General features: G+C 71.4%; 56 protein-coding genes and 3 pseudogenes (1 of these 59 running past the window's edge). 21 read left to right on the forward strand and 38 right to left on the reverse strand.

Annotation, left to right across the window (positions count from 1 at the left end):
- Together ACWEPL_RS09010 and ACWEPL_RS09015 are read right to left on the reverse strand one after the other, a co-directional pair.
- A protein-coding gene (locus ACWEPL_RS09010; protein WP_452435662.1) for a winged helix DNA-binding domain-containing protein crosses the window boundary here: on the reverse strand, positions 1-544 show its 5' end (the start). 551 nt of this gene lie to the left of the window's left edge; 544 of the gene's 1,095 nt are visible here — the first part of the coding sequence; it begins with the start codon at positions 542-544; the stop codon falls past the left edge of the window.
- 33 nt (positions 545-577) lie between these two features.
- A complete protein-coding gene (locus ACWEPL_RS09015) occupies positions 578-994 on the reverse strand; it encodes a VOC family protein (RefSeq protein WP_452435663.1) in 417 nt (138 codons plus the stop codon).
- Between the two features lie 95 nt (positions 995-1,089).
- Here ACWEPL_RS09015 and ACWEPL_RS09020 point away from each other — a divergent pair, with 95 nt between their 5' ends.
- From ACWEPL_RS09020 to ACWEPL_RS09030, 3 genes are read left to right on the forward strand one after another with little or no spacing between them, the layout of a single operon-like run.
- Positions 1,090-2,097: a helix-turn-helix transcriptional regulator gene (locus tag ACWEPL_RS09020; protein ID WP_452435664.1), complete on the forward strand. Its 1,008-nt coding sequence runs from the start codon at positions 1,090-1,092 to the stop codon at positions 2,095-2,097.
- A gap of 44 nt (positions 2,098-2,141) precedes the next feature.
- Positions 2,142-2,993, forward strand: a complete 852-nt coding sequence (locus ACWEPL_RS09025) for a phytanoyl-CoA dioxygenase family protein (RefSeq protein WP_363967912.1) — start codon at positions 2,142-2,144, stop codon at positions 2,991-2,993.
- A complete protein-coding gene (locus tag ACWEPL_RS09030) occupies positions 2,990-3,850 on the forward strand; it encodes an AraC family transcriptional regulator (RefSeq protein ID WP_363967910.1) in 861 nt (286 codons plus the stop codon). Before ACWEPL_RS09025 ends, ACWEPL_RS09030 begins: the two co-directional genes overlap by 4 nt.
- 21 nt (positions 3,851-3,871) lie before the next feature.
- On the opposite strand, the gene ACWEPL_RS09035 is transcribed toward ACWEPL_RS09030, so the two are convergent.
- Positions 3,872-4,750, reverse strand: coding sequence for a hypothetical protein (locus ACWEPL_RS09035; protein ID WP_452435665.1), 879 nt, complete (start codon positions 4,748-4,750; stop codon positions 3,872-3,874).
- 114 nt (positions 4,751-4,864) lie between these two features.
- Here ACWEPL_RS09035 and ACWEPL_RS09040 point away from each other — a divergent pair, with 114 nt between their 5' ends.
- The gene (locus tag ACWEPL_RS09040; RefSeq protein WP_452435666.1) at positions 4,865-5,683 is read left to right on the forward strand and encodes an APH(3'') family aminoglycoside O-phosphotransferase; all 819 of its coding nucleotides are present in this window, start codon (positions 4,865-4,867) and stop codon (positions 5,681-5,683) included.
- An 87-nt stretch (positions 5,684-5,770) separates the two neighbouring features.
- Here the strand turns inward: ACWEPL_RS09040 and ACWEPL_RS09045 are convergent, their stop codons facing one another.
- Genes ACWEPL_RS09045 through ACWEPL_RS09065 form a run of 5 tightly spaced genes read right to left on the reverse strand, consistent with a single transcriptional unit; the run spans position 5,771 to position 10,682 of the window.
- Entirely contained in the window at positions 5,771-6,925 is a 1,155-nt protein-coding gene (locus ACWEPL_RS09045) for an alpha/beta hydrolase family protein (protein WP_452435667.1), read from the reverse strand.
- A 13-nt stretch (positions 6,926-6,938) separates the two neighbouring features.
- Entirely contained in the window at positions 6,939-8,357 is a 1,419-nt protein-coding gene (locus ACWEPL_RS09050; protein WP_452435668.1) for a S41 family peptidase, read from the reverse strand.
- Positions 8,354-9,406, reverse strand: a complete 1,053-nt coding sequence (locus ACWEPL_RS09055; protein WP_452435669.1) for an ABC transporter permease — start codon at positions 9,404-9,406, stop codon at positions 8,354-8,356. The genes ACWEPL_RS09050 and ACWEPL_RS09055 overlap by 4 nt, the downstream gene beginning before the upstream one ends.
- Entirely contained in the window at positions 9,403-10,293 is an 891-nt protein-coding gene (locus ACWEPL_RS09060) for an ABC transporter ATP-binding protein (RefSeq protein WP_452435670.1), read from the reverse strand. Before ACWEPL_RS09060 ends, ACWEPL_RS09055 begins: the two co-directional genes overlap by 4 nt.
- Complete coding sequence (locus ACWEPL_RS09065) at positions 10,290-10,682, reverse strand: GntR family transcriptional regulator (RefSeq protein ID WP_452435671.1); 393 nt, start codon at positions 10,680-10,682, stop codon at positions 10,290-10,292. The genes ACWEPL_RS09060 and ACWEPL_RS09065 overlap by 4 nt, the downstream gene beginning before the upstream one ends.
- A 192-nt stretch (positions 10,683-10,874) precedes the next feature.
- Here ACWEPL_RS09065 and ACWEPL_RS09070 point away from each other — a divergent pair.
- A pseudogene (locus ACWEPL_RS09070) lies at positions 10,875-11,315 on the forward strand (SRPBCC family protein); the annotation flags it as partial.
- A 50-nt stretch (positions 11,316-11,365) separates the two neighbouring features.
- Here ACWEPL_RS09070 and ACWEPL_RS09075 read toward each other — a convergent pair.
- Positions 11,366-12,022, reverse strand: a complete 657-nt coding sequence (locus ACWEPL_RS09075) for a TetR/AcrR family transcriptional regulator (RefSeq protein ID WP_355196865.1) — start codon at positions 12,020-12,022, stop codon at positions 11,366-11,368.
- 65 nt (positions 12,023-12,087) lie between these two features.
- Between ACWEPL_RS09075 and ACWEPL_RS09080 the strand changes: the two genes are divergently transcribed.
- Positions 12,088-13,062 (forward strand): NAD(P)-dependent alcohol dehydrogenase, encoded by a 975-nt coding sequence (locus ACWEPL_RS09080; RefSeq protein ID WP_452435672.1) that lies wholly within the window; start codon positions 12,088-12,090, stop codon positions 13,060-13,062.
- A 27-nt stretch (positions 13,063-13,089) separates the two neighbouring features.
- Here the strand turns inward: ACWEPL_RS09080 and ACWEPL_RS09085 are convergent, their stop codons facing one another.
- The 5 genes from ACWEPL_RS09085 to metX all read right to left on the reverse strand — a co-directional run bounded on the left by ACWEPL_RS09085 (position 13,090) and on the right by metX (position 17,811).
- Positions 13,090-14,127: a zinc-dependent alcohol dehydrogenase family protein gene (locus ACWEPL_RS09085; protein ID WP_452435673.1), complete on the reverse strand. Its 1,038-nt coding sequence runs from the start codon at positions 14,125-14,127 to the stop codon at positions 13,090-13,092.
- Positions 14,128-14,324: 197 nt separating this feature from the next.
- Positions 14,325-14,717, reverse strand: coding sequence for an MmyB family transcriptional regulator (locus ACWEPL_RS09090; RefSeq protein WP_452435674.1), 393 nt, complete (start codon positions 14,715-14,717; stop codon positions 14,325-14,327).
- Between the two features lie 48 nt (positions 14,718-14,765).
- Entirely contained in the window at positions 14,766-15,248 is a 483-nt protein-coding gene (locus ACWEPL_RS09095; RefSeq protein ID WP_449909154.1) for a CoA-binding protein, read from the reverse strand.
- Positions 15,245-16,582: an O-acetylhomoserine aminocarboxypropyltransferase/cysteine synthase family protein gene (locus tag ACWEPL_RS09100; RefSeq protein WP_452435675.1), complete on the reverse strand. Its 1,338-nt coding sequence runs from the start codon at positions 16,580-16,582 to the stop codon at positions 15,245-15,247. The genes ACWEPL_RS09095 and ACWEPL_RS09100 overlap by 4 nt, the downstream gene beginning before the upstream one ends.
- On the reverse strand, positions 16,579-17,811 hold the full coding sequence (gene metX, locus ACWEPL_RS09105; RefSeq protein ID WP_363985520.1) for a homoserine O-acetyltransferase MetX: 1,233 nt from the start codon (positions 17,809-17,811) through the stop codon (positions 16,579-16,581). The genes ACWEPL_RS09100 and metX overlap by 4 nt, the downstream gene beginning before the upstream one ends.
- Before the next feature lie 78 nt (positions 17,812-17,889).
- Between metX and ACWEPL_RS09110 the strand changes: the two genes are divergently transcribed.
- Positions 17,890-18,438, forward strand: coding sequence for an OsmC family protein (locus ACWEPL_RS09110; protein WP_355196847.1), 549 nt, complete (start codon positions 17,890-17,892; stop codon positions 18,436-18,438).
- Positions 18,439-18,489: 51 nt separating this feature from the next.
- The gene (locus ACWEPL_RS09115; protein WP_452435739.1) at positions 18,490-19,704 is read left to right on the forward strand and encodes an NAD(P)-binding domain-containing protein; all 1,215 of its coding nucleotides are present in this window, start codon (positions 18,490-18,492) and stop codon (positions 19,702-19,704) included.
- 20 nt (positions 19,705-19,724) lie between these two features.
- Here the strand turns inward: ACWEPL_RS09115 and ACWEPL_RS09120 are convergent, their stop codons facing one another.
- The 8 genes from ACWEPL_RS09120 to ACWEPL_RS09155 form a co-directional block, all read right to left on the reverse strand.
- On the reverse strand, positions 19,725-20,606 hold the full coding sequence (locus ACWEPL_RS09120; protein ID WP_452435676.1) for an ABC transporter substrate-binding protein: 882 nt from the start codon (positions 20,604-20,606) through the stop codon (positions 19,725-19,727).
- Complete coding sequence (locus ACWEPL_RS09125) at positions 20,603-21,703, reverse strand: LLM class flavin-dependent oxidoreductase (protein ID WP_452435677.1); 1,101 nt, start codon at positions 21,701-21,703, stop codon at positions 20,603-20,605. The genes ACWEPL_RS09120 and ACWEPL_RS09125 overlap by 4 nt, the downstream gene beginning before the upstream one ends.
- Positions 21,693-22,481: an LLM class flavin-dependent oxidoreductase gene (locus ACWEPL_RS09130; RefSeq protein WP_363985514.1), complete on the reverse strand. Its 789-nt coding sequence runs from the start codon at positions 22,479-22,481 to the stop codon at positions 21,693-21,695. Before ACWEPL_RS09130 ends, ACWEPL_RS09125 begins: the two co-directional genes overlap by 11 nt.
- Before the next feature lie 87 nt (positions 22,482-22,568).
- Positions 22,569-24,083, reverse strand: a complete 1,515-nt coding sequence (locus tag ACWEPL_RS09135; RefSeq protein WP_452435678.1) for a hypothetical protein — start codon at positions 24,081-24,083, stop codon at positions 22,569-22,571.
- Positions 24,080-24,823: an ABC transporter ATP-binding protein gene (locus tag ACWEPL_RS09140; RefSeq protein ID WP_397367813.1), complete on the reverse strand. Its 744-nt coding sequence runs from the start codon at positions 24,821-24,823 to the stop codon at positions 24,080-24,082. Before ACWEPL_RS09140 ends, ACWEPL_RS09135 begins: the two co-directional genes overlap by 4 nt.
- Positions 24,820-25,641, reverse strand: a complete 822-nt coding sequence (locus tag ACWEPL_RS09145) for an ABC transporter permease (protein ID WP_350730899.1) — start codon at positions 25,639-25,641, stop codon at positions 24,820-24,822. Before ACWEPL_RS09145 ends, ACWEPL_RS09140 begins: the two co-directional genes overlap by 4 nt.
- Positions 25,638-26,627 carry an ABC transporter substrate-binding protein gene (locus ACWEPL_RS09150; RefSeq protein WP_363985508.1) on the reverse strand — a complete coding sequence of 330 codons (990 nt, stop codon included), beginning with the start codon at positions 26,625-26,627 and terminating at the stop codon, positions 25,638-25,640. The genes ACWEPL_RS09145 and ACWEPL_RS09150 overlap by 4 nt, the downstream gene beginning before the upstream one ends.
- The gene (locus ACWEPL_RS09155) at positions 26,620-27,594 is read right to left on the reverse strand and encodes an ABC transporter substrate-binding protein (RefSeq protein WP_452435679.1); all 975 of its coding nucleotides are present in this window, start codon (positions 27,592-27,594) and stop codon (positions 26,620-26,622) included. The genes ACWEPL_RS09150 and ACWEPL_RS09155 overlap by 8 nt, the downstream gene beginning before the upstream one ends.
- Before the next feature lie 126 nt (positions 27,595-27,720).
- On the opposite strand from ACWEPL_RS09155, the gene ACWEPL_RS09160 reads away from it, so the two are divergent.
- The gene (locus ACWEPL_RS09160; protein WP_350730894.1) at positions 27,721-28,494 is read left to right on the forward strand and encodes an IclR family transcriptional regulator; all 774 of its coding nucleotides are present in this window, start codon (positions 27,721-27,723) and stop codon (positions 28,492-28,494) included.
- Positions 28,495-28,543: 49 nt separating this feature from the next.
- On the opposite strand, the gene ACWEPL_RS09165 is transcribed toward ACWEPL_RS09160, so the two are convergent.
- Positions 28,544-29,158, reverse strand: coding sequence for a TetR/AcrR family transcriptional regulator (locus ACWEPL_RS09165; protein WP_363985502.1), 615 nt, complete (start codon positions 29,156-29,158; stop codon positions 28,544-28,546).
- A gap of 49 nt (positions 29,159-29,207) precedes the next feature.
- Here ACWEPL_RS09165 and ACWEPL_RS09170 point away from each other — a divergent pair, with 49 nt between their 5' ends.
- Positions 29,208-30,158, forward strand: a complete 951-nt coding sequence (locus ACWEPL_RS09170; RefSeq protein WP_452435680.1) for an NADP-dependent oxidoreductase — start codon at positions 29,208-29,210, stop codon at positions 30,156-30,158.
- 68 nt (positions 30,159-30,226) lie between these two features.
- The gene (locus ACWEPL_RS09175) at positions 30,227-30,406 is read left to right on the forward strand and encodes a hypothetical protein (protein ID WP_452435681.1); all 180 of its coding nucleotides are present in this window, start codon (positions 30,227-30,229) and stop codon (positions 30,404-30,406) included.
- 431 nt (positions 30,407-30,837) lie between these two features.
- Here the strand turns inward: ACWEPL_RS09175 and ACWEPL_RS09180 are convergent, their stop codons facing one another.
- The 3 genes and pseudogenes from ACWEPL_RS09180 to ACWEPL_RS09190 form a co-directional block, all read right to left on the reverse strand.
- Positions 30,838-31,413 (reverse strand): dihydrofolate reductase family protein, encoded by a 576-nt coding sequence (locus ACWEPL_RS09180; RefSeq protein ID WP_452435682.1) that lies wholly within the window; start codon positions 31,411-31,413, stop codon positions 30,838-30,840.
- A 151-nt stretch (positions 31,414-31,564) separates the two neighbouring features.
- Positions 31,565-31,888: pseudogene (locus ACWEPL_RS09185) on the reverse strand (ISL3 family transposase); the annotation flags it as partial.
- A 16-nt stretch (positions 31,889-31,904) separates the two neighbouring features.
- Positions 31,905-32,045, reverse strand: a pseudogene (locus ACWEPL_RS09190) (ISL3 family transposase); the annotation flags it as partial.
- Between the two features lie 222 nt (positions 32,046-32,267).
- Here ACWEPL_RS09190 and ACWEPL_RS09195 point away from each other — a divergent pair.
- Positions 32,268-32,972 carry a cytidylate kinase family protein gene (locus ACWEPL_RS09195; RefSeq protein WP_452435683.1) on the forward strand — a complete coding sequence of 235 codons (705 nt, stop codon included), beginning with the start codon at positions 32,268-32,270 and terminating at the stop codon, positions 32,970-32,972.
- Between the two features lie 295 nt (positions 32,973-33,267).
- Here the strand turns inward: ACWEPL_RS09195 and ACWEPL_RS09200 are convergent, their stop codons facing one another.
- The 3 genes from ACWEPL_RS09200 to ACWEPL_RS09210 all read right to left on the reverse strand — a co-directional run bounded on the left by ACWEPL_RS09200 (position 33,268) and on the right by ACWEPL_RS09210 (position 37,087).
- On the reverse strand, positions 33,268-34,206 hold the full coding sequence (locus ACWEPL_RS09200) for a hypothetical protein (RefSeq protein WP_452435684.1): 939 nt from the start codon (positions 34,204-34,206) through the stop codon (positions 33,268-33,270).
- A gap of 190 nt (positions 34,207-34,396) precedes the next feature.
- Positions 34,397-35,350 carry a prolyl aminopeptidase gene (pip, locus tag ACWEPL_RS09205; protein ID WP_452435740.1) on the reverse strand — a complete coding sequence of 318 codons (954 nt, stop codon included), beginning with the start codon at positions 35,348-35,350 and terminating at the stop codon, positions 34,397-34,399.
- Between the two features lie 111 nt (positions 35,351-35,461).
- The gene (locus ACWEPL_RS09210) at positions 35,462-37,087 is read right to left on the reverse strand and encodes a DHA2 family efflux MFS transporter permease subunit (protein ID WP_452435685.1); all 1,626 of its coding nucleotides are present in this window, start codon (positions 37,085-37,087) and stop codon (positions 35,462-35,464) included.
- A 473-nt stretch (positions 37,088-37,560) separates the two neighbouring features.
- On the opposite strand from ACWEPL_RS09210, the gene ACWEPL_RS09215 reads away from it, so the two are divergent.
- Genes ACWEPL_RS09215 through ACWEPL_RS09230 form a run of 4 tightly spaced genes read left to right on the forward strand, consistent with a single transcriptional unit; the run spans position 37,561 to position 39,768 of the window.
- Positions 37,561-37,938 carry a helix-turn-helix domain-containing protein gene (locus tag ACWEPL_RS09215; RefSeq protein WP_363985492.1) on the forward strand — a complete coding sequence of 126 codons (378 nt, stop codon included), beginning with the start codon at positions 37,561-37,563 and terminating at the stop codon, positions 37,936-37,938.
- Positions 37,939-37,979: 41 nt separating this feature from the next.
- Positions 37,980-39,176, forward strand: a complete 1,197-nt coding sequence (locus tag ACWEPL_RS09220; RefSeq protein WP_452435686.1) for a serine hydrolase domain-containing protein — start codon at positions 37,980-37,982, stop codon at positions 39,174-39,176.
- Positions 39,173-39,328 (forward strand): hypothetical protein, encoded by a 156-nt coding sequence (locus tag ACWEPL_RS09225; RefSeq protein ID WP_452435687.1) that lies wholly within the window; start codon positions 39,173-39,175, stop codon positions 39,326-39,328. The genes ACWEPL_RS09220 and ACWEPL_RS09225 overlap by 4 nt, the downstream gene beginning before the upstream one ends.
- Before the next feature lie 20 nt (positions 39,329-39,348).
- The gene (locus ACWEPL_RS09230) at positions 39,349-39,768 is read left to right on the forward strand and encodes a hypothetical protein (RefSeq protein ID WP_452435688.1); all 420 of its coding nucleotides are present in this window, start codon (positions 39,349-39,351) and stop codon (positions 39,766-39,768) included.
- A gap of 56 nt (positions 39,769-39,824) precedes the next feature.
- Here the strand turns inward: ACWEPL_RS09230 and ACWEPL_RS09235 are convergent, their stop codons facing one another.
- Complete coding sequence (locus ACWEPL_RS09235; RefSeq protein WP_452435689.1) at positions 39,825-39,971, reverse strand: hypothetical protein; 147 nt, start codon at positions 39,969-39,971, stop codon at positions 39,825-39,827.
- A gap of 57 nt (positions 39,972-40,028) precedes the next feature.
- Here ACWEPL_RS09235 and ACWEPL_RS09240 point away from each other — a divergent pair, with 57 nt between their 5' ends.
- Complete coding sequence (locus ACWEPL_RS09240; RefSeq protein WP_452435690.1) at positions 40,029-40,640, forward strand: class I SAM-dependent methyltransferase; 612 nt, start codon at positions 40,029-40,031, stop codon at positions 40,638-40,640.
- Here the strand turns inward: ACWEPL_RS09240 and ACWEPL_RS09245 are convergent.
- A complete protein-coding gene (locus ACWEPL_RS09245) occupies positions 40,637-42,163 on the reverse strand; it encodes a hypothetical protein (RefSeq protein WP_452435691.1) in 1,527 nt (508 codons plus the stop codon). The genes ACWEPL_RS09240 and ACWEPL_RS09245 overlap by 4 nt on opposite strands.
- Before the next feature lie 151 nt (positions 42,164-42,314).
- Here ACWEPL_RS09245 and ACWEPL_RS09250 point away from each other — a divergent pair, with 151 nt between their 5' ends.
- Positions 42,315-42,977, forward strand: a complete 663-nt coding sequence (locus ACWEPL_RS09250; RefSeq protein ID WP_350730873.1) for a response regulator transcription factor — start codon at positions 42,315-42,317, stop codon at positions 42,975-42,977.
- The gene (locus ACWEPL_RS09255; RefSeq protein ID WP_452435692.1) at positions 42,974-44,077 is read left to right on the forward strand and encodes a sensor histidine kinase; all 1,104 of its coding nucleotides are present in this window, start codon (positions 42,974-42,976) and stop codon (positions 44,075-44,077) included. Before ACWEPL_RS09250 ends, ACWEPL_RS09255 begins: the two co-directional genes overlap by 4 nt.
- Here ACWEPL_RS09255 and ACWEPL_RS09260 read toward each other — a convergent pair.
- The 6 genes from ACWEPL_RS09260 to ACWEPL_RS09285 all read right to left on the reverse strand — a co-directional run bounded on the left by ACWEPL_RS09260 (position 44,046) and on the right by ACWEPL_RS09285 (position 50,344).
- A complete protein-coding gene (locus ACWEPL_RS09260) occupies positions 44,046-45,209 on the reverse strand; it encodes a DUF418 domain-containing protein (RefSeq protein WP_452435693.1) in 1,164 nt (387 codons plus the stop codon). The two genes, ACWEPL_RS09255 and ACWEPL_RS09260, sit on opposite strands and share 32 nt — an antisense overlap.
- A 91-nt stretch (positions 45,210-45,300) precedes the next feature.
- The gene (locus ACWEPL_RS09265) at positions 45,301-47,007 is read right to left on the reverse strand and encodes a SpoIIE family protein phosphatase (protein WP_363985476.1); all 1,707 of its coding nucleotides are present in this window, start codon (positions 47,005-47,007) and stop codon (positions 45,301-45,303) included.
- Between the two features lie 154 nt (positions 47,008-47,161).
- A complete protein-coding gene (locus tag ACWEPL_RS09270) occupies positions 47,162-47,524 on the reverse strand; it encodes a hypothetical protein (RefSeq protein ID WP_363985474.1) in 363 nt (120 codons plus the stop codon).
- A gap of 303 nt (positions 47,525-47,827) precedes the next feature.
- Positions 47,828-48,391, reverse strand: a complete 564-nt coding sequence (locus ACWEPL_RS09275) for a hypothetical protein (RefSeq protein WP_363985472.1) — start codon at positions 48,389-48,391, stop codon at positions 47,828-47,830.
- A 146-nt stretch (positions 48,392-48,537) separates the two neighbouring features.
- Complete coding sequence (locus ACWEPL_RS09280; protein WP_452435694.1) at positions 48,538-49,707, reverse strand: MFS transporter; 1,170 nt, start codon at positions 49,705-49,707, stop codon at positions 48,538-48,540.
- Positions 49,708-49,879: 172 nt separating this feature from the next.
- Positions 49,880-50,344 (reverse strand): MarR family winged helix-turn-helix transcriptional regulator, encoded by a 465-nt coding sequence (locus tag ACWEPL_RS09285; RefSeq protein WP_452435695.1) that lies wholly within the window; start codon positions 50,342-50,344, stop codon positions 49,880-49,882.
- Between the two features lie 81 nt (positions 50,345-50,425).
- On the opposite strand from ACWEPL_RS09285, the gene ACWEPL_RS09290 reads away from it, so the two are divergent.
- A complete protein-coding gene (locus ACWEPL_RS09290) occupies positions 50,426-50,806 on the forward strand; it encodes an ester cyclase (protein WP_452435696.1) in 381 nt (126 codons plus the stop codon).
- 277 nt (positions 50,807-51,083) lie between these two features.
- Here ACWEPL_RS09290 and ACWEPL_RS09295 read toward each other — a convergent pair whose 3' ends face one another.
- Entirely contained in the window at positions 51,084-53,165 is a 2,082-nt protein-coding gene (locus ACWEPL_RS09295; protein ID WP_452435697.1) for a hypothetical protein, read from the reverse strand.
- 143 nt (positions 53,166-53,308) lie between these two features.
- Between ACWEPL_RS09295 and ACWEPL_RS09300 the strand changes: the two genes are divergently transcribed.
- Positions 53,309-53,692: a hypothetical protein gene (locus ACWEPL_RS09300; protein ID WP_363985463.1), complete on the forward strand. Its 384-nt coding sequence runs from the start codon at positions 53,309-53,311 to the stop codon at positions 53,690-53,692.
- Positions 53,693-53,840 lie beyond the last annotated feature (148 nt).

Consider the following 53,840-nt stretch of genomic DNA (forward strand, 5'->3'; position numbering starts at 1 on the left):
TGCTCACGCCCGCCTTCGTCCGCCACAGCCCGCGCGGCGGCAGCTGCACCATCGGGATGAGGGCGGCGACCAGCATCTCGCCCAGCACGCGCGGTCCCGGCGCCGGCCAGCGCTCGGCGACCGCCCGCCCGATCTCGCCCATCGAGCGGGGCTCCCCGTCGGCCATCAGCGCCCGGCCCGCCGCCAGGAGCTCGTCGAGGTCCACCCCGTCGAGCTCGCGGCGGTAGGTCCCGAGCATGCGCTGGCGCAGCATGGCGTCGTGGCGGGCGCGCCAGGCCAGGGCGTCCTCCGCGGTGAGGAGGTGAACGGTGCGGCGCATGAGAATGGTCCGCACCAGGCGTCGCCCGGTCAGCAGGTCCGAGAGCGCCGCCGGTTCGAACGCGCGCAGCCGCGACCAGAGCCCCACGAACGGCTCCTGCGGTTCCTGCGCCTGCAGGCCGCACAGGTGCGCGACGGCGTCCCGCACCGGTAAGTCGGCGCGGTCGAGCAGTAGCTGCCGCGCCAGCGTCGCGCGGTTGAGTGTCCGGGTGTCGAGCACAGTCATGCGATCATCCTGCCGCAGCGCGTTCTGTGATGATCAGTACTGGGCGGCGACGTCGATGACCCAGGTCACGCCGAACCGGTCCGTCAGCATCCCGTACAGCGGGGCCCACTGCGCGGGCCCCAGAGGCTGCAGCACGGTCGCCCCGTCGGACAGCCTCTCCCAGTACGCGGTGATCTCCTCGGCCGTCTCGCCGCGCACCGAGACGAAGAACGCGTTCTCTCCCCGGCTGTACGGCAGGCGCGAGGGCACGTCGTAGGCCATGACCTCGAATCCGCCGGCGGCGCTCACCTGGCCCCACATGACCTGGTCGGCCTCGGCCGGCTCCTGCACGTTGCCGGCGTCCTTGTAGGTGACCACGGCCAGGTCCCCGCCGAACACGGACTGGTAGAACGCGAGCGCCGCCCGGGCGTCTCCGCGGAAGTTCAGATGGGTCACGGTGTTCACGGACATGATGTGCTCCTTGGTCGGTCGTCTTTCCGGTCGCCGACCACACTTCCAGGGGTAGCGGTCAGGTTGTGGCCTCTTCTCCGGGCGATACTGGACGGGTGCAGAAAACCTCGGCTCGGCTGCTGTCGTTGCTCTCGCTGCTCCAGGCACCCCGGGACTGGCCGGGAGCGCTGCTGGCCGAGCGCCTCGGCATCAGCCCGCGCACCGTGCGCCGCGATGTCGACCGGCTGCGTGAGCTCGGCTATCCGATCGTGGCCACCAAGGGACCCGAGGGCGGTTACCGGCTCGACGCCGGTACGCGGCTGCCGCCGCTGCTGTTCGACGACGAGCAGGCCGTCGCCCTGGCCATCGCGCTCCAGGCCGCCACCACGACCGGCGCCGGCATCGAGGAGGCCGCGGCCCGCGCGCTGACCACCGTCCGGCAGGTCATGCCCGCACGGCTGCGCCACCGCATCGACGCACTCCAGATCATCGCCGTCGAGCGGTACGCGCCCGATCCCCAGGTCGACAGCGGGGTGCTGGTGTCCGTCGGCGCCGCCGTACGCGCCCGGGAGGTGCTGCGTTTCGACTACGCCTCGCCGGGAGGCGACGACGGCGGCCCGCCGCGCCGCGTGGAGCCCCACCACCTCGTCACCTGGGGCGGGCGCTGGTATCTCGTGGCATGGGATCTCGACCGGGAGGACTGGCGGACCTTCCGGGCCGACCGGATCGCGCCGCGCGTCCCCACGGGGCCCCGTTTCGCGCCGCGCGAGCTGCCCGGGGGAGGGGTGGCCGCCTTCGTGGCCGATCGGTTCCGGGGTTCCGGCGGCTCCGGCGACTGGCCCTGCCGCGGCGAGGTCATCCTCGGCCTGCCGGCCGCCGCCGTGTCCCCCTACGTTCACGACGGGGTGGTCGAGGAGCTCGGCCCGGACCGGTGCCGGCTCATCCTGGGGTCCTGGTCCTGGGTCGGGCTGGCCGCGAGCGTCGGCAGGTTCGACGCCGGCATCGAGGTCGTCGGCCCTGCCGCGCTCAAGGACGCCTTCGCGCACCTGGCCCGCCGCTACGCCGGCGCCTCCTCGTCCCAGGTGGCGTCGGCGGATGACACGATTCGCCATCCGGATGCGTGATCGGGCCATGGCCGGGACCGGGCCGCGATGGCGATGATGGGGCGATGACGAACCCCGACCTGAAGTCCCCGTACGAGCGCGACGGCTACCTCGTCCTCGACCGCGCCCTCGACCCCGGCGAGGTGGGCGAGCTGCTCGAAGAGGCCGTCCGCATCTGCCGGGGCGAGCTCGGCGACATCAGCGGCGCGCTCCCCGCCGGGGACGCCGACAGCGACGACGACGTGCTGCGCAGGTTCCTGTGCGTCCACTACCCGCACAAGCTGTCCGGCCTGATGCTCGACACGATGCGCCATCCGGCGATCGTCTCGGCGCTGACCTCGCTGATCGGCCCGAACGTCAAGGCGATGCAGTCGATGTTGTTCATCAAGTCCGAGGGTGAGCCGGGGCAGGCCTGGCACCAGGACGAGCTGTTCATCCCGACCCGCGACCGTTCGCTCGCGGCGGCCTGGATCGCGCTCGACGACGCCACCGTGGAGAACGGGTGCCTCTGGGTGCTGCCCGGATCGCACCGGCGCGGCGTGCTCTACCCGAACCGCGAGCACGACGACCCCCGCTACGACTGCACGGTGGAGTCCTACGGCTTCCCGTTCGGTGACTCCGACGCGGTGCCCGTCGAGGTCGCGGCGGGGACCGTGGTGGTGTTCAACGGCTACCTGTTGCACAGGTCGCTGCCCAACACCGGACGGCGGGGTTACCGGCGGGCGCTGGTCAACCACTACATGAGCGCCGAGTCCCTGCTGCCCTGGGCCGTCCCGGCGGAGGGGACGGGCATGGCGCAGGCGGACTTCCGGGACGTCGTCCTCGTCGCCGGCACCGACCCGTACGCCTACAAAGGGCTCCAGGACGTGCGCCGGCCGCGGATCCGCCCGAATCGCGACGGCGGCTGTGACAGATGACGATCTCCGTCGATCTGGTGGCCCGGCTCGAGCCGAGTGTCGCGGACTATCCGCCCGGCTCGACGTTCGGCCCGCGGGAGGCCAGGTCGTACCAGTTCGTCTGGCTGCTCCGCGGCAGTGCCACCTGGCTGTGGGACGACGTCGCGCTGTCGCTGACCCCGGGAAAGCTGCTGCTCATCCGGCCGGGTATGCGTGACGCGTTCCGCTGGGATCCCCGCACCCCGACCCGGCACGCGTACGTGCATTTCACGCTCACGGGTCAGGTGCCGGCGGACTGGCCGCTGGTACGGGACCTGACCGGGCGGCACGACCCGATGGGCGCCCTGTGCCAGTATCTGCTCTGGCTGGGCGCCGAGTGCCCGCCGCGGTGGCGGGTCCAGGCCTGCGAGACGCTGCGCCTGCTGGTGCTGACATTCCTGGCCGATCCGGCGCCGGCGCAGCGCCCGCCCTCGGCCCTGCCGTCACCGGTGACCGCGATGCTGCGCGCGGTGCGCGAGCACTGGTCCGACGGGGTGGCCAGGCCGGTGCCGATGCGGGAGCTCGCCTCGGCTGCCCGGGTCTCGCCGAGCACGCTGTGCCGGACGTTCCGCCGCACGTTCGGGGTCGGTCCGGTCGCCGCCCTCGAACTCCTCCGCCTGACCAGGGCCGAACCGCTCCTGTGGCAGAGCAACCTGTCCATGCGGGCGATCGCCGCGCAGTGCGGCTTCGCGGACGCCTACCACTTCTCCCGCCGCTTCCGCGCGATCTACGGGATGGCGCCCACCACGTTCCGCCGCACCGCACCGGAGGCCGCCCCGCCGTCACCGGCGGAGTCCTACGGCCTCACGGTGCTGCAACCGCTCGTCCAGGCCCCCTGACCCAACCCGCAGCGTGCACTCTCACCGGCGCCCGTACGCCTGCGTCAACGCCACCAGGACGGCGAGGCCCGCGACCACGGCGACGCAGTGCTCGGCCACGGCCACCCCGCGAAGTTCGACCGGCTGGTACGTTCCGGCCACCAGCCACGCCAGCCGCCACGCTCCCCATGAGAACAACGACCCGGAGGCGACGAACCCCACGGCCATGGGCAGCCACACCGGCGTCCGCCCGCTGCCCCACGGGCCGAGCGCCCACAGGCTCCAACCGGCGCCCGCCGCGCACAGCGCGCTGTTGGCCATGAGGAGCCTGCCCTGGGTGTCGCACACCGTGAGCAGCCCGTAGGTGCTGCCCGCGGCCCAGGAGATCCAGGTCGCGGTGAGCACCCCGAGCGGCGGCAACACCCAAAGGAAGCGGCCGTCCGCTCGTTCCCGGCCCACCCGTCCGGTGAAGGCGCGGGGCCATCGTTCACGCAGGAAGAGCGGCAGGCCCACGACCAGCGCCACCGCCATGCCCGCGAACCCGACGCCGATGAGCGCGCTCTCCCAGGCCGGCGTGGTGGCCGCCGGCTCGGGTGCGCTCGGCGCCACCAGGCTGGCGACGATCATGTACGGGATCATGGACACCAGGAAGCCGCCGGCGACCCACCCGAGCGGCAGCACCAGCCAGTCCGGCAGCCGCGTCCCCCACGACTGGGCCAGCGCCAGGCCCAGCGCGGCGCCGGCCAGCGCCATCACCACCGTGATCGCGTTGAGCAGCACCCACTGGGCCGTGCCCTGCCACACCTCGGCGGCGATCCAGACCAGCTTGACCAGCAGGTAAAGAGACATCGCCGCCGCCGCGCCGAACCCGGCGACGCGGCGCACCAGCACGAGCGTACGGACCTCGATGTGTAGACGCATGGCAGGAGCCTCGCGGCCGGCGGGGGTGCCCGGGCACCCCCGTAAGAGGCAGGCCCCTCCCCAGTGAGGGGGAGGCGGGCTTCACGGTCGGCCCCGGCGGCTAGGGTGGTTCACATGATCGACTCGACATCGGCCTTGCGGGCACTGCTGTACGACGGCCGCGACGGGGACGGATGGATCCCCGTCACCGGCGGCGAGTCCGGGGCCGATGTCTTCCGCTCCGATGACGGCACCCGATACGCCAAGTGTGTCCCCGCCGATTCCGTGACCTCGCTGGAGGAGGAGCGGGACCGCGTCGAGTGGCTGGGCACGCAGGGCGTTCCGGGCCCGCGCGTCCTCGACTGGCGCGTCACGGCCGACGGCGCCCGCCTGGTGACCAGCGCCGTCGCGGGCGTTCCCGCCGATCGGGTCCCGGCCGCGGAGCTGCGGGCGGCCTGGGAGAAGATCGCGGATGCCGTACGCCGCCTGCACGACCTGCCCGCTCGCGGGTGCCCGTTCGCGCGGGATCTCACATGGATGTTCGCCATGGCCCGCGACGTCGTCGCGCGGGGCGCGGTCAACCCCGCGTTCCTCCCGGAAGAACAGCAGGACACGCCCGCCGGCGAACTGCTCGCCCGCCTCGAGCCCCAGCTGGAGCACCGCCTCGCGCAGGAGGCCGCCGAGACGGTCGTCTGCCACGGCGACCTGTGCCTGCCCAACATCATCCTCGACCCGGAGACCCTGGACGTGGCGGGCTTCATCGACCTCGGCCGCCTCGGACGGGCCGACCCCTACGCCGACATCGCGCTCCTGCTCGCCAACGCGCGGGAGACGTGGCCCGACGAGCGGGAGGCGAGCTTGGCGGACGAGAGGTTCGCCGAGCGGTACGGCATCGTCCTCGACCGTGACCGCGAGCGGTTCTACCTCCACCTCGACCCGCTCACCTGGGGTTAGCGCCGGTAGAAATCTACAATGTAAAGGGCGTCGGTTGGGGCAAACCCCATCCAGAACAGCGCAGAACCACGGGCTCCACGACGGATCTCAGGATTGGCCGCAGGTCGCGGGGCAGAATTTGACCTCGGGGTAGCGTGCGGACGGCTTCTCCAGGAGGGGCTGCCGTTGCGATTTCAGGTGCTGGTCGAGGAAGGCCGCCACGTACGTACGGGTGAGCTCGGCGGCGCGCGCCGCGGGCAGGATGCCGTAGGAGGGTTTGATGCCGAGGGCGCCTGACAGGAGCGGGAGGTCGGTGAAGGATTGGTGGTCCGCGCCTGACAGCACGATCCAGCGCTTCCAGCCGGTGAGCAGTTTCCAGTCGCGCTCCCACGAGTTGTCGCGGCCGCCGGGGACGTGCTGCGGTGAACCGATGAACATGAAGGGCCGGGAGAATCCGGTTTTGGGGATGCGGGCGTAGGTGGTGCCGTCCATGTCGATCCCGGCGCGTATCCGGGGGTCCTTCACCATGGTCGCCATGGCGCCGGCCCCGCCGATGGACTGGCCGACCATGGCGATGTGGGAGCGGTCGATCCGGTCGGCGCCGTTCCAGGTCGAGGGCAGTTGGTCGAGCACGAACGAGACGTCGGCGGCTCGGCCCGCGACCAGGCCTGTGCCGAAGCCGGGGTCGGCGTCGCTGTCGCAGGCGAGGCATTCGGCGACGCGCCCGTCGGCGAGGGTCGTGGCGTAGCTCTCGTAGGTGTGGTCGATGCCCGCGACGACGTAGCCGCGGCTGGCCAGGTCCTCGGCCAGGGCGGTGAGCGTGCTCATCGGTTTGGTGAAGCCGGGGGAGAGCACCACCAGGGGAAGGTCGCGGCCTGTGGGTTCGGCGTCTTTGGTGGCGTTCGTTCGGGTCTTGCTCAGGGTGTCGTCCGGGACGCCCGCGATCCTGCCTCCCTTCAGGGTGAGCTCGGATTCCTTGGGGGTCATGTACGGGGCTCGCTGTCCGTCGCGCTGCTTGGTCGGGTACCAGAGGGTGACCTTGAGTTCTCTGGTTGTGGCGTCGAGGTCCCAGGGGTCGGGGCGGGAGGTGTCGTTGAGGTACAGGGCGGTGGTGCCGACGGGGTGGGGGCCGGTGGGGGCGGGCAGGGTGGCCGGGCCGGTGGGTGTGGCCGAGGGAGCGGCGGAGCGGGGCGGGGTGGGTGCGGAGCAGGCGGACGCGGCGAGGACGGCCAGTCCGGCGGCGACTGCCAGGAGGTGTCTCATCGGAGAGGTCCGTTCACTTGTGCAGCAAGGTCAGGGCCTTGGCCAGGGCGGGGTCTCGCCCGGTGGCCGCGTCCTTCGGGGTGAGGGGTACGTGGTGGTCGGGCGGTACGCCGATCCGGTCGATCACCTCGTGTTCGGGCCCCAGGTGGTGCCGGGTGGGGAAGTTCAGTGTGGTGTTGTTGGCGAGGAGGTACGGCTGTGCCGGTCCGGAGATGACGCCGGCGGTCCTGGTGCCGATCAACTGGCCGACGCGCAGGTCTTTGACGGCGGAGCTGAAGTGTTCGCAGGCCGAGGCGCAGCTGCGGTCGATGAGCACCATCAGTGGCAGGTTGACCAGTGGGACGGTGTCGTCGGTCCGCAGGGTCTCGCACTTGCCGTCGACGGTGCACAGGTGGGCGGTGGCCTTGCCGTGGGCGAACGCGCTCTCCAGCCGGATCGCCTCCTGGGGGCTGCCGCCGCCGTTGCCGCGCAGGTCCAGGACGACGCCGGTGAGGGTGCGGCCGGTGCGTAGTCTGGTGATCGCCTTGAGTACTCTGTCGGCGGAGTCGGGGGCGAATCCGCGCATCCGTACGTAGGCGATGTCGTCGTCCAGCAGTTTCGACTGGACCACTTGCAGGGTGGCCAGGTCGCGCTGGTAGAGGCCGGGTTCGAGCGTCGCGTTCCAGCGGCGGCCGGTGCTCTGCCGCAGGAGCCGCAGCCGGACCGGGCGCGCCTCCGGGTATCGGGGGTAGAGGGCGGCGATGGCGGGGGTGGGCTTGCCGTCGATGAAGGGCGCCGATCCGTTGATGGATTCGATGAGGTCGCCGGGGCGCAGTCCGGCGGCCTGTGCCGCGCCGCCCTGGACGGTGGTGATGAAGAGCGGGGGGAGGGCGACGCCGGGGTTGCCCTGCACCTGCGGGCCGTTGACGTTCGCTTCGAGGCCCAGGCCGTAGCCGTCGCCGTCGTGGTAGTCGGGGGGTCGCTTGATGTCGTGGACCCAGGCGGCGTGGTTGTCGCCGAGGGCGGCGACGAGGGCTTCGAGGGTGGCGACGGCCAGTTGGTCGCGCAGGTCGGGGACCTGGTCGGTGGTCTTGCGGTAGGCGGTCTCGAAGGCGGTCCAGTCGGCTTTCCGGTCGCCGGTCAGCGCCGGCATGGTGGCTTCGGGCAGGTCGCGTCCGTTGCGGTTGAGCTCCTGGGTCAGGGCGGCGAACGCGGTGGTCAGGAGCGAGCGGGCGTCCAGGGTGGCGCCGCTGTAGTAGTTGCCGAGGATGCAGAAGTACGCCTGCTCGATGACGTCGATGGTGGTGGCGGTCTCCGCCGCGGTCGGGCCCTGGGGGCGCGCGCAGGCCGTACCGGCTGCGGCGTTCGCCTCGCTGCGCGGCGGCGTCGGCGCCGTGCAGGCGGCCGCCAGGAGGAGGGCGAGCCCGGCCGTCATGGTCCTGATGGCGGTCATGACAGGCGCCTGCGGATCCACCAGAAGGAGAGCCAGGTGAGGCCGAGGGTGAGCAGGGCGTAGATCCCGGTTTCGATCCACTGGAAGGGCCAGAAGCGCTCCAGGGGCTGGTAGGTCGCCTTCTGCCGGTAGCCGAGCCGGTTGATCTCGGTCGTGCACGCGCCCATGATCGGTGATGCCGACGGTGCGCAGGGTCCCGACGTCGTCGAGACCTGGACGATCCCGATTCCGGGCTCGGGGCCGGCGGTCGGACGTCCGGACGGATCGACGAGATAGCTGGACAGGACCCAGGCGCCCGCGTGGCCGGGAACAGCCGCATTCAGGCGGATCTCCACACGTCCGCCTTGGTCCCGGTTTATGCCGACGCCGTCCATGTTCGTCTCGCTGAGCTCGAAGGTCGAGGTGACCGGGGTCATCAGGTGGGGCCGGACCAGCAGCGGCATGGCGAGCTGGATCGCGGCGAAGACGGCCAGCGTGAGGGCCATGGCGGGCAGGGTGCGGCGCACCAGCATGCCCACGGTCACGCCCAGGACGAAGGCGAACGCCGCATACCCCATCGGGGCGATGCCGCGCGCGCCGAACACCAGGGGAGCCATCAGGGCCAGGTCGCCCGGGGCCGACTTGTCCAGGGGATCGGACCACCAGGTCACCGCGAGGCCGCACAGGCAGGCGGCGGCCATGGCGACCAGGCCGGTGAGCCCGAGCTTGACCGCCAGCCAGCGGCCGCGGGTGATGGTCTGGTTCCACACCAGCAGGTGCGTGCCGGTCTCCAGCTCGCGGCTGATCAACGGTGCTCCCCAGAAGAGCCCGACGACGGCGGGCAGGAGCAGCACGATGAGGCTGACGGCCATGAAGGGCATGTCGTACCCGTCGAAGAACCGGTCGTAGAAGCGGCCGCAGGTGTCGTCCTGGGTGCAGGCGGCGATACCGGTGGAGTAGTCCGAGGCCAGGTCCGGGCCGGTCAGGGCCAGGACGGTGGCGAGGATGACGAGCAGGGCGGCCAGCATCGCGGCCGAGCCGCGCAGCTGGCGCCAGGTCAGCCAGATCATCGCTGGACCTCCAGGGCGACGCGCCGGTTCTCGGCGGTGCGTTTGTCCATGTAGGCCAGGACGAGGTCTTCCAGGCTGAGCCGGCTGACCGTCCAGGCGGGGTCGTGGATAGGGGCGTCGGTACGGACGATGAACGTGCTCTGCCGTTCGGTGTGGCGTGCGGAGATCACGTGCTGGTCGGCGGGCAGCCGGTCGGGGTCGCGGCGCGGGCCGGTGAGGCGGTGATGGGTGGCGAGCAGCTCCTCGACCTCTCCGGCGATCTGGACGCGGGAGTCGACGAGCACGACGAGGAAGTCGCAGACGCGTTCCAGGTCGGAGACCAGGTGGGAGGAGAGCACGACGCTGAACTCGTGCTCGACGGTGGCCTCCATCAGTCCCTGCAGGAACTCGCGGCGGGCCAGCGGGTCGAGGGAGGCGACCGGCTCGTCCAGGATCAGCAGCTCGGGCCGTTTGGCCAGGCCCAGGGTGAGGGCGAGCTGGGCGCGCTGGCCGCCGGACAGTTTGCCCGCCCGGTGTCCGGGGACGAGTCCGAGTTGCGCGATGCGTTCCCGTGCCATGGTGTCGTCCCAGCGGGGGTTGAGCCGGGCTCCGAGCCGTAGGTGTTCGGCGACGGTCAGGCCCGCGTAGACGGGGGTGTCCTGGGCGACGAACCCGATCCTGGCCAGCTGGGCGGGTGTGGCCGCGGGCCGGCCGCCGAGCACGGTGATGCCGCCCGCCGAGGGTTGGAGCTGGCCGCTGGCGAGCTTCAGGAGCGTGGTCTTGCCGGCTCCGTTGGGGCCCACGAGCCCGACGACGTGGCCTGCCGGGATGTCGATGGTGCACTCGCGCAGCGCCCAGCGTCTGCCGTATTTCTTGCCCAGTGCCTGGGCCTGCAGGACAGCGGTCACGCTATGTCCTCCTGAGCGAAGGTCCGAAAGGTGGTCATGAAGAGGGCCTCGATGCTTTCGTCGTCGAGGCCGGCTCGGCGGGCCTTGGCGAGCCAGCGCTGCAGTTCCATCCGCAGCGGGCCGTGCGCGGCCAGGGAGGTGGCGGCGAGCGTCGCCGTCACGAACGTCCCCACTCCTGGCCGGGCGGCCACCAGGCCCTCGTGCTCGAGTTCGCGGTAGGCCTTGAGGACGGTGTTGGCGTTGATCGCCAGTTGCGCCACGACCTCCTTGACGGTCGGCAGCTGGTCGCCTTCGCGTAGGAGGCCGAGCCGCAGCGCGTGCCGTACTTGCTGGACCATCTGCAGGTACGGCGAGACGCCCGACCTGCCGTCCAGATGGAACTCGATCACCGATTTCTCCATTTATCTAGCTTGCTAGCACTTTAGGACTCTAGATGTTAAAGGATCATAAGGATCGGTGTCGTCGGCCCAGTCAGCAAGGCGTATCAGCGCGCTCACGATCTCGCTCGTCGTCGCAGGCGGCCTCGCGGGTCACGTCCCGCCCGCGCAGGCCGTCACCGGCTACGACGGCGGTGGGCTCCAGTGCCGGGGGAAGGCGTCGATCCCGCCGCCAAGATCCGCTACCGGACCGAGAGCTTGATCAAGGCGCCCCTGCGCACGGTCCGGGAGCTCCAGACAGACGTGGAAGGCCGGCCCACCTGGCAGAAGCCCGTGACCAGCATGAAGCGCCTGGACTCCGGCCCGCTCCGCGAGAACTCGCGGTTCAGGTGGACCACGCCGGTGCCCGCGACCCCCGTCAGCCCGCCGACCACGCTGGTCATCACCTCAACCGTGCGGCAACCGCAGCACCACAAGTGCATCCGCTGGACCGGCCCGGCGATCGGCGAAGGGCTGCGCATCGACCGGGGCGTCCATGTGTGGACCTTCACGCAGGTCAAGGGCGGTGTCCTCGTACGGACCGAGGAGACCCATGCCGGGGACCGGATCGAGAGCGACGTGCCCCTGGCCACCGGGTCGGCCGGATGGGACCGACCAGGGCGCCGACCGGACACTTCCCGGGCAATGTCCCGGGGCTACCGCGCCGTCGCCTGCCCGTGCAGGAGGTCGAGGGTGAGGGGCGGCACCGGCGGCAGGGGCTCGGCGTGCTGGGCGCGGAAGGACTGCAGCAGGTACGCCACCAGCCGCCGCGACCCCGCCGCCGCGACCTCGTTCGTCCCGGTGGCGACGCCGCAGTTGGCCTTGAGCAGCAGTGTCAGGTCGGCCGGATCGAAGTCGGCCCGCAGCCGCCCGGCGGCCTTGGCCCGCCGTACCACCTCGGCGAGGCCCTGCTCGGCCCGCACCCGCGTGCGCTCGTAGTCGATCGCGTCGGGGAACGCCGTCAGGAACGCCTCGGTGAACCCCCGGTCGGCGACCTGCATCGCGCACACCGTCTCGATCATCGAGCAGAACCCCCGCCACGGGTCCGGATCGGCCAGCGCCTCGTCCACGACCGACGCGCACGTGGCCAGCTCGTCGCCGAACACCTCCGTGATCAGCGACTCCCGTGAGGGGAAGCGCCGGTAGAGCGTGGCCACGCCGACCCCGGCGCGCCGCGCGATGGCCGCCATGGGCACGTCGAGCCCGCGCGTGGCGTACGCCTCCCGCGCCGCCTCGAGGATGCGTACGCGGTTGTGCCGCGCGTCGGCCCGCAGCGCCGGCGCGGGCTCCATCTGAGAGGGATGACCAGGCATGTTTCTCACATTAACGTAAGTGGACGGTCCCATCCGTTTAGCCCGGTAGCGTCGCTCACGTGGAGATGAATGCGACTGAGATGCGCGCGGCCCTGTTCGACCGGTACGGGCCGCCGGAGGTGCTGTATGTGGGCACGGTGCCCAAGCCGGTCCCCGGACCCGGTGAGGTGCTGGTGCGCGTGCACGCCATCAGCGTGAACGGCGGCGAGCTGCACGGCCGGGCGGGCAAGGTGCGGCTCGTGACGGGGCTGACGCGGCGGGGCTTCCCGAAACGCATGGGGCTCGACTTCACCGGCGAGGTCGTCGCCCTGGGCCCGGACCCGGCCGAACCCGGCCCCCGGGTGGGCGATCGGGTGTGGGGCGTGCTGGGCCGCACGTTCGGCAGTGCCGCCGAGTACCTGATCGTCCGGCCCCGTCAGCTGTCCCTCGTCCCGGCGGGCCTGGACCTGGTGGAGGCCGCGGCGCTCCCGGTGGGGACGACGGCGATCACGGCGCTGCGTGACAAGGCGGAGCTGCGGCCGGGCGAGCGCCTGCTCGTACGCGGCGGCAGCGGCGGCGTGGGCGTCGTGGCGGTGCAGCTCGGCAGGGCACTCGGCGCCCACGTCACCGCCCTGGCCGGGGCGCGCAACCTCGACCTCGTCCGTGACCTGGGGGCCAACGAGGTCTACGACTACGCCACCACGCGGCCCGCTGATCTGCCGCGGTTCGATGTGGTCCTGGACACCGTGGGCACCGAGCACCCCGCCTACCGGCGCCTGCTGACCCCGTCGGGTCGCATGGTGGCGATCGCCTTCGACGTCAACCGGGCCGCCTCGACGCTGTCGTACCTCGCCGCCTCCACCGTGTACGGCCGGCGGCGCGTGCGCATTTTCAGCGGTCAGCCCACCCACCGCCTTTTCGCCGATCTGGCCCGGTACGTGGAGAGCGGCGCCATCCGCCCGGTCGTGGACACCGTGTTCCCGCTGGAGGAGATCGCCAAGGCGCACCGGGCCCTGGAGTCGGGCGGCGTGCGCGGCAAGATCATCGTCCGCGTGGTCTGAGACCAGGCGTCGCCCAGGGGCGGATGGTCAGGGCTGGATGAGGACCTTCAGCGCGGTCCTGCCGTCCATGGCGCGGTAGCCGTCGGGCACCTCGTCCAGCGTGACCGTGCGGTCGAACACCCGGCCCGGCTCGACGGTGCCGTCCAGCACGCCGGGCAGCAGGTCCTCGATGTAGGCGCGCACCGGGGCGGGGCCGCCGGTCAGGGTGATGTTGGGGCCGAACAGGCTGCCGAACCCGACCGGGGCGTCCTCGTACTGCGGCACGCCGACGCGGCTGATCACCCCGCCGGGGCGGACGATGCCGACCGCCGTCTCGTAGGCGTTCATGTAGCCGACGGCCTCCAGCACCGCGTGCACGCCCTGGCCGCGGGTCAGCTCGCGTACCTTCTCGATGCCTTCGGCGCCGCGCTCGGGCACGACGTCGGTGGCGCCGAAGTCGATGCCGAGCTTGGTCCGGTCGTCGTGGCGGCCCATCAGGATGATTCGCTCGGCGCCGAGCTGCCTGGCCGACAGCACGGCCAGCAGGCCGACCGCGCCGTCGCCGATGACGGCCACGGTGGTGCGCGGGTTGACCTGGGCCTGCTTGGCGGCGTGGTGGCCGGTGCCGTACACGTCGGCTAGGGTCAGCAGCGACGGCAGCAGCTCGGAGTCCTCGCCGACGGGCAGCTTGACCAGGGTGCCGGCGGCCTGCGGGACGCGGATCGCCTCGGCCTGGCCGCCGCCGACGTCGCCGGAGGCCCAGAAGCCGCCGTTGGGGCAGGAGGTGTGCAGGCCCTCGCGGCACAGGGCGCAGGTGTTGTCGGAGTAGGCGAACGGCGCCACGACCAGGTCGCCGCGCTTGAGCCCGGACACCTGCCCGCCGAGGTCCTCGATCACGCCGAGGAACTCGTGCCCCATCGGCGTGCCCTGCTCCGAGGCCGGAAGGTTGTGGTACGGGTGCAGGTCGCTGCCGCAGACGCACGAGCGCAGGATGCGGACGATCGCGTCGGTGGGCTCGCGCAGGACCGGGTCGGGCGCGTGCTCCACGCGCACGTCGCCGGCACCGTACATGAAAGTAGCTCGCATCAAAGGTTTTCCGTCTCTTGTCTTCGTCGTCGGGCGTGCGGCGGGGCGGCTCCGGGGCCACGGGCCGCGGCCACCCCCGCCGCCGCGTCGAATGCCAAGGTTTCCCCTGGTCAAGCTCCATAGAACAGGCTCACCCGGGCATGTGGCAGGGCCTGCCGTTACAGGTAATGGCAGAGCCCCCATGAGGTCAGCGCTGGTCAGCGCCGGTCGGCGGCCGTCGGCTGCGCCTCGGCGAGGTCCTGGGTGGCGGCCCAGCTGGCGAGCATCCTGAGCCCGTCGGCGCCGGGACTGCCGGGGGCGGCGGTGTAGACGTTGAGGGTCAGGCCCGGCTCCGACGGCAGCTCCATCGATTCGAAGTCCAGGTCGAGCCGGCCGACCACCGGGTGACGCAGCCGCTTGCGGCCGCTGCGGTGGAACTGCACGTCGTGGGAGGCCCAGCGCTGCCGGAAGACCTCGCTCCGCGTCGACAGCTCGCCGATCAGCTCGATCAGCGCCCGGTCGTGCGGGGCGCGGCCCGCCGGCACCGGCACCTGGTGAACGGCCGCGGCACGGCCAAGGGCGACATCGCGTTCGTCGGCTACTGCCGGCACGGCCGCGACGGCCCCGGCCGGCACGCGAGCCCGCGGGCCGAGGGGCGGCTACTGGAGCCCGGCGCGGACGGACGTGATGCGCTGGGTGTTGAAGCCGAGCCAGTGCATCCGGCCCACATACCGCGCGTGCTCGACCTTGAGACAGCGGTCCATGATCACGGTCACGCCGCCGTCCCCGGCGATCCGCGCGCCCTCCTCGTTGATCACGCCGAACTGGCACCACAGGGCGCCGGCGCGAATCGCCACGGCCTCCTCCGCGATGGCGGGCAGCGCGTCCGGCGCGCGGAAGACGTTCACGAGGTCCACCGGCACGGGCACGTCGAGCAGGCTCGGGTAGCTGGTCTCCCCGAGGATCTCCCTCTCGCGGGGGTTCACGGGGATCACCCGGTAGCCGTGCCGCCTGAGGTAATAGCCGACGAAGTAGCTGGCTCGCAGCTCGTTGCCCGACAGGCCCACGATCGCGATCGTCCTGGTGGAGTGCAGCACGCGCTGGATCGTCAGCGGGTCCTGGTATCGCCCGAGATCGGTCATGGCGTCTCCACCTTCTTTCCGTTCGTCCCGGCGACTCGGGTGAAACCCTGCTCCAGATCCCAGATCAGGTCCTCGACGGACTCGGTGCCGACCGACAGCCGCACCGTCCCCGGCCCGACGCCGGCCGCCCGCAGCTCGTCGTCGCCGAGCTGGCGGTGCGTCGTGCTGGCGGGGTGGATGACCAGGCTCTTGGCGTCGCCGACGTTCGCCAGGTGGGACCAGAGCGTCAGGCCGCCGATGAGGCTCTGCCCGCCGGTCCGGCCGCCGGCGCAGTCGAAGGAGAAGACGGCGCCGGCGCCGCGCGGGAGGTACTTCTCCACCAGCGGCCGGTACCTGCTCTCGGGCAGGCCGGGGTAGGTCACGTTGGAGGCCAGGTCGTGCGCCTGGAGGAAGACCGCGACCGCCCGCGCGTTGTCGACGTGGCGGTCCATGCGCAGCGACAGCGTCTCCAGCCCCTGCAGGAACAGGAAGGCGTTGAACGGCGAGAGCGCCGCGCCGAGGTCGCGCAGGGTTTCGGCCCGCAGTTTCATCAGGTAGCCATACGTCCCGAACGTCTCGTGGAACCGCAGGCCGTGGTAGGCGGGCGACGGATCCGCGACCACCGGGAACCGTCCGTTGGACCAGTTGAACGTGCCGGCCTCGACCACGACGCCGCCGATGCTCGTGCCGTGGCCGCCGATGAACTTGGTCGCCGAGTGGATCACGATGTCGGCGCCCCACTCGATCGGGCGGCACAGGTACGGCGTCGCGAACGTGTTGTCCACGATCAGCGGCAGCTCGTGCTCGTGGGCGATGGCCGCCACGGTCTCGATGTCCAGCACGTTACCGGCGGGATTGCCGATCGTCTCGCCGAAGAACGCCTTCGTGTTCGCCCGCACCGCCTGGCGCCAGGCGTCCGGATCGTCGGGATCGACCCATGTCAGCTCCACGCCCATCTTGCGCAGCAGGTGCTTGAGCTGGTTCACCGTCCCGCCGTACAGCGCCGAGGACGAGACGACGTGGTCGCCCGGCTGCAGCAGCGTGAACAGCGCGGCCGCCTGCGCGGCGATTCCGCTGGCGAACGCCACCGCGCCGCTGCCGCCCTCGAGGTTCGCCACCCGCTCCTCGAACACCGCGACGGTCGGGTTCATGATGCGCGAGTACGTGTTCCCGTACTCCTGGAGGTTGAAGTACGCCGCCGCGGACTCGGGGTCTTCGAAGACATAGCTGGTGGTCTGGAAGATCGGCACCGCACGGGCGCCCGTGTTCGGGTCGGGCCGCTGCCCGGCGTGCAGTTGCCGGGTCTCGAACCCGAACGCGCGGGCCTGCTCGGCACGGGGGAACTGATCGGTCACGAAGACCCCTTCCTCGACGTCGCCCCGGCCAGGAACCGGCGGATGATGGGCGTCTGCCGCGCCTCCTCGAGCAGGAAGCAGTCGTGGCCGTACGGCGCCTCGATCACCTCGAACTCGACCGGTTTGCCGAGGGCGCGCAGCGCCTGCTCGATCTCCTCCGACGCCGACGGCGGGTACAGCCAATCGGAGCTGAAGGCGATGAGCAGCGTCCGGGCGCAAACGCCTTCGAGGGCCAGTGAGAGAGACCCGCCGCCATGCTGCCGCGCGAGATCGAAATACGTCAGCGCGCGCGAGGTGTAGAGGTAGGTGTTGGCGTCGAAGCGCTTGACGAACGAGTCGGCCTGGTGGCGCAGGTAGCTCTCCACCTCGAACTCCGGCTCGGTGATCGTGTAGCGCAGCGCGTCGGCGGACTGCAGCCGCCTGCCGAACTTCTCGCTCAGCGCGGGTGCGGACAGGTACGTGATGTGGCCGACCATCCGCGCCACCCCCATGCCCGCATGGGGCGCGCGGCCCGTGCCGTAGTAGTGGCCGCCCTGCCAGGCCGGATCGCGCATGATCGAGTCACGCGCGATCGCGTTCCAGGCCACCCCCTGCGGGTGGAGGGCGTGCGTGCTGGCGATGGCCACGACCGCGTCGACCTGGCCGGGGAACAGGACCGCCCACTGCAGCGCCTGCATTCCGCCGAGCGAGCCCCCGGCCACCGCCGCGAGCCGGTCGATGCCCAGGACGTCGAGGAACGCTCGCTGCGTCCGTACCATGTCCGCGACCGTGACCACAGGGAAGTCCGGCCCGTACGGCCTGCCCGTCGCCGGGTCGATCGACGACGGACCCGTCGTCCCGCGGCAGCCGCCGAGCAGGTTCGTGCAGATGACGAAGAACCGGTCGGTGTCGAACGCCTTACCGGGGCCGATCATCCCGTCCCACCAGCCGAGCCCCTTGCCGCCCGCGCCGTCGCGGTCCTCGGCCCCGAAACCGTCGCGCGTGCTCTGGCCGGACGGCGCCTTCGCCAGGCCCGCGGCATGGGCGTCACCGCTGAGCGCGTGACACACCAGGACGACGTTGTCGCGCCGGGGCGAGAGGGCGCCGTAGGTCTCGTAGGCCACGCGGACCGGGTGCAGCTCCCGGCCGCAGTCGAGGTGTAGCGGCTCCGGCAGGTCGAGGTACCGGGTTTCCACGGTGCCGACCGTGCCGATCGTGCCGGCCGCGAGCGCCGGGGCTGGCTGCGACATAGGGCTATGGTAGCCGCCACGGCGCGTGTATGGTCAAATACCTACCGGGAATGCGGGAAGATCCGGAAGGGGCGGGACATGACCACGGTCGCCAACGGCGTGAACGTGCAGGCGCTGCTGGACGCGCGCGAGGCGCTGAAAGGCGCACCCGAGGCCGCGCAGTTCGTCTGGCGGGCATCCTCCAGATGGCAGAACGGCGTCCACAGCACCACCACGGTCAAGGAGTTCTTCGGGCTCGGGCAGGAGCAGAGCCACCGGACCGAAGCGGTGTTCGACGCCGACCACCCCGAGGTCTTCGCGGCCGAGGACAACGGCATCACGCCGATCGAGTACCTCCTCGTCGGCCTGGCAAGCTGCCTGACGGCCGGCGTGGCGTCCGTCGCGCAGAACCGCGGCATCCAGCTGCGCTCGGTCGAGGCGACGCTCGAAGGCGAGCACGACATCCGCGGCATCCTCGGCGTCGACGCCGACGTCCGCAACGGCTTCAACGACATCAAGGTGACGTTCACCATCGACGCGGACGCCTCCAAGCAGGAGATCGAGGCGCTGGTGGCCCAGTCCCAGAAGCGGTCGGCCGTGTTCGACGCCCTCACCAACCCGACGAACGTCACCGTCGACGTCGCCTGAAAGCCTGAAAGCCTGAAAGGCCGAGCCATCGAGCACGTCACCACGGTCGTCATCGGCGCGGGCCACGCCGGTCTCGCCGCGAGCCACTTCCTGCGCGAACGGTCGCTCGATCACCTCGTGATCGAGCGCGGCGAGGTGGCGAACTCCTGGCGGCGCGAACGCTGGGACTCCTTCCGGCTGCTCACCCCCAACTGGCAGAGCCGCCTGCCGGGCCTTCGCTACGAAGGCCCGGAGCCCGACGGCTACATGACCACGAAGGAGGTGACGCAGTTCATCGAGCGCTTCGCCGCGTTCTCCCGGGCTCCCGTCCGGACCGGCACGAGCGTCACGTCCGTCCGGCGTACCGGCGACGGATACCACGTGACCACGAGCCGCGGCGAGATCCGCTGCCGGACGGTGGTCATCGCCAGCGGGGCCTGCAACCGGCCGGCGGTGCCACGGTTCGGTGACGAGGTGCCGTCGTCCGTCGAGCAGCTGACGCCGTTCGACTACCGTGCCCCCGATCGGCTGCCCGACGGCGGGGTGCTCGTGGTGGGAGCGTCGGCGACCGGCGTGCAGCTGGCCGCCGAGCTGCGCGGGTCCGGCCGGCCGGTGACGCTCTCGGTGGGGGAGCACGTGCGGCTGCCCCGCACCTACCGCGGGCGCGACGTGCTGTGGTGGATGGACGCCTCCGGCGTGTGGGACCAGCGCTACGACGAGGTCGACGATCTCGCGCGGGCCCGGCGGCTGCCATCGCCCCAGCTCGTCGGCACTCCCGAGCGCGGGACGCTCGATCTCAACGCGCTCACCTCGATGGGCGTCGAGCTGGTCGGCCGCTGGGCGGCCGTGCGCGACGGATGCGCGCTGTTCTCCGGCGGGCTGCGCAACGTGTTCTCGCTCGCGGACCTCAAGATGGAGCGCCTGCTGGGCACGTTCGACGAGTGGGCGCGTACGCGCGGCCGCGACGCCGAGGCCGGCCCGCCCGAGCGCTTCGCGCCCACCCGGGTGCCCGAGTCGGCGCGCCTGCGGCTCGACCTGCGGAGCGGCGAGATCCGCACGATCGTGTGGGCGACGGGTTTCCGGCCCGATTACGGCTGGCTCGACGTGCCCGTGATCGACGAGAAGGGCCGGCTGCGCCACGACGGCGGTGTCGTCGACAGCCCGGGACTGTACGCGCTGGGGCTGCCCGTGCTGCGGCGGCGCAGGTCCACGTTCATCCACGGCATCGAGGACGACGCGCGCGAGGTGATCGACCACCTCGCGCGGTATCTGGCCGTACGACGGTGATCCCCGGCCGCCCGGACGGCTCAGCGGGTCCGCAGCACCAGCTCGCCGATCTCGGGAAGTACGGCGTCCGCGACCGAGATCTTCTTCTGGATCAGCCCGTTGGCGTGGAAGAGGTCGGCGGCGTGCTGCTGCTCGGCGACGAACTCCTCGCTGACCGGGTGCAACCCCCAGGGGCGGGTGCGCAGCGCGTGCTCCCAGGCGTCGAGGTCGCCGTCGAACAGGGCGGCCGCCTCGCGCGGGTGCCCGGCGGTCCAGCGGTCGGCCTCCTGGAGCGCGGTGACGATCCTGGCCAGCTCGTCGGGCCGGTCGCGCGCGAAGTCGCGCCGGGTGAACCAGAGCGAGCGGTGGCTGAACAGGCCGTCGGTCTCCACGAGCGTCCTGGTGCGCGACTCGACCGGCGTCAGGTACGGGTAGGAGCCCACCCAGGCATCCACGTCGCCGCTCACCAGGAGTTCGGCGGCGTTGCCGTAGGCGTCCACGGGGACGATGTCGCCCCAGCCGAGCCCGGCGCGCTCCAGCGCCAGCAGCAGCAGCGTGGTCTGCCACGAGCCGTGGCCGAGCGCCACCCGCTTGCCCTTCAGCTCCGCCACGGAGCCGATCGGCGAGTCGTCCCGCACCACCAGGCGGCCGTTCTCGACCCGTGGCTCCGAGATCGCCACGTACACGATGTCGTGCCCCTTGGCCTGGGCGGTGACCGGGGGAGTGGAGCCGGTGCCGATGAAGTCGTACCCGCCGTCGAACAGATGGTCGCCGTGGGCGGACAGGAGCGCCCTGGTGGGATCGACCGGCGCGCCCCGGCCCAGCGCGTTCAGGTCCACCCACTCCACGCCGGGCAGCAGGTCGCGGTGGCGGGCCACCCACAAGGTGTTGTTCTGCGGGAAGAAGCCGGCTCGGGTGGTCATGAGGTGCGTCCTTTCAGTAGCGGCAAAACCTGGCGGCCCACGCGGCGGGCCTCTTCGAGATGGGGGATTCCGGCCAGGATGAAGGCGTCCACGCCGAGGTCCAGGAGCTGGTCGAGGCGTTCGGCGACCTGGTGGTAGTCGCCGACCAGGCCGAAGGCGGGGCCGTCGCGCAACTGGCCGAACCCGCCCCACACGTTCGGGGCGACCTCCAGGGCGCGGGGGTCGTCACCGGCCCCGGCGAGGAAGGAACGGCTGCGCCGCACGCCGACGGAGTCGCCCCCGCCGGAGTCGTCGCCGCGCGGCCTGGCCGCCCAGCCCTGCCGGATCTCCTCCCACGCCTCCTCCTCGCTTTCCCGGGCCAGCACGTCCACGCGCACGGCGAACCGGGGCGGCGTGGCGCTGTGCGCGCGTACGGCGTCGAACTTCTCCGCCAGCGCGTCGAACGGCTCCAGCCAGGACAGGTAGTAGTCGGCGTGCCGGCCGGCGGCGTCGATGGCGGCGGGGGAGGAGCCGGAGAAGAAGATCTCCGGGAACGGCTGCCCGGCCAGCTCCTCCGGCAGGCCCGCGTCCTCCACCTGGTAGAAGCGGCCATGATGGGTGTGCCCGCCCTGCCAGACGCCCTTGAGCACGTCCAGGAACTCCGAGGTCCGCGCGTAGCGGTCGTCGTGGACCACTTTGTCGCCCCACCAGAGCTGCGCGGGACCGCCGCCGCCGGAGATGACGTTGTAGACGATCCGGCCGCCGGTCGCCCGTTGCAGCGTGGCCGTCATCCGGGCCGCCTGCACCGGGTGCAGGAACCCGGGCTGGAAGGCCACCATGAAGCGGTAGGAGGTGGTCTCGCGGGCCAGCGTCGCGGCGGCGGCCCACGGGTCGTCGGTGTGCGGGAAGTTCGGCAGCAGCCCTCCGACGAAGCCGGACTCCTCGGCCGCCCGCGCGACCTCGGCCATGTAGTCGGCGTGGGTGTAGCCGTCGTCGCGGCCGTCCCGGATGCCGGGGGCGGTGCCGCCCGGGGCGAAGCCGCCGCGGCTGCGGACCCTGCGGCGCAGCGACGGCTGGTCGCCCTCCATGTGGATGCGCCAGTAGATGTCAACCGGCAAGAGCCTGCTCCTTGAGATGCTCACCGAGGTGGTAGACGTCCTCGGCGGGGACGAAGAACTCGCTCACGCCGCGGCGGGCGTACTCCTCCACATGGTCGAGCGAGGACAGCTGGACGCCGTAGCGCAGGCCCGGCAGCTCGGGGACGAGGGCGTCCAGGTCGTCGCCCTCGGCGAAGACGTGCACGTCCGCGTGCCGCCGCGACAGCGCGAGGGCCTCGGGGGAGATGCCGGAGAGCTGCACCTCGGGGAAGGGCGGCGCCGACAGCGGCGGGCCGAAGCCGCCCGCGGCGACCTCGTAGAAGTCGCCCCGGAAGTCGAACGGCCCGCCCTGCCAGACGCCCTTGGCGACGGTCAGGAACTCGCCGGCGCGGGCATGGCGATCGGCGCCGGTCAGGAAGTCTCCCTGCGCCCTGGCCACGGCCGGGTCCAGGTCAACCGCGAGCCGCCAGCCCAGCCGGCCGGCGGCGAAACGCTGCAGCGAGGCCGAGAGCTTGGCGGCGTAGACGGGGGTGGCGGCCGCGGCGTGGAACCCGGCGACCACGCGCAGGTGCCGGGTACGGCGCAGGACGTTCGCGGCGACGGTCAGGGACTCCTGCCCGCCGGGGTCGAACGGCACCAGCGCCCCCGCCAGCCCCGCCAGGTCCGCGGCCACGGCGGTCCGTCCGGCCGGATCGGTCAGGGCGGGCCGCACATCGGTGACGAACGCGGGCAACTCCGGCGCGGCGGTGCTCCTGGTGGGGAGGACGACGTGGAAGCGGGATGCCACGGGGCGGGTCATCACGCCACCGCCGCCAGGTGCCAGACCGCGGCGGGCCGCCCGGACAGGTGGTCGATCATGCGGCCGGAGATGAGCAGGACGGTCATGTCAGATCTTTCCTAGGAGTTCGGCGGAAACGGGCGGCGTCCTGATCGGGCGCGCCGACTGCCCCGTCTCCTGGAGGAACGTGGGCGGCGGCAGGTGGTACGGAGGCTCCGCCCCGGCGGGCAGCGGTCCCGGCCCCCGTTCACGGGCGGCGAACTCCTGCCGGACCGCCGCCAGCGTCTCGGGCTGCTCGACCAGCGTGACGGCCGCCGCGGCCAGGTAACGGGCGGCGGCCAGCAGCCCGGCGTGGGCGATCGTGGTGCCGGTGGCGGCCGTGGCCGCCCACGAGTGCAGCGGCACGCCGATCGGAACCACCGCCGCGGTCAGGCTGAGGTGCGGCGCCGTCCAGCTCACCTCCGAGGTGTCGCTGGACGGCCCGCCCAGGTCCGGCCCGGTGGGCGGGCGCAGCGGCAGGACCCCTGCCGCCAGGCCGGAACCCGGCCTGCCGATCGCCTCCTGCAGCCGCACCGCGAACTCGTGGTCGGCGTCGGTGAACGCGGGCGGACCGAGCTCGCTCATCGTGTGGTGCAGCAGCTCCGCGCCCGCCCGGTTGCCGAGCCCCTGCCTGATCGCCGTCACCAGCCGGTGTTCGAGCCGGGTCTGACTGGCGACGGCGGCGGCCCCGGCACAGGCCACGACCTTGTCATAGAGGGTCCTGGCCCGCTCGTGGGTGGCCTCGCGGACGTAGACCCACAACGTCTGCAGGTCGGGGGTGACGTTGGGAGCGCCACCCCCGCCGATCGCGTAGCCGATCCGGCCCGACGGGGAGACGTTGCCCGCGCGCAGGCGCTCGATCATGCCGGTCAGCAGGAGCACCCCGTCCAGGCCGCTGCGGGTGCCCAGCGGGTTCGAGCCGTGGCCGGGCGAGCCGAGGAAGGAGAACGTGGCCGAGTACAGCGCGCTGGTGACGTCCCAGCCCGTTCCGGTGACCGGAGCGGGATGCCAGTCGAGGAAGGCGTCGAGGCCGTCGTACGCGCCGTCGCGCACCGCGTACGCCTTGCCGACGAGCTGTTCCTCGCCCGTGGAGGCGAACACCTTGATGGTCGCCCGGCCGCGCAGGGCCCTGGCGGCGGCGATGGCCGCGCCGGTCGACGCCGCCGCCAGGGCGTTGTGGCCGCACCCGTGGCCGGGACCGTAGGCGGGGGCGTACTCGTCGCCCTCGAACACGGTGGGCTCGTGGCGGGGGACGCCCGCGCGCTGGGACAGGCCGGGCAGCGCGTCGTACTCGACGTTGAAGCCGAGCACGGGGCCGCTGTCACCGGAGGTGGCGACGAAGGCGGCCGGCAGACCGGCGGTGCCCCACGAGATCGAGAAGCCGTGCGTACGCAGCAACTCGGCGGTGGCCAGCGCGGAGCGCCACTCGCGCAGCGACGGCTCGGCGTAGGCCCAGATGCGGTCCGCGAGCCCGGTCAGCACGGGCGCGTTCTCGTCGATCCACGCGGTCGGCACGGTGCGCGGTGCGCGGTGTGTGGTCGTGGCCCTCGGGGTGCGGGGCGCAGGCGGGATGGGCGCGGTCACCGTGCCACCTCCTCGCGCGGCGTGCCCGCGTGGGTGTCGACGCCGAGGTCGGCGAGGAGGCGGCGGCGCAGCTCGACGAAGACGGGGTCCGTCCTGTCGCGCGGACGGTCGATGCCGACCCGCAGGTCCGTGACGAACCGGCCCTCGCGCAGCACCGCGATCCGGTCGGCGAGCAGGATCGCCTCCTCGACGTCGTGCGTGACCAGCACCACGGCCGGGCGGTGCCGGGCGCACAACTCGGCGATCAGGTCCTGCATGTGCAGCCGGGTGAGCGCGTCGAGCGCGGCGAACGGCTCGTCCAGCAGGAGCAGCTCCGGCTCGCGTACCAGGGCCCTGGCCAGCGCCACCCGCTGGGCCTCGCCGCCGGACAGCGTCGCGGGCCAGGCGTCGGCGTGCCGGCTCAGGCCCACCTCCGCCAGCGCCTCGAGCCCCTTGGCGCGGGCGGAGCGGCCCTGCCCGATGATTACGTTCGCGAGCGCGCGCTTGGAGGGGATGAGCCGCGGCTCCTGGAAGACGACCGTGCGCACCGGGGGTACGAGCACGGTTCCGCCGGTGGCGGCGTCCAGGCCGGCGAGGATGCGCAGCAGCGTGGTCTTCCCCGTGCCGCTCGCGCCGAGCAGCGCGAGGAACTCGCCACGGCGCACGTCCAGGTCCACCCCGTCGAGCACGGCGCGCTCGCCGAAGACCTTGCGCAGCCCTCTCGTCCGTACGGCGAGGCCCGCCGATCCTGGGGTGCTCATCGGATGCTCACCGCCTTGCGCCAGGGCATCGTCCCCCGTTCGACCAGCCGCAGCGCCAGGTCGGCCAGCAGCCCGATCACGGCGTAGAGCAGCACGCACAGCGCCAGGATGTCGGTGCGCAGGTAGTCGGTGGCGCGGGCCATGAGGTAGCCGAGCCCGGCCGTCACGTTGATCTCCTCGGCCGCGATCAGCGCGATCACGCTGAGCGTGGTGGCCAGGCGCAGCCCGGCGAAGACCGACGGCAGCGCGCCCGGCAGCACGACCTCGCGGGCGATCGCGAGCCGGCCCAGGCCGAACGAGCGCGCCGCCTCGACGACCTTGCGGTCCACGTTGCGCACGCCGCTGGAGACGTTGACGTACATGGGGAAGGTGCAGGCCACGCCGATCAGCAGGATCTTGGAGGCCTCCTCGATCCCGAACCAGACGACGAACAGCGAGGTCAGCGCCAGGAAGGGGATGGCGCGCAGCGCCTGCATCGAGGAGTCCACGAGCTCCTCGCCGAGCCGGGTGAAGCCGGAGACGACGCCGAGCAGCAGTCCGGTGGAGGCGCCCAGCACCAGGCCGAGGCCGGCCCGGGTGACGGACACACGCAGCGCCTCCGGGAGCTGGCCGTCGGCCCACAGCTCGCCGAAGGTCTTGACGACGTCCTGGGGGCCGGCGAGCACGTCCTTGGTGAGGGCGCCGGAGGCGGTGGCCGCGTACCAGGCCGCCAGCAGCAGGACGGGGCCGATGGCCCGCAGCGCGAACGTCAACGCGGGCGCGCGTCCGGCGGCGCGGGGCGGGTTCGGGGCGACGAGCCCCTGCACTGCGGCGCTCATTGCTTCGCGTTCCCCAGCGTCGTCACGTCCACGACGTGCTGGGAGACGTCCAGTGGCGCGGTGAGCACCTTCTGGTCGAGGAAGAACTTCGCGACCTCCTGATATTTCGCGATCTCGGGTGCGGTGACCGCCTGGGCGGGCTTGCCCTTCTTCTGGATGTCGACCACCAGGTCCTTCTGCTTGCCCTGCACGGCCTGCGGGCCCGCCTGGGTGAAGACGTTCAGGTACGCCGCCGGGTCGGCGATCTCCTTCGCGCTGCCCTCCTTGAGGAACTCGAACAGGGCCTTGACCACCTCGGGATGCTCGCCGAGCAGCTTGTTGGCGGCCACGTAGATCACGTAGTTGTCCGACTTGATGGCCTCGCCGTCGGCCAGGATCCGCGCGTCCAGGTCGGTGACGGCGGGGATGAGGAAGGTGGAGAACGTCGCCCAGGCGTCCACCTTGCCCGAGCCGAAGACCGGTGCGGTCTGCGGCGGCAGCAGGTAGACGCGCTTGACCTTGTCCACCGGCACGTTGAACGTCTGCAGCGCCTTGAGCAGCAGGTACTCGCTGGTGCCGCCGTGCCCGACGGCCACGGTGCGCCCGGCCAGGTCCGCGACCGACTTGATCGGCGAGCCGTTCTTGACCACGATCCCCTCGCCGGCGAGGTCGGGCGGCACCGTGGCGAAGATCTTGAAGCTGGGCTTGACGGCCAGCGCGGTGACGCCGGAGGTGATCGAGCCGGTCGCGATGTCGAGCGAGCCGGCGTTGATGGCCTGGGCGGCGGGGGCGAAGACGGAGAAGTCGCCGGCCCACTTGACCTTGGCGTTGACCTTGGCCAGGGCGGCGTCCAGGCTGCCGTCCTTCTTCGCGACGGCCAGGAAGCCGCTGTTGCCCGGGTCCGCGATCCGGACGACCACCTGCTCCTGGGCGGTGGTGGCGCCGGTGCCGCCGCCACAGGCCGCGGCCAGGAGGACGAGAGGGACGGCGAGCAGCAGCTTACGCATGGGTGACTCCTTGGAGCGGGGTGTGGTCGGCCCAGGCCGCGACGTCCACGGGCGATTCGAGGAAGTGGTGGCCGCGCAGGAAGTGCTCCTGCTCGGCCAGCAGGTCGAGGCGTTCGGGCGACAGGTCCAGGTGGAGGGAGGCGCCGGGGACGTAGGCGGCGGCCACGCCGGTCGCGCCCGCTCCGGTCTCGGCGCCGAGGATTCTGGCGACCTCCGCCGGGTGATCGGCGGCCCAGTCGGCCGCCCGCAGCAGGACGCCGAGGAAGCGGGTGACCACGTCGGGGTGCTCGTCGAGCAGGCGCTGGTGCACGGTGATCGGCCTCGGGGTGCCGTTGTTCACCCGCGCCCGCCGGTCCGGCACGGCGTCGAGGTCGATGCCGACCTCCGCGCCATGGCGCAGAGCGGCCTCGACGGCGAGCGCGCCCTTGACGTAGACCGCGTCCACCTCGCCGGCGGCCAGCGCGGCCAGCTCGGCCTCCCACTGGCCGCCGCCCGGCTCGGCCGCGACGTCCACCAGCTCGGCGTCGCCGAGGCCGAGCCCGGCCAGGGACAGGGCTCCGTGGAAGCCGTGCAGGGCCATGGCCCGCCAGAAGTCGATCGCGATGCGGTGCCGGGGAACGGCCAGGCGCAGGCCCTTGAGCTGCTCGGGGCGCTCCAGAGCGGTGCCGGCGCGGACCAGGACGGCCTGGTGCTCCTCGATCCAGGTGAGCCCGATGAGCCGGGTGGCCTCGCCGCGGGAGCGCGCCCAGAGCGCGGGCACGTTGCCGCCCTCGCGGAACAGGCCGGTCAGGGCGTGGGTGTAGTGCGTCTCGCGGGGGACGTCAGGCGCGTCGTCCTGCAGGGACCGGACCTCGATCCCGTCGGCGGCGAACTCCCCGGCCAGCCAGCCCTGGTCCGCCGCGATGCCCGTCGCGGTGGGCACGGGACAGCGGGTGAACCAGATGGTGTCGAGTGCGGCTGTGGTCATGGCAGACAGTTTGCTTGTAAATTGGTAGGAAATGCAAAGAATATCCCGCGATGCGGGAAGCGTTCCCGGCCGGACCGGCTCTCACCTGGTCACGGCTCTCCCTACTCGGAAGACGGAGTTTCCCGCATGGCAGCAGAAGGCGGCGTGCAGTCCGTACGCAGGGCGATCGGCGTGCTCGACTGCTTCGGCGGCGGGGACGCCTCGCTCAGCCTGTCCGACCTCTCGCGCAGGATGGGCCTGTCCACCTCGACCACGCACCGCCTGGCCAGGACGCTGACCGCCGCCGGCTTCCTCGAACAGGAGGCGCGCACGGGCCGCTACCGGCTCGGGCCGTCGATCACCGAGCTGGGGCAGCTCTCCTTCCACCGGCGCGGCCTGCACCGCATCCCGCCCGAACTGGCCGAGCTGGCCCGCATCACCTCCGCCACCGTGGACCTGGCCGTCCGCAACGACAGGCACGCGGTCATCCTGAGCGGCGGCTCGCTCAACCCCGACAGCGGCATCGGCCTGCGCCGCCCGCTGCACTCCACGGCGCTGGGCAAGGTCCTGCTGGCCTGGGACCCGGAGGGCAGGGCGGACCTGGAGGCGCTCGGTCCCCTGCGGCCGCTGACCGGCCGCACGATCGTGGACCACGGCGAGCTGCGCGCCGAACTGGACCGGGTACGCGAGGCCGGGTACGCGCTCAACGACGGGGAGTCGGGCGACGGCATCCGCACGGTCGCGGTGCCGGTCCTCGACCGGCAGGGCCACGTACGCTACGCGCTGGCCGTGCGCTCAACGCCGCTGGTGATGAGCGACGCGCGGATCGACTGGTTCGTCACGCACGCGCGGGCCTGCGCCCGGGCGCTGGAAGTGCTGCTGATCCCACCCGCCGAGCGCCGCCTGCGCACCTCCGAGTGAAGCGGTTTTGCCCGTCGTCTCACGGGGGCCCTCTCCGAGCGCCGAGGCGCTACTGAACGGCCGGCAGCAGCCGGACCGCCGGCGGAAGCGGCGCGCGGACGGGGTCGGCGCGGAACGACTGGATCATCAGGGCCGCGAAACGGCGCGACGCCGCCGCTCGCTGCTCGGGTGACTCGGCGCGGATGCCCTCGTTCGCCATCATCGCCAGGATGAAGTCCTCCAGGACGAAGTCCGCCCGCAGGCCGCCCGCCTCCTTCGCGCGCCGGATGAGTTGGAGCAGCAGCCGGATCGTACGGTCGCGGTCCGCGGCGAAGTACGGCAGCTGCGAGGTGAACGCGCCGGACAGCCCCCGGTCGAGGGCGTGCACCTCCATGAGCTTCTCGATCACCAGGCAGAACCCGCGCCACGGGTCGGCCTGCGCCAGCCCTTCCTCGACGACCGCCGAGCACATGGCCATCGGCTCGGCGAAGACCTCGCTGAGCAGCGCTTCCTTGGTCGGGAAGTGCCGGTAGACGGTGGCCGCGCCGACTTGCGCGCGCCGGGCGATCTCCCGGATCGGCACATCGAGCCCTTCGGCGGCGAAGGTCGCGCGGGCGACCGCGAGGATGCGCGCGCGGTTGTCGCGGGCGTCCGAGCGCAGCTTCTGACTCACTTCTGCCGTCACCGCTCTCACTTTAGTCAAACGGACGGGGTGTTCCGTTACCGTACGGCGCATGAGAGCAGTTCAGTTTTCCGAGTACGGCCCGGCCGGCGTGGTGCATGTCGCCGAGGTCGAGGAACCGCATGCCGGGCCGGGGGCGATCCGCATCGCCGTACGGGCGTCCGGATTGTCGACGGGAGAGACGTCCATCCGCTCAGGGAGGATGCGTGGCGTGGTGCCCGTGACGTTCCCGTACCGGACCGGGTTCGACGCCGCCGGCGTGGTGGACGAGGTCGGCGACGGCGTCACGGGTGTCGGGGTCGGTGACGAGGTGTTCGGCATGACCGCGACGACCGCGCGCGGCGCCAACGCCGATCACGCGGTCCTGGTCGCCTGGGCGCCGAAACCGGCCGCGTGGAGCTGGGAGGAGGCCGGTGGTGCCGCAGGCAGCGTCGAGACGGCCACCCGGGTGCTCGACCGGCTCGCGGTCGGCGCCGGGCACACCGTGCTGGTGCACGGCGCGGCCGGCGGGGTGGGTACGGTCGCCGTGCAGCTCGCGGTCGCCCGTGGCGCCACCGTCATCGGCACGGCCGGGGAGCACAACCACGACTTCCTGCGCTCGCTGGGCTCCGAGCCGACGACGTACGGGGCGGGTCTGGTCGAACGGGTCCGCGCGCTGGCACCAGGCGGGGTGGACGCGGTGTTCGACTGCGCAGGAGGGGCGCTGCCCGACCTGATCGCCATCACCGGGAACCCGGCGCGCGTGGTGACGATCGCTCCCGACCTCACCGCGGCGGCCCTCGGCGTGCACCTGTCGCACGGCGTGCCGGCCGGCGACACGGCGGCGGCCGTTGGAGCCGCCGACCCGCTGGCGGTGCACGGCCTCGGCATCGCGGTCGAGCTCGCCGGGCAGGGCCGGCTACGGGTGCCGGTCGCGGCGGCGTTCCCGCTCACCGAGGCCGCTGCGGCGCACGAGTTGAGCGAGAGCCGTCACGCTCGCGGGAAGATCGTGCTGGTGAACTGACCAGCCCCACCGACCCGCACGCCGTACGTGCTGGGCCGCTTCCGAGCCCGACCGCCCCCACGCGGAGGATGGGCTTCATCCCGGACGGCGCGGTGACGCTCGTGGAGGTCCTGGAGGAGAACGCGAATCGGGCGGGCGACCTTTCCTCAGCAGGAATTCCCAGCCTTACCGGCCCCTTGTTGCCACAGGCGCACGTCTGTCCGGTCGGCAACCGGCTCTTCATGATCGAGGGTGTAGCTGGGATCTGAATCCGCCGGTCTCGAGCAGTGACCGGGCGACGTAGTCGGTGAGGTTGCGGAAGCCCAGGGCGGAGCCGCGCAGGTGTTCCAGGCGGAACCCCAGCCCGGCCGGTTCCAGGCAGCAGCATCATCCCCGCTCACTTCACCACCGGCAGGAGCGATTAACGTGGGGCCACGACCATCATCAGCGACGAGAGAGTCGACCCCGCACGGAGCCGTCGAGTTGAGGCGTGCAGAGTTCTTCGCTGGTGGTCAACGTGTCGACGTCAGGAACGCAGTGCGTCCCGGACTCGCTCGCTCCACAGAGCCGCCGTCCAGACCCTTTGTATCGCCGCAGGTCAGGCAAGTCCGCTGGAAATTTCCCTGGGACTCAGCGCCATACACCACGCACGCGGCGAGGATGACGATCCCGGCATGGCCGAACGACGCCCCGTCGCCGATCAACTGTGTCGGGTCGGTCGGTAGGTCAGCACCTGCGTGTGGCCGTCGAAGGTCCGGGCCTCGAGCAGTTCGAGGTCGAAGTCGTCCGCACCGTCGAAGATCCGGTCCACGCCGGTCGTCCCGGAGATCACTGGGAAGACCGTCACCTCGATGGCGTCGATCAAGCCGGCGTTCAGCAGCGCCCGGTTGAGCGTCAGGCTACCGTGGGAGCGCAGCGGCACATCGGATTCGGCCTTGAGGCGCGTGACCACCTCGACAGGATCGCCGGACTCGATGGTCGTGCCCGGCCACTCGAGCGGCTCGGTCAGCCGGCTGGAGAGCACCGTGACCGGGGAGTCGAACATGCGCGTGATCCACCCGTCGAACAGGCTGCGGTCGAAGCCTGCGTCAAGGAACGGCGCGTTCGACGAGTAGGTCTTGGCCCCGAGCACCATGCGCAGCGGGTCACGGTAGGCAGCGGCGCGATACGCGAGGAATTCGGGGCCCTGCTTGCCCCAGTAGCCGCCCCAGTCGCCGTTGTGGTTGGCGTAGCCGTCGAGCGTGGAGAAGATGTCGAAGGTGTACGTGGCAGTCATGGTGTCTCCTTGCGGGCGTTGGTCGCGCGCGCCTTGCGGCGGCCTCACCCCTGCTACGAACACCACCGCCCCGATCCGACACGCCTCCCGGATTTCTTTCAAAACTTTCCGGGCTGTGTTCGAGGCGGCCGTTGGTCGCTTCTTTCGGTCAGTTGCTGGTGTAGGCGCGATCGAAGTCGGCGGCCTGGCGTTTGAGCGTTCGCCCGAGTGTGATCAGCTCGGTCAGGGCCGTGGGCACCGCCGCGATGATGACGGTGATGGTCTTCGCGGAGGTTCGATCCGGGTTGCGGTGGGCGGCGACGATGCGTTGGTAGATGCCCCAGGTGGCCGCGACGTCGACGTGCTGCTCGGTGGCGAACACGGCAGTCGGTCTTGGGGTTGTCGGTCGGTGCGCAGCACGCGGCGGATGCCGTACGTGGAGCGGGTCACCGGTGCGCCCGCGGTGCCCACAGGTCTGTTGCTGAACACGCTGCCGAGGCGTCACCGGCCAGTGCTACGCGAGCGACCGTGAGGTAACGGCACTCGATGGCCTCCAACGCCCAGCGCAGTGCACGCCGCGACAGGCGGGCTCGCGGTTCGGCCACCCGGCTCGTGTCCTGCCGCCACACACGCCCACAGCCGGTGCAGCGGTAACCCAGGCTGCTATGCAAGCGGTGCAGGTTACCAACCCTCGATGAACTCGAAGATCGCACCGCGGGCGGCAGCGCGGGTGGGTCAAGACTGGGCGTTACCCCACCTCGTCGCCCTCGTCCGCGCCGGAGCCCGCTTCGAACGAGGCGTCCTCGTCGAACGCGAGCCGGCGACCGCAGCCTGACGTGCGGTGCTAAAACAGAGACACCGTGAGAGAGGCAGCAATGGACCAAGGCACCCGCGGCGAGCTCGTCAGCCGGCTGGCCGAGGCGATCAGGTCCGTCACGACCGCGCACCCGCTGCGGGTCGCCATCGACGGGCCGCCCGCCGCCGGCAAGACCACGCTGGCCGACGAGCTCGCCGTCGTCCGGCGCGCGCAGGACCGCGACGTCATCCGCGCGACCATCGACGACTTCCTCTTCCCTCGTGCACAGCGCTACCGACGCGGTCAGTACTCGGCCGAAGGCTGCTACTTCGACGCCCACGACCACGCCGCGCTGTGCCGGGTCCTGCTCGATCCGCTGGGCCCAGGCGGAGACCGAAGGTTCCAACATACGATCTACGACAGAGACACTGACACCCCATCGTCCCCGCCGGCCACGACCGCCCCCGCAGACGCCGTACTGCTCTTCGACGGCGTTTTCCTCCTGCGCCCAGAGCTCATCGACCGGTGGGACCTGCGCATCTTCGTGTCCGTCCCATTCGAGCAGACGGTAGATCGCGCCCGGGACCGAGGTACAGCGCCGGCCGGATCCACCGCCGACACCGCCGAAATCGAACGGTCCTGGCGCAACCGCTATATCCCCTCCCAACAGCTCTACTTCGCCACAGCCCGCCCAACCGACCACGCCGACATCGTCGTGTACAACGATCAGCTCCAACGGCCGACCTGGGAAGTCCCACCACACTCATCGATACACGGGATTTGACAGCGACCGCACGGAACTCGCGGAGCTTGCTGAAGCAGCGCTCGACGGTGTTGCGTTCCTTGTAGGCCTGTGCGTTGAAGACCGGCGGGCGGCCGCCATGGAACCGAGCTTGCGGCCCACGCCGAGCTAGACTCCACTGAAGTCTTGGCGATACTGCGCCGGGAACCCCTTGAACGCGGACGCGTTCTGGGCGTACTGGATGTAGCTCGCGTTCATGGACGCGCCGGAATCGAGGCCTGCCGCCCGCCTCCTTGTCGGCCGGTTCCAAAGCCGGTCCCGGCGCCGCTCGGACGCCTCAACCGCGCAGCAGCTCCTCGCGCCTGGCCAGCAGTCGCGCTCGTTCGTTGGACAGCTCGGCGTCGCGGTGCCGCAGGTGCGTCCCCACGTCCTGGACCCATCGGGCCGTCCGCTCGACCTCGGCGCGGGTGTTCTCGATGCGCTGATGCTTCATCAGATCGGTGATGATGTTGTCGAAGAGCGTGTCGACGAACCACCGCGTGTCCACCTTGGGCAGGCGGGCTCGCGCGGAGACGCCGACGTCAGCGAGTTCGCGGGAGAAGACGTCCAGGGCCCGTTGGGCGTGCCAGGCGGCCTCGTCGGCGGAGCGCAGCCGGTTGTGCTCGACGGCGTCGGCGATCAGGCCGCCGCCCAGGAGGTCCCAGGTGGAGGCGCCCTTGGCCGAGCCGAGGTAGCCGAGCACCTGGGCCAGCGCGTGGAGTGCAGCCTGCCCGGCCTCGTACGCCTCCGTGTGCTCCCGCCGCTCCGCCGAGACACGGTCGAGGGCGGCGCCGAGGTCCGTCAGCTCGCCGGCGCGGGCATCACCACGGGCGAGGAGCTGCCGCTCCTTCTCGGCCAGCAGCTTCTCGTACTCCTCCGAGGCCGTCGCGAGCCCTGCCAGCTCGGCCTCGATCGCCCGCGCGTCCGCTTCGATCTGGGACAGCCGGGCCCGGTGGCCGTCGAGCCGCTGCCTGGCGGCGGCGGCCTCGGCACGCTCGCGATCCAGCCGCTCCTCGCGCTGGCTCACCAGGCGGGCCAGGAACGCGGTCAGCCCGCCTTCCAGGCGGGTGACGTCGGCCTCCTCCTTGGACAGGTCCTTCTCCAGGCCGGTCAGGGTGAGGTGGGCCTGCTGGATCTGCTCCTTGGTGGCCGCGAGTTGGCGCCGCAGGTGATCGGCACGGTGCGTTCGGGCGGCCGCCACGCGCAGCCGCTCGTCGAGATCTGAAGAGCTCGTCACACTTCGGATGACGAACGAACAACCCCAGACGTTCCAACCAGGCAGTCACCGAGCTCGGCGCAGCTCGGCGATGATGCGGTCGACCAGCGCGGCATCATCGCGACGGGCCCGGGGAGGCGTGGCCGGCCGGCTCCGCGACCCCCGGCGGCCCGCCCACCGGGCCGCCGCAGTCGCGAGGACGGCGTGGCCGTCAAGGTTGGCGGAAGCGGTCGGTGGTGTCGATCAGGCGGTGCCGGGTGCCGGGTTCGGCGCCGCCGTGGCCCGCGTCCTCGACGAGGTGGAACTCGGCCTCGGGCCAGGCCTGGTGCAGATCCCATGCCTGGTCGGGCGGCGTCTTCATGTCGTAGCGGCCGTTGACGATCACGGTGGGGATGTGCCGGATGCGGTCGACGCCCGCCAGGAGGCCCTCTTTGGGGAGGAAGCCGCCGTTGCTGATGTAGTGGTGGGTGATGCGGGCGAAAAGGAGGATAGCGCCGTCGTCGAGCTCTGGCGGGTCGACAGGCAGCAGGGTGTTGGCCGAGAACTCCCAGTCCATCCAGGCTCGGGCGGCCGGGAGATGGACGGCAGGGTCGGGGTCGCCGATGCGGCGGCCGTACGCGGCGACCAGGTCGTATCGTTCGTCGGCGGGGATCGCGTCGCGGAACGCGGCCCACTCGGCGGGAAAGAGGCGGGCCGCACCGGCGGAGGTGAACGTCCAGTCCTCGTCGGAGGGCCGGACGAGGTAGATGCCGCGGAGCACGAGTTCGGTGACACGGTCGGGGTGGGCCTGGGCGTACGAGAGGGCGAGGGTGCTGCCCCAGCTTCCGCCGAAGACGAGCCAGCGGTCGACGGACAGGTGCTCGCGGAGGCGCTCCATGTCGGCGACCAGGTGCGAGGTGGTGTTGTGCCGCAGCGACACCCCCGGGTCCGCGGCGCTCGGCCGGCTGGCGCCGCAGTTGCGCTGGTCGAAGAGCACGATCCGGTACGCGGCCGGGTCGAAGAACCGGCGGAAGGCGGGCAGGATGCCGCCGCCGGGGCCGCCGTGCAGGAAGACGGCGGGCTTGCCGGCCGGGTTTCCGCAACTCTCCCAGTAGATCTCGTTGCCGTCTCCGACGTCGAGCAGACCGGAGTCGTACGGTTCGATCGGCGGGTAGAACTCCTTCAGCGCCATGTGATCAAGTAGACCACCCGACCGGGGCGGGCGGGCGCACCGGGTGACGGACGACGGAGCGACAAGGGTCGCGGCCGTCGGACCGCGACCATTGTCATCGCGGGGTCAGTCCTGTGGTGCGGTTTCGGCCTGCCGGTTCTGGGCGGGCTCGGTCGTCGCCTCCTTGCGTGAGCTGAACAAGAAGCAGAGCAGGGCGGCGGCCACCAGGGCGATGGCGCATGCCACGAGGGTGGTCTGCATGGCGTTGACGAAGCCGGCGGCGAACGTGTCGGCGGTGACGCGTTCGTACAGGCTGGTCGTGGCAGGGTTCAGGCCGCTGGGCGGCGTGGGCGGGCTGTAGTGGTGCGCGGCGGCCGTGCTGCTGTCGATGAACCGGGCGCGCAGATGCTCCGGTAGCTGACCGGCGCGTTCCTCGGCCTCGGTGCGCAGGGTCGAGGAGAGACGGGCCGACAGCAGGGTGCCCAGCACGGCGGTGCCCAGGACGCCGCCGATCTGCCGGATGGTGCTGGAGACGCCGGAGGCCGCCCCGGCCAGCCGGGGATCGACGCCGCCCATGGTGGCCTGCTGCAGTGGTGCGAACGTGGCGCCGCCGGCGAGCCCGATGATGGTCAGCCCGGGCAGCAGGCTCCACGCGCTGCTGCTGGGTCCGGTCATGGCTACCAGCACCAGCAGGCCGGCGGCCAGCAGCGTCATCCCGGTCATCAGGATGTACTTGCCGCCGAAGGTGTCCGACAGCCGCCCGGCGTACGCCGAGCCGACCGCGGTGAGCACGGCGTTCGGCAGCACCACCAGACCGGTCTCCAGCGCCGAGTACCCGCGCGCCATCTGCAGGTACAGCACCACCACGAACATGATGCCGATCATGCCGAGCTGGAAGACGAACCCGACCCCGTTGCCGACGGCGAAGTTGCGCACGCCGAACAGGGCCGGCGGCATCAGGGGCTCCTCGCGCTGCCGGTGCTGCCAGACGACGAACACCGCCAGGAGCGCGACGCCGGCGACGATGACCGAGGGGATGCTGATCGGCCCGGTGATGGTGCCCCAGCCGTAGCGTTCTCCCTCGATCAGGCCGAACACGATGCCGCTCAGCCCGGCGGTGGCCAGCGCGACGCCGACCAGGTCGAGCCGGTGTCGCCGGTACGGGCGCATGGGCGGCGCGACGGTCATCGCCAGTACGGCGGCGATGATCCCCACGGGGACGTTGATGAAGAAGATCCAGCGCCAGTCGAGGTGGGCCAGCAGGAAGCCGCCGAGGACCGGGCCGACGATCGGGGCGAAGCCGACGATCGCGCCGAACAGGCCGAATGCGCGGCCCCTTAGCTGCGGTGGAAAGATCGTCAGGATTGACGAGATGACCTGCGGGAACAGCAGCGCCCCGCCCGATCCCTGCAGCAGCCGGGCGGCCAGCAGTTGGGATGGTGAGCCGGCCAGCCCGCACAGTGCCGAGGCGACGGTGAAGACGACGATGCCGATCACGTACACCCGGCGGTATCCGAAGATGTCCCCCAGCCGTCCCGTGGTGATCAGCAGCACCGAGAAGATGAGCAGGTAGCCGTCGATGATCCACAGCACCTGGTCGTAGGAGGCGCCGATGCTGTGAATCAGTGTGGGGATGGCGACGTTGACGATGGATCCGTCGAGCAACGACATGAAGAAGCCGATGCACATGATCGCGAGAACCAGCCACGGACGCTGCGTGGCCGGTTGTCCGGCGGATTTGAATTCCGGCACTCCGGAGACCTCCCTGAGGAGAACCGTCTGCTGGAGTGGCGACGCGGAGCAAGGCCGCTGAGGTCCGACAGCGCTCACGCCGGAATGGTCCCCGGCCGGATTCCCGAAGGCTCGCAAAGGAGCAGGAGGGTTGGCACGCGTCGCCACCGTCACAGAACACCCTTTTCCAGGATGTAGTGGGTGACTTCCACCTTCCCCGTGTCATCGGGACCCGGGTGAAGCTGGTTGGCGAGGCGGAAAGCCCAACGGTGAGAAGTCGGCTCGAAGCTTAGCACAGCGGTTCGACCGGCCCGATGGCGCTCTGCGCCGCTCCGGATGGCTCGCTCTCGAAAAACTCGTCTCTCTTGTAGACGAGGTTTCTCTCGGCGCGCTAACGTTGTCATCGCTAGAGACGACGTTGGGAAGATCTCCGCGTCGGCCGTGGTAGTACTGGAAATCCGCGAAGGAGGCCGCACAGACAAGCAGGTGCACCCATGATCGAGCGCTACCTCGGTGTCCTCGGCATCGCCGAGGCCCTGGGCGTGAGCCGTCATGCGGTGCACAAGTGGCGCAGCCGCTATTCGGACGACTCCGATCACCCGTTCCCCCTGCCCGACGTCGAAGTCGACGGAGCTCCGGGCTGGCGGTCCGACCGGCTGGCGGAGATCGTACGGTGGCGCGAGGGGCTGCCCGGCCGCGGCGCGGGCGGAGGCCGTCCTTCCCTCGCACGTCAGGAGTACCTCAAGGAAGCAGGGTCGCGCGGCCTGACCCGGGACGAGGCCATACGCACGCTCGCCACGTTCGGCGAGGAGTTTCCCGAGATGACCGAGCCGGAGATCTGCGCCTGGCTCGTCGGGAAATGGCGCGGCTGAAACCGTTCCCCAAACCCCATCAGCGCGGAAGGCGATGACGCATGCCCGAAATCGGCGGAGAGACCGCACCGGGATTCGAAGCAGTACGCGAGGCGTTCGCGGCCGATCTGGCCGGCGAGCCGGAAGCAGGCGCCGCGGTCGGCGTCTACCTGCACGGCCGGAAGGTCGTCGACCTGTGGGGCGGCATCGCCGACCCCGGCACCGGCCGTCCCTGGGAGCGCGACACCCTGCAGCTCGTCTACTCCACCACCAAGGCCGTCACGGCCACCTGCGCCCTTCTGCTGTCCCAGCGGGGCGAGTTGGACCTCGACGCACCCGTGGCGGAGTACTGGCCGGAGTTCGCGGCCAACGGGAAGAAACGCATCCCGGTGCGGTGGCTGCTCACCCACCAGGCCGGGCTACCCGCGATCGACCACCCGATCACCCCGCGGGAGGCGATCGCCTGGGAGCCCATGGTGACCGCGCTGGCGGCCCAGCGCCCGTACTGGGAGCCCGGCACGGACCACGGCTACCACGGGCTCACCTATGGCTGGCTCGTCGGAGAGGTCGTCCGCCGGGTGTCCGGCCGCAGCCTGGGTACATTCCTCGCGGACGAGATCGCCGGCCCGCTCGGACTGGACCTGTGGATCGGGCTGCCGGAGACCGAGCGGCACCGGGTCAGCCGGATCATCGACACCCCGCCCGACTTCCAGGCCATGGCCCGGATCGATCTGAACGCCCTTCCCGAGCCCATGCGCGAGGTCATGACCGCCTTCGCCGACCCCACGTCGTTGACCAGGCGCTCGCTCGCCGTCGTCACGCCCCCGCTGGACCACAACAGGCCGGAGGAGCAGGCCGCCGAGATGCCCGCCACCAACGGCATCTGCACGGCCCGCGCGCTGGCCCGCTTCTACGCCGCGCTCATCGGTGAGGTGGACGGGCACCGCATTCTCTCCCCCGGCACCCTGACCGCCGCGACCGCGGAACAGGCCAGTGGCATCGACCGCATCCTGCGCATGCCCGTCCGCATCGGCACCGGTTTCGGCCTCCCGACGCCGGACGCGTTCTGGTACTCCCCGACCGCCTTCGGATTCCCCGGCCGCGGCGGCTCGCTCGGGTTCGCCGATCCGGAGACCGGTCTCGCCTTCGGTTACGTCATGAACCACGTCCTGGAAGGCGTGCCGGACCTGAGGGCCGCGAACCTTCTCGCCGCGGTCCGGAATGCCCTCGGTGATCTGACCGCGCCGTACGGCAAGTGATCGTCAAGCGTTCTCCAACCACGGTCCCTTATGTTCTGGGCATGCCCAACATCGGTTTAGTTGAGATCATCTTCGCGTTCCTCATCCCCCTGGCGGCTCTCTGGGTCGTCATCTACACGGCCGTACGGGCGGCGATCCGCCACAGCAAGTGACCAAGGCTGGTATTCGACGCATGACGACCTCGCCCGGACAGGGTGACCTGATCGACGACATCCAGGTCCGGCTGGAGAGCTGCGGATGGCAGGCCGAAAGCGGCCAAGGATGGCGCTGGGTCGACCACACGTACCGGAACGACGACGCCACGCTCCGGATCAGGTATCTGCCGGACACCAGCGCGATCCGATTCGATTTCGAATCCGAGGAGCACCTGGCGCGGCTGTCCATCTCCTTCCAGGACTCCCCGGACCGGATTCTCGATCTGATCACCCGCGACCAGTCGTCACTGTCCGAGGAGACCTGGCGGGCCTTCGTCGCTTCGCTGATCGAGCTGTCTCCCCGGGTCCTCTCGCCGGCCGACGAGGACGGCGACGACGAGGTGATCAGCGACCCGGACGAGGGTGCGGCCGCGCTGCGCGAGATCGAGTGGGAGTGAGGAGCCGGCACCTTGCCGAGAGGGTGCGGGGACCGGGCGTACGACGATGGACTGGCTCAGCGGGCGGTGAACGCGACCGCCGCGACCTCGGCGTGGTCGGGGGTGACCTTGAGGCCGACCGGGCCGTTGGGCGCGGGGAACGGCGATCCGGGCACGGGAACCGGCCAGTAGGCGCGGCCGCTCACCCATTTGACTTCAAGCACACTTGAAGTCGTTGACTGGCGATCATGCAGACAGCAGGCACATCTCTCAAGCAACGCGTGATCAGGTACTTGGTGCGCCAGGCGCACCACCCCCGGGGCATCGTCGGGTGGGCGAACGGCCAGATGTTCGCTCATCGCCCCTCCAACCGGCAGCGCAACATCTGGGCGGTGTCGTTGCTGGACGTGCGGCCCACCGACCGGGTGCTCGAGATCGGCTTCGGCCCCGGCATCGCCATCGCCGAGTTCGCCCGGCGCGCCACCCGGGGCCACGTCTTCGGCGTCGACCACTCGCAGGCCATGGTCCGGCAGGCCACCCGTCGCAACGCCGCCGCCGTCCGCGCCCACCGCGTGCGCCTCACGCACGCCTCCGTGGAGCAACTGCCGAGCTTCGGCGAGCCGCTCGACGCCATCCTCGCCGTCAACTCCGTGGGGTTCTGGCCCGACCCGGTGGAACGGCTGAGCGAGCTGCGCCGCCTGCTCCGCCCCGGAGGACGCATCGCGCTCGTCAGCCAGCCCCGCTGCCCCGGTGCCACCCGGGACACCACCGTCCGGGCCGCCCAAGAGCTCCAGGACCTGCTCACCCAGACCGGCTTCACCCATCTGCGGGTCGAGACCCTCGAGCTCGACCCGCCCGTTGCCTGCGTGCTGGCCGACAACCCGCCCTCTTAGGTGAGCGGAAGCTGACCCGGCACTTTCCTGCGGCGTACGGCGATCGCCGCTCCGAGGGCGATGGCCGCATAGCCGCAGGTCACGGCCAGCCCTGCCCACGGCGGGAGCGGGTAGTAGCCCCCGATCAGCGACGGGTCCACGTCCACATGCGCGAACGTGGGGACGCTCTGCGTGATCGCGAACCCGGCGGCAGGGGTGATCATCAGCAGCCATGGCGCCAGGCCCGCGGTCGCCAGCAGGTAGGGCACGACGACCAGCGCGATGGCCAGCCCGATGGCGACGGCGCCCCGCTTGACCAGCGCCGCGAGGCCCAGCGCCAGCACGGCGGCGGTCGCGGTCAGGGCCGCGAAGCCGACGATCACCCGCAACTCGGTCGCCAGGGTGAGCGGCTGGATCGGGTTCTGATTGGCGCGCAACATCGCCAGGCCGACGGGGATCACGACCCCTGAGGCCACCAGCCCCGTCACGAACGCGACCGCGCCGACCACCACGGCCTTGGCCGCCAGCAGCCGCGCCGGATGAGGGGCGGCCGGCGGGCCGGTCCTGATCAGCCCGCGCCGGTGTTCCGCCGTGAAGAAGGTGACCGCCCCCACGAGCACCGGGATCAGCCCCACGGCCCCGCCGATCAGCATGAGGTCGGCGCGCAGGCCGCCCTCCATCGTGGCGGGCCCGATGTCACCGCCCCCGGTCACGATGAGCTTGTCGCCGGACTCGACGACCCCGCCCGGGTGATGCGGGGTCTTGCCGTCGGACTCCATCGAGACGCCGACGTCGTCGCGGCGCCACGAACCGTTCGCACCCTCCAGCGTGATCTGGTCGAAGGTGGCGGTGGCCTGGGCGAAGGCCTTCGCCATGGTCCACAAGGCGCCTGGTGAGGTGGCGAACATCCCGATCTCGACCGTCTCCGGCAGCCCGGTCAGCTTGACCGTGCTGACCTCGGTCCACGCCTTGCCGTCGTCCGACTCGTAGCCGGTGACGGTGTCTCCCGACCTGGTCAGCCGCAGCCACTGGGGGCCGTTGTGCGGACCGCCGGGCACGTCGTGGGTGAAGTTGTACTGCATCCGCACGCCGTGATCGCCGGTGAGCATGACGGCGGCGTACGGTGTGCCCTCCTTGAGGCTCTGCCTGACGAGGAGCCCGGCCTTCGCCCACGGCACCACTCCCTCCTTGACGTTGCGCACCCCGGGTACGGCGTCCGGCAGCCGGATCTGCCCGGTCATGTCCGACACGCGGGCGGTGATGCTGCCGTTCCCCTTGAGGGGCTGGTGCACGAAGTAGTACTTGTCCTTCACCGCCGTGCCGTCGGGTCCCACCAGCGGCGCGGGGCAGGGACCCTCCCCCTTCCCGGTCACGCAGGTGGTGCGGGCGCCCCCGGCGATCAGCAGCCCGAGCGACACGGTGACCAGTACGGAGGCCGCCATGGCGAGCGCCCAGCCGCGCGCGGTGCGGAACTTGGTCCACTCCGCGCGCAGCAACGGCGGGAAACGGTCCTGGCCGGATCGGTGGGGCGTGAATGAACTCATGCCGACGGTTGTACGCGGCACCCGGTTCCAGCAGGGTCGCAGCCGCTGCGACCTGGCTGGAACCGGGCATCTGGCATCGTTGACCCATGGCACCTCGACCCGGCGGCCGGTCCGGCCGCTCTGCCCGCACGACGACCGGCGGTGAACGGCGGTGAGGGTTCTCGTCGTCGAGGACTTCGAGGTCCTCGCCCGCTCCATCGGAACCGGGCTGCGCCGCGAGGGCATGGCCGTCGACGTCGTCCTGGACGGAATCGCGGCCCTCGACCGCCTGGCCGTCACCCGTTACGACGTGGTGATCCTCGACCGGGACCTGCCCGGCGTCCACGGGGACGAGATCTGCCGGCGACTGGCCCACGGCCGCTGTGAGACCCGCGTACTGATGCTCACCGCCTCCGGCACGATCGAGGACCGCGTCGACGGGCTCAGTCTCGGCGCCGACGACTACCTGCCCAAGCCGTTCGCGTTCGCCGAACTGGTCGCCCGCGTCCGTGCCCTGGCCCGCCGTGCCACCCCGCCGCTGCCACCCACCCTGGCCTGCGGGGACATCACCCTCGATCCGGCCCGCCGTATCGCGTTCCGGGCCGGGCGGCGCCTGGAGCTGAGCCCCAGGGAGTTCGCCCTGCTCGAATGCCTGCTCGCCGTGCCCGGCGTGGTCATCTCCGCCGAGGAGCTGCTCGAACGCGTCTGGGACGAGGCCGCCGACCCCTTCAGCAGCGCCGTCAAGCACACCATGCACCGGTTGCGGGCCAAGCTCGGCGACCCGCCCGTGATCGAGACCATCCGCGAAGGCGGCTACCGCATCGGATCGTCATGACCTCCCCGCAACTCGCCAGAAGGTCCTTGCAGACGCGGCTCGCGCTGGCTTACGCGGCGGGCATCTACGCCGCAGGGGTCTTCGTGCTCATCTTCGTCGACGTCCCGCTCGCCGGCATCCACGCGGCCAAACCTGTGGGCCAACCCTCCACAGGCGCGAGCATCGAAACCGGGTCCGGGATCAGCCTGCCCCAGCTCCTCATGGGATCCGCCGTCGCCCTGGTCATTCTCATTCCCGTCGCCCTGGCTCTCGGCTGGTACGTCGCCGGCCGGTTCCTGCATCCGCTGCGCGCCATCACCTCCACCGCCAAGGTCATCTCCGCCGGAGACCTCCACCGGCGCCTCGACCTCGGCGAGCCCACGGACGAGCTGACCGAGCTCGGCCACACCCTCGACGACCTGTTCGCCCGCCTGCAGGCGTCCTTCGACGCCCAACGGCACTTCGTCGCGAACGCCTCCCACGAGCTGCGCACCCCCCTCGCCGGCCTGCGTACCCTCCTCGAAGTCGCCCTCGCCGACCCCGACGCCGACGCCGACACCCTGCGCTCGGCCTGCCAGGAGGCCCTGGCTCTCGGCGGACACCAGGAGCGGCTCGTTCAAGCGCTGCTCGCGCTGGCCACCAGCGAGCGCGGCGTCACCCGCTGGGACACTTTCGACCTCGCCCACGTCGTCGAAGGAGTGCTCGCCTCCCGCCGCGACCAGGCAGCCGAGACGGGCATCGACCTCGCCGAACACCTGACGCCCGCGGTGACGGCCGGGGACCCGAGACTGATCGAAAGCCTCGTCGCCAACCTCATCGACAACGCCATCCGCCACAACCACGCGGACGGGCAGGTGAAGGTCACCACGCAGACCTCCGGCACGCAGGTGGTCCTGACGGTCACCAACAGCGGGCCGGTCATCCCCGACGACCAGATCCAGCGCCTGTTCCAACCCTTCCAGAAACTGGCGCCCGATCGAAACGGTCGCCACGATGGCTACGGTCTCGGCCTCGCCATCGTCAGTGCCGTCACCCGAGCTCACCACGCCACCCTCACCACCCGCGCACGCCCCGAAGGCGGCCTGGCCATCACGGTGCGGTTCGCCAGTCCCCGTTGGTGACGCGGCGCAGGACGTACTCGACCGGTCCGTAGCGGTGCGTACGCAGCCAGCGCGCGCTCAGCCAGAGCAGGACCGTGTAGATCGCCAGGGCCACGCCCATCACGGCGATCGGCGACAGTTTGCCCGCCAGCGCCAGGCCGTACCCGGTGAAGACCAGGCAGCACAGCACCGACTGCCCGACGTAGTTGGAGGCCGCCACCCGACCGGCGGGGGACAGCGCGCGCCCGGCGGCGGGGAAACGCCGGATCACCCGCAGCAGGGTCACCACGTACGCGGCGGCCAGCAGGATCGAGGTCACTGTGGACACCGCCATGCCGGCCAGCTCCCACGTGCCTCCCGCACTGGCCGTCAGCGCGAGCAGGATCCCGCCGGGCAGGCCGAGGCCGAAGCCGATCCACTGGATGCGCGGCGCGAGATGCCACCACCGCTCGGTCTCCTCCAGCAGCCTGGACCTGCCCGCCGCCAGCCCGAACAGGAACATGGCCAGCGCCATCGGCCCCTGGAAGATCCAGACCATCGCGACGAGCGGCGGGTAGAGCTCCAGTTGCAGGGTCAGCACGTCGAGCGGGCTGCCGGTGGCCAGGGCCAGCGTGTGGGCCGCCGCCGCGGTGTCGGCCACCGGAGCCTGGCCGGCCGTCGGGTCGAGGGTGGACAGCCACGCCAGCCCGGTCCACAGCAGGGCCAGTACGCCGACGATGACCGATCCGGTCACGACGGCGGTCTTCGGCCTGATGTCACGCAGCGCGAGCAGGAGCAGGCCGAGCATGGCGTACAGGGTGAGGATGTCCCCGATCCACAGCAGGATCCCGTGTGCCAGGCCGATCACGAACAGGCCCAGGCACCTGCGCAGCGTCCTGGCCCGCACGCTCGCGCCCGCCCGCTCCGCCGAGCGCATCTGCAGCGTGAACGAGTAGCCGAACAGGAACGAGAAGATGATGTAGAACTTGGTCAGCACGAGGGCGGTGATGACCGTGGCCACGGGCCCGTCGGGGATGGGCATGGTGCCGTTGACCGCGTAACCGGGGTCGGCGAAGAAGCCGATGTTGGCCACCAGGATGCCCGCGAGCGCGAAACCGCGCACCACGTCGATCTCGTGGACCCGGCCGGCGAGCGGCGTGCTCACTTGTGTCATGGACCTGAAGCTACGGACGGAGTGCCTGCCGGGGCATCCGACCTTGGTCTGCCTCCGGGCGACTAAAGCAGCACGGGTCCCGCTCTCCGTCTCAGGGGTGGTCCGGGATGCGCACCGTGAGCAGGGCGACGTCGTCGTCGTTGTCCGCGGGGCGGACGCGGTCGATGAGTACGTCGCCCAGCGAGGCGACGGGCCGCTGGGCCATCGAGGCGGCGTACCGGCTCAACCGGGACATCCCCTCGTCCAGCGTCCGGGTCGGGGACTCGATCAGGCCGTCGGTGTAGAGCACCAGCGTGGAGCGGGCCGGCAGGTCGGCGGTGGCGTCGACGCGGACGGTGGGGATACCGGTGCCCAGGAGCAGGTCCTGGCCCTCCTCCAGGAAGCGGGTCCGCCCGTCCCGCTCCACCAGCAGCGGCGGCGGGTGGCCCGCGTTGGTCCAGCGCAGCCGCCATCCGCCGTCGTCGCGGCGCTCCAGCCGGGCGAGGACGGCGGTGGCCATCGTGGTCTCGGCCATGCGGGCCACCGCCTGGTCGAGCCGGTCCACGATGACGCTGGGCGGATCCTGGCCCGCGCCGGCGTAGGCGCGCAGCATGTTGCAGACCTGCGCCATGCCGGCGGCGGCGTCCAGGTCGTGGCCGACCACGTCGCCGATCACCAGGGCGGTGGCGCCGTCGGGCAGGACGAAGGAGTCGTACCAGTCGCCTCCGACCTGCGAGGCGCGGGGCGCGGGCCGGTAGGAGGCGCTCATCTCCAGCCCGGGGACCGACGGCAGCTTGGGGAGCAGGTGGCGCTGCATGGTCTCGGCGACCCGCCGCTGCCGCTCGTACAGGCGGGCGTTGTCCAGCGCCAGGCCCGCCCGGCGGGCGATGTCCTCCACCAGCAGCAGGTCGGCGGTCGTGAACGCCGCCGGCTGCCCGGAACGTCCCAGCGTCAGGGCCCCGACCACGTCCCGCACGCCGCGGATCGGCGCGATGCACGCCGAGTGCATGCCCGTCACCCGGAACAGCTCCTGCTGGGCGACCGCGATGCCCGAGTCGGGAAGCCCCTGGTAGGTCTCCGGGCCCACGAGCGTGGCGGTGACTCCGCGCAGCGCCCGCGACAGGGGCATCGGCGACTCCTGGGGAACGGGCGGCATCGGCCCCTCCAGGTCGTCTCGGTACGTCAGGAGACCGCCCTCGAAGTGGGCGACGGCGGCGCGCGACACCCCGCTCTCCTCGGTGAGCAGGTCGATCACCGCCCAGTCCGCCAGCAGCGGCAGGACCAGGCGTACGAGCTGGCGCAGCGTCTCGTCCACGTCCAGGCTGGCGGTGAGCGTCGTGGTCGTCTCCGCGAGCAGGGCCAGCCGGTCGAGCTGCGACATCGAGGCCGTGGCGCCGGCCGTCTCGTACGGGGCCGGGGCGGGCGACTCGTGGAAGAGCACCAGCGCTCCCGTCCTGCCCTCGTCGAGCCGGCAGGGGGTGACCATCCAGGAGACCCGCATCAGCACGCCGTCGCCGCGTTCGAACCATTCCCCTTCGCCCTGCGCGCTGCCGCCCACGATGAGGGGCTGCCGCATCGCGCACCGGCTGCGCGGCAGGGGCTCGCCGTACTTGCCCCGGTGCAGCAGGTCGTGCGCGTCCCGGCCCAGCAGCTCCTCGACGGGGCGGCCCAGCAGCCGTTCGGCCTGGGCGGTGACCTCCACGATCCGCCCGCGGTCGTCCACCACGTACGCCCCCGCGTCGGAGAGGTCGGGCAGGCGGCACAGCCGCATGCCGTGGGCCGTCCACGATGCCCCGGTATCGCCGGCCGACACGTTCATGGACGGCGCTCCTTCCCTGGTACCGGTGACCTGCTTCGTCACAGGCAGCCTAGAGGAACGCGGCATATGCCCCAGCAAAGTCGTCACGCGCCGTCGGGCCCCGGGCATGGGCCGGCCCCGGTCGACGGACGACCGGGGCCGGGTGCGCCGGACGTCAGTCGGCGCAGATCGCGAAGACGCTGATGCCGACGTCGTTGTAGCCGTCCTGACGGCCGATGCCGATCCAGCCGCGGCCGTCATCGGTGGGGAAGGACCCGACCAGGATCGCCCTGTTGCCGCGGGCCTCGGCGCCACCGCCGAGGACCCTCTTGTTGCCGGGGCAGAAGAGCGTGCGGCGCTGGAAGTTGGGGACGTTGGCGTTGGGGAGGGTGACGAGCTGGTAGCCGGATGGGAGAGCCGACAGGTGGGCGGCCGCCTGGACCGGTGCGGACGCCTGGCTGGCGGCGGCGGTCGTCGTCAGACACGCCCCCGCCGCGATGACGGTGAGGGGGAGGGTCAGGAACCACTTCGACTGCATCGTTCTCCTTCTGTCCTGTCCCCAGACGGCCACGACTCCGGGCAGCGCGCGGCACGCCGGCGATTGCGCGCACTGAGAGTGGTGGTCTGATCACGGGGGGCAAAGGTGCTGACACGATGAGTATCGATGCTATTACTTAGCGTGTCCATACGTATCTGTGTTCGGGTGCGGCACCAGCCCTTTGACCGCCGCCTGAAAGAACGCTCCAACCTGGGACAGTGACCAGACCGATGAGGTGGGCGCGGCGGCGTTCGAGCGGGTGGCGGCGTCCCTGGGGGACGGACCGCCACCCGGCTCCCGCGATCAGCCGCTGTAGGAGATCCAGCCGTATTCGTACTGCGTCCAGCCGTTCTCGTCCCCGCTGTGCCTGCGGCCGGTCATCACCTGGTTGGTGCCGCCCATGGAGGCGTGGTTGTTCTCCCTGACCCAGCCCTCCAGTTGCCTGGGGGTGATCTGCACCGCCTTGCCCTGCCAGAACAGCGCACCGTGGTAGTAGATGGTGTCGCCGTTCTCGTCCCCGTCGTGCCGGATCCCGATGATGGCCTCGTTCGCCGGAGTTTTGTAATCGTGCTGGTTCTCATCCGTCTTGGTGCCCCAGATGTCCCACCTGAGCACCGTGACCTGGACGTTGTCGATGTAGATGCGGCCGCAGGAGAACGTGGTGTCGCCGTTCTCGTCGCCGCGGTGCCCGCGGCCGATCAGCACTTCGTTCGTCGGGCAGTTGAACTTGCTGTTCGACTGTTTCAGGGTCGAGACCTGCCCGGGACGGATCTCGATCGTGGCGGCCGCGGCGGGGCCGGCGGGGACCAAGGTGAGGGCGGCGACGGCCGTCGCCGCCAGCGCGGCCGGCAGAGCCTTCTTGAGCATGTCGTGTCCTTTGAGGAGAGCCTGCGGTAAGCGGAGTCCATGATCGCCGTCACGATGGCGACCGTCGTCCGCCTGTAGGGTGAGCGCAGGTCCGCCTGTACGGTGATCCACCCGCAGTTCCCCGCGAGGGGCCTCCACCGAACGTCTCAGTCGTCGTGGGCGATGAGCATGAGCTGCCGCCACAGCAGCACCACGAACACCGCGGAACCAGCGAAGGCGAACCAGAAAGGCGCCGCGACGCCGAAGCGGGTGGCCAGGACGCCGCCGATCAGCGAGCCGACCACCAGACCGGCGTAGACGCAGATGGCATTGACGCTGCCCACCCGGCCCTGGAGTTCGCGCGGGACCGCGCGCTGGCGGACGGTGACCGAGGTCGTGCCCCAGATGAACGCGTGCGCGCCGAAGGCCAGGAAGATACCCCCGGCGACCCACGGCGAATGGGTCAAGGCCAGGCCCAGGTGGGTGAACGTCTCGATGATGAGTCCGATCCGCATCAGGGCGCCGAGGCTCACCTTGCGGGTGATGGCTCCGTACAGGCCGGTGCCGATCAAGCCGCCGATCCCGCCGATGGTGGTCATCAGGCCGAAGCCGATGGCGCCGAGGCCGAGCTGCTCCTGGGTGTAGAGGACGAGAACCGACCAGGCGGCGCCGAACGTGAAGTTGAAGATCAGGATGGTGAGCGCCAGCGTGCGGACCGCCGCGTGCTGGACGGTCCAGGTGAATCCGGCGATGAGCTCCCGTACGGTGTTGGGCCTGGGATCGTCGGCCTGCCGGCCGTGCGGTGGCAACGTGATCCGGGAGACCAGCACGATCCCCGCCACCACCAGGAGCAGCTGGCTCGCGAACGGCCAGGTCAGGCCGAGGCCGAACAGTGCCGCGCCGATCGGCGGCCCGGCGAGCTGGTTGAGCGTGATGAATCCCGTGCCCAGGCGGGCGTTGGCGATGACGAGATCGTCCTTGCCGACCATCATGGGAGTCAGCGTGGCCGTCGCGTTGTCGGCGAACACCTCGGCGATCGACCGGAGCGTGAGCGCGACCAGCGCCGTCGCCACGGTCACGGTGCCGGTCACCATGAGCGCGACGAGCGCCGCCAGCACCACGGCGCGCACCGCGTTCGCGAGGAGGACGATCCTGCGCCGGTTGTACCGATCCGACAGCACGCCCGCGTACAGGCTGAACATCAGCGGCGGCGCCCAGCCCACCAGGGCCGACAGCGAAATCATCAGCGGGTCGCGGGTCAACGTCGCGATCAGCAGTGGGCCCGCGGCGGCCGCGACTCCGTCACCGAGATTTGTCAGCCAGCTCGAGGCCAGCAACCATCGGAATCCTGTCCCCAGCCGGGCAGGCAGTACTCGCTCAACCACTGTGATCACGAGCGCAAAACCATACGTTGCGAGGGTATTCGCGGCAACGCGTTTTCGCGTCTACGCGCTGTGTGAGGTCACCCGCGCCCGGCGGTGTTCGACGCATCCGGTTGCGTCCCTGATGTCACTCGGCGCGCATGCGTCCGACCTCTGACTGGAAGACCCCCTCCGTCCTGTCCAGGAAGTCGGCGATCAGCTCCAGTTGCTCGTCGGTGTAGCCGTCCATTGCGCCGCGCCACGCCCGTACGAACGGGGCGAACACCGGGCCGACCGCCTGCGCGGCCTCCTGGGTCTGGAGCGTCACCACGACCTTGCGGCGGTCGACGCGGTCGCGCTCGCGCCGTACGTACCCCACCGCCTCGAGCCTGTCGATCACCCCGGTGACGGACGCGGTCGTGATGCCCGCGCGCCTGGCCAGCTCGCTCGCCGTCAGCGGGCCGTCGCTGAGCAGGTTGAGGCAGTGCAGGTCGGTGGTGTTGACGCCGATCCGCTCCGCGGCGCCCTGGCTCATCGCCACCGACAGCGCGTTGGTACGGCGCAGCGCGTCGAGCAGCTGGGCCACGAGCTCGGCGCGCCTTGACATCGCCATCCAAACTCCTTAGCGTTCCAAGTGTTTAGGAAAACTAGAGATATGGTTCTCTAGTGACTAGCCTACCGGAAGGATGGCACGATGAAGGATGTCATCAAGCGCTTCTACGACGAGGTGCTCAACGCCGGTGACCTCGACGTCGCCGACGAGATCGTCGGCCCCGGCTTCGCGCCCCGGGGCGGCGGGGTCGCCGGCCCCGAAGCGCTCAAACAGGTCGCCCGCTACCTCCGCTCGGCGCTGCCCGACCTGCGCTTCGACATCGAGGACCTGATCGCCGAAGGCGACCGGGTGGCCACCCGGTGGACGTTACGGGGCACGCACGAGGGGGACTTCTTCGGTTTCCCGCCCACCGGCAAGCCGCTGGAGGTGCGCGCCTGCGTCATCTTCCGCATGGAGAACGGCAAGGTGGCCGAGATCTGGCCGGTCATCGACTCCAGCTCCCTCGCGGCCGCGAGGCGATGACGTTCTCCGACGGGCGGTCCGGCGCCTGACCGATCATGAACCCAGCGTGCACTCCACCACATGGAACCGAGCTTCCGTCGCACCGCGGACTGGTCGGCCGCCGAGGACCTCACCTCCGTGGTGTTCCTGGAGGCGTGGCGGCGGCGCGGCGAGGTGCGGATCAGCCACGAAAGCAGGAGGGCCCCGAGGGCGGCATCGGCGGCTGATCCAGCTGCTCTCTCGGCTCACCGTCGAACCGCAGGTACGCAACCTCCCGCCCGCCGCACCACGGTCGCGATCATCGCGCATGCCCGCCGACGGCGGCCAGCGCCGCGCGGCAGCGGTCGAGCAACCTCTCGTCCTCGGTGACCTGTGCGGTGCTGTAACCGTCCTCGCGCGCGTTGTGCCGGCGTACGCGGCCCAGTTCGGCGGTCAGCAGCGGGGCCGAGTCCGCCGCGACCGGGCCCAACTCGGCCCAGAGCACGGCGACCCTGCGCCGGGTGTGGACGTTCGTCGTCCACACCCGTTCCAGCACCGGCAGCGCCGGGGCCGGGTCGCCGGTGATCCGCCACAGCGCGTGGGCGGCCGAGAGCACGAGCCAGCCGTACGGGTCCTTGCGGCGGGCCAACCGGCGCAGCCGCGTGCCCTGGGACTTTGTGGCCTGACCCAGTTCGGCCAGGAGGCCGGCCGCGTCGCGCCAGGCGTAGTCGCTGTCGTCGTCGAGACACCGGCCCGCGACCGTGAGGGCCGCGTCTGCGGAGCCGTCGACCTGCCACAAGGCCCGGGCGGCCGGCACCGCGAGCCCGAGGTCCGCTGCGGCGGCGGCCCGGCGGAGGACCGGCAGGCATTCCCCGGCATCGGGGGCGATCGCCGCGAGCGCCACGAGCACGGCCGGGGTGATGGGGCCGCCGAGCAGGTCGGGCAGGGCTTCGGCGGCGGCCGGGCCGATCGCGGCGAGCGCGCGGACGACGCTGTCGCGACGGTGATCGTGCGGGTCGTCGGCGGGCAGGTCGCGCAGGCGGCGCAGGAGCAGCGGCATCAGCGGCGCCGCGCGGGGCCCGAACCCGATCACAAGCTCGCCGGCGTCGCTCGGCATCGGCTCGCGATCGAGGGCCCAGGCCAGCATCGGCAGCGCACGCGGGTCACCCGCCCCGCTGAGAGCCCGCAACGCCGGCGAGACGGTGGGCAGTTCGCGCGACCATTCGATCACCCACGGCAGGTGCGCGTCCGCCTCGGTGTGCGGCAGGGCCCGCCGGGTCGTGGACTCCAGAGCCGCCGCCAGGGCGTCCGCGGCGGGAGCGGTCAGGTCATCCAGATGCTCCAGCACGCCGACCGCCCGCGCTCGCGTGCGCGGGTGCCCATCGCCGATCCGCTCGCCGACCAGACCGATCAGCTTACGGTAGTCACCGCGCCAGCCGTCGACGAGATTGCCCGCCGAGGTCAGGGCGTCCAGGTGACGCTCCCAGTCCTGGGACCGCAGCAGGCCCGTCAGCAGACGCACCCGCTCGTCCACGCGGTCGCCGAAGGACGCGCTCAGGCCGCGCACGAGTGCGTTTGCTCCGGGGGCCCGCCGGCCTTCGTCGCCCTGTTCGCGTAACCGGCGTACGGCACCGATGAGGGTGCCGGTCTCGAAACCGGCGGGCGCGGTGACTGCCGTGCCTGATCCGTACACGGCCGAGAGCATCTCCAACGCGTCGTCGACCACGGCCACCGGCGGCTCGTCCGGCGCGCCGGGCAACGAGGTGAGCTCGGCCAGCGCCACCAGCCGGAGCGGCAGGTCGGGCTCCGCCGCGACGATCCCCGCCAGCCACCCGCGCAGCGCGGGGTCGACGCCTTCCTCGAACCGCGCCAGCGTGCCGGCGGTACGCACGATCGCGCGCCGTACCTCCTCGTCGGTCTCCTCCGCCAGGCGCCCGGGCAGCCGCGTCAGCGCCGCCCGCCGCCGGCGCGTGCAGGCGGGCAGCACCTCGAGCACCGCCCCGCGCACCCGCGGATCCGCGTCCTCCAACAACCGCTCCCACAGCGGGTACGCCGCCTCGACCGCCTCGTTGGCCTTCCGGTACAGCCCGGAAAGTTCGGTGGGGTCCTCCGCCGAACCCATGCTGGCCAGCAGTTCCACGACACCGGGCCGGCCGGGGAGGTCCGGGCGCTCGGCGATGCGCAACAGGAACGGGATCGCCGCGACCGTGCACGGATAGACGTCGCCCTGATGGTGCACCGCGCCGTAGATGCCGTCGAGCGCGCTCTCGCGGACGGCGGGGTCGGGGTCGACCAGGTCACGCAGCAGGCCCGGAACCTCGGCGGCGGACCCATAGGCGTGGCGCATGCGCCCCCAGCGAATCTCGTCCAAGCCGGCGAACAGGTCATCCTCGACTGTCATGGGCAGACATCTTGCCAAAAGGTACGGGCCGCGGGCTCCCGCAAGGCCTGCTCGTGGGCATCTGAGCGGCGGCGTTGCGGCGCACACGCCGCCGGTGATGACCTGGCATGCCTTTTCCGGTGGTGTGGGCTATGGTCGGCCGTATGACGGGACCGTGGAGAACACCACAAGGGTCCATCGCGCTCGTCGGCGTGATGGCCCTGGTCCTGCTGTCCCTGGTGTCGCTGATGCTGACCAGCGCTTCGGGCAGAGCGAGCGGCGATCCCGTCGTCGTGCAGGGGTCGGCCTCCGGCCCGGCGTGGAGCCTGGGCGGAGGGGACGCCGACCTGTCCAGCCTGCCGCCGCAGGCGAGCGGCGTCCGCGAGCACCACGTACTGTCGCTGTGGCCGCCGATGCGCGGCCAACGCCACGGCGAGCTCGCCCATCTGGCGCTGCTGCCGTCACCGGGCTCGATCGTGGACACGTTCCGCGATCCTCAACAGCTGGCGCACCGCACCGCGGGATCGCGCAGCCCGCCGCTCACCTAGCCGACGTCTTCCCCGTTCGGCTCTGCGGCCACGCGCGCCGCGGAGTCTGACCGCGCGCCCGCGCCGTCTGTCGGCGCCGGGTCTCTGCGTGCCGTTGCGCCTGGAGACGTCTGATGACCGTCCCTATCGCAGGAGAAGTGACAGGGCC

It is taken from the genome of Nonomuraea sp. NPDC004186 (genome assembly GCF_053603495.1).

Excerpts from the sequence above, each read along its gene's own strand:
- ACWEPL_RS09180 (WP_452435682.1), bottom strand. The coding sequence starts at position 31,413 with ATGACTGCCACGTACACCTTCGACATCTTCTCCACGCTCGACGGCTAC.
- ACWEPL_RS09230 (WP_452435688.1), top strand. The coding sequence starts at position 39,349 with ATGACGACCTCGCCCGGACAGGGTGACCTGATCGACGACATCCAGGTC.
- ACWEPL_RS09215 (WP_363985492.1), top strand. The coding sequence starts at position 37,561 with ATGATCGAGCGCTACCTCGGTGTCCTCGGCATCGCCGAGGCCCTGGGC.
- ACWEPL_RS09285 (WP_452435695.1), bottom strand. The coding sequence starts at position 50,344 with ATGGCGATGTCAAGGCGCGCCGAGCTCGTGGCCCAGCTGCTCGACGCG.
- ACWEPL_RS09015 (WP_452435663.1), bottom strand. The coding sequence starts at position 994 with ATGTCCGTGAACACCGTGACCCATCTGAACTTCCGCGGAGACGCCCGG.
- ACWEPL_RS09025 (WP_363967912.1), top strand. The coding sequence starts at position 2,142 with ATGACGAACCCCGACCTGAAGTCCCCGTACGAGCGCGACGGCTACCTC.
- ACWEPL_RS09245 (WP_452435691.1), bottom strand. The coding sequence starts at position 42,163 with ATGAGTTCATTCACGCCCCACCGATCCGGCCAGGACCGTTTCCCGCCG.
- ACWEPL_RS09265 (WP_363985476.1), bottom strand. The coding sequence starts at position 47,007 with ATGAACGTGTCGGCCGGCGATACCGGGGCATCGTGGACGGCCCACGGC.
- ACWEPL_RS09040 (WP_452435666.1), top strand. The coding sequence starts at position 4,865 with ATGATCGACTCGACATCGGCCTTGCGGGCACTGCTGTACGACGGCCGC.
- ACWEPL_RS09045 (WP_452435667.1), bottom strand. The coding sequence starts at position 6,925 with ATGAGACACCTCCTGGCAGTCGCCGCCGGACTGGCCGTCCTCGCCGCG.
- ACWEPL_RS09170 (WP_452435680.1), top strand. The coding sequence starts at position 29,208 with ATGAGAGCAGTTCAGTTTTCCGAGTACGGCCCGGCCGGCGTGGTGCAT.
- ACWEPL_RS09275 (WP_363985472.1), bottom strand. The coding sequence starts at position 48,391 with ATGCTCAAGAAGGCTCTGCCGGCCGCGCTGGCGGCGACGGCCGTCGCC.
- ACWEPL_RS09150 (WP_363985508.1), bottom strand. The coding sequence starts at position 26,627 with ATGCGTAAGCTGCTGCTCGCCGTCCCTCTCGTCCTCCTGGCCGCGGCC.
- ACWEPL_RS09155 (WP_452435679.1), bottom strand. The coding sequence starts at position 27,594 with ATGACCACAGCCGCACTCGACACCATCTGGTTCACCCGCTGTCCCGTG.
- ACWEPL_RS09175 (WP_452435681.1), top strand. The coding sequence starts at position 30,227 with ATGGGCTTCATCCCGGACGGCGCGGTGACGCTCGTGGAGGTCCTGGAG.
- ACWEPL_RS09160 (WP_350730894.1), top strand. The coding sequence starts at position 27,721 with ATGGCAGCAGAAGGCGGCGTGCAGTCCGTACGCAGGGCGATCGGCGTG.
- ACWEPL_RS09120 (WP_452435676.1), bottom strand. The coding sequence starts at position 20,606 with ATGACCACCCGAGCCGGCTTCTTCCCGCAGAACAACACCTTGTGGGTG.
- ACWEPL_RS09030 (WP_363967910.1), top strand. The coding sequence starts at position 2,990 with ATGACGATCTCCGTCGATCTGGTGGCCCGGCTCGAGCCGAGTGTCGCG.
- ACWEPL_RS09145 (WP_350730899.1), bottom strand. The coding sequence starts at position 25,641 with ATGAGCGCCGCAGTGCAGGGGCTCGTCGCCCCGAACCCGCCCCGCGCC.
- ACWEPL_RS09050 (WP_452435668.1), bottom strand. The coding sequence starts at position 8,357 with ATGACCGCCATCAGGACCATGACGGCCGGGCTCGCCCTCCTCCTGGCG.
- ACWEPL_RS09295 (WP_452435697.1), bottom strand. The coding sequence starts at position 53,165 with ATGACAGTCGAGGATGACCTGTTCGCCGGCTTGGACGAGATTCGCTGG.
- ACWEPL_RS09220 (WP_452435686.1), top strand. The coding sequence starts at position 37,980 with ATGCCCGAAATCGGCGGAGAGACCGCACCGGGATTCGAAGCAGTACGC.
- ACWEPL_RS09270 (WP_363985474.1), bottom strand. The coding sequence starts at position 47,524 with ATGCAGTCGAAGTGGTTCCTGACCCTCCCCCTCACCGTCATCGCGGCG.
- ACWEPL_RS09300 (WP_363985463.1), top strand. The coding sequence starts at position 53,309 with ATGACGGGACCGTGGAGAACACCACAAGGGTCCATCGCGCTCGTCGGC.
- ACWEPL_RS09055 (WP_452435669.1), bottom strand. The coding sequence starts at position 9,406 with ATGATCTGGCTGACCTGGCGCCAGCTGCGCGGCTCGGCCGCGATGCTG.
- metX (WP_363985520.1), bottom strand. The coding sequence starts at position 17,811 with ATGTCGCAGCCAGCCCCGGCGCTCGCGGCCGGCACGATCGGCACGGTC.
- ACWEPL_RS09130 (WP_363985514.1), bottom strand. The coding sequence starts at position 22,481 with ATGACCCGCCCCGTGGCATCCCGCTTCCACGTCGTCCTCCCCACCAGG.
- ACWEPL_RS09260 (WP_452435693.1), bottom strand. The coding sequence starts at position 45,209 with ATGACACAAGTGAGCACGCCGCTCGCCGGCCGGGTCCACGAGATCGAC.
- ACWEPL_RS09035 (WP_452435665.1), bottom strand. The coding sequence starts at position 4,750 with ATGCGTCTACACATCGAGGTCCGTACGCTCGTGCTGGTGCGCCGCGTC.
- ACWEPL_RS09080 (WP_452435672.1), top strand. The coding sequence starts at position 12,088 with ATGAATGCGACTGAGATGCGCGCGGCCCTGTTCGACCGGTACGGGCCG.
- ACWEPL_RS09255 (WP_452435692.1), top strand. The coding sequence starts at position 42,974 with ATGACCTCCCCGCAACTCGCCAGAAGGTCCTTGCAGACGCGGCTCGCG.
- ACWEPL_RS09075 (WP_355196865.1), bottom strand. The coding sequence starts at position 12,022 with ATGCCTGGTCATCCCTCTCAGATGGAGCCCGCGCCGGCGCTGCGGGCC.
- ACWEPL_RS09110 (WP_355196847.1), top strand. The coding sequence starts at position 17,890 with ATGACCACGGTCGCCAACGGCGTGAACGTGCAGGCGCTGCTGGACGCG.
- ACWEPL_RS09290 (WP_452435696.1), top strand. The coding sequence starts at position 50,426 with ATGAAGGATGTCATCAAGCGCTTCTACGACGAGGTGCTCAACGCCGGT.
- ACWEPL_RS09095 (WP_449909154.1), bottom strand. The coding sequence starts at position 15,248 with ATGACCGATCTCGGGCGATACCAGGACCCGCTGACGATCCAGCGCGTG.
- ACWEPL_RS09140 (WP_397367813.1), bottom strand. The coding sequence starts at position 24,823 with ATGAGCACCCCAGGATCGGCGGGCCTCGCCGTACGGACGAGAGGGCTG.
- ACWEPL_RS09085 (WP_452435673.1), bottom strand. The coding sequence starts at position 14,127 with ATGCGAGCTACTTTCATGTACGGTGCCGGCGACGTGCGCGTGGAGCAC.
- ACWEPL_RS09195 (WP_452435683.1), top strand. The coding sequence starts at position 32,268 with ATGGACCAAGGCACCCGCGGCGAGCTCGTCAGCCGGCTGGCCGAGGCG.